This is a genomic window from Streptomyces canus (assembly GCF_030815415.1).
Classification (GTDB): domain Bacteria; phylum Actinomycetota; class Actinomycetes; order Streptomycetales; family Streptomycetaceae; genus Streptomyces; species Streptomyces canus_F.
Map to the genome: position 1 here is coordinate 2,732,975 of NZ_JAUSWW010000001.1, position 57,283 is coordinate 2,790,257.

Genomic DNA, 57,283 nt, shown 5'->3' on the forward strand with positions numbered 1-57,283 from the left:
ACCTGTACCTGCCGTCCGCGTGGGGCGCGATCCTGGTGGTGGTCATCAACACCTTCATCAGCGCCTGGGACGACTTCCTGTGGCCACTGATCGTGCTGCGCTCGGAGAGCAACATGACGCTGACGCTGGGCCTTTCGCGTCTGCAGAGCTCGTCGTTCGGCTACGACCAGCGGATGGTGATGGCCGGGTCCGTCATCTCGGTGATCCCGGTGCTGGTGCTGTTCGTGATCACCCAGCGGTGGTTCTACAAGGGCGTCTCGTCCGGGGCCGTCAAGCTCTGACGCCCCGCATGTCCAGCACGATCGGCACGGCACGCAAAGCCGCCCGGGCCGACTCCGCGACACGGATCTCGGCGGAGTCGGTCCGGGCTTCCCCCGTCGACAGCGGGAGAACGACCGTACGGCGCTCGCCCGGCTCCAGGCCGACCCCCTGGAACGCGCACAGTTCGAGGGTGCGCGGCCAGGTGGACGTGATCAGGCGCCGGAGATAGACCTGCACGACCGAACGCCCGTACCGCTCCCCCGTGTTGGTGACGTCGACCATCACAGCTCCGTCGGTGATCCGGGGCGTGCCGTACGCGAAGCTCGTGTACGACAGTCCGTGCCCGAAGGAGTGGTGCGGCTCCGCGCTCTCGTCGACGTAGCCGCCGTACTCGGTGTCCTTGCGGTTGTAGTAGACGGGGAGCTGGGCGGCCGAGCGCGGGACGGAGACGGGGAGCCTGCCGGTGGGCTCCGCGAGTCCGAGCAGCACCTCGGCGATCGCCTCGCCGCCCCATGGGCCCGGGTACCAGGCCGTGAGCAGCGCACCGGCCGTGTGCGGGACGACATGCGGGCGGCCCTGGATCAGAACGACCGCCGTGGGCGTGCCCGTGGCGACGACCGCGTCCAGCAGCCGGTACTGGGCGGGGCCCAGCCGTAGATCGGCCAGGTCGACGCCCTCGCCGCAGGTCATCTCCGAAACCGCCTTGAGCGCGGCCCCGTTGGCGTCGAACTCGGTGTCGGGGGTGCGTGCGCTGCTGCCGCCCAGCACCAGCACGGCCACATCGGAGGCGGCGGCCGCGGCGACGGCGTCGGGGATGCCGGAGAGGTCGTCGCCGGTGAGGGCGCAGCCGTGGGCGTGGCGGATGTCCACGCCGGGCGGGGCGAGCCGGCGGAGCCCGTCGAGGACGCTGCTGCCGGTGCCGGGGCGCTGCGGGGCGGTGTAGTCGCCCGACTGATGGGCGGTGGTGGCGGATTGGGGCCCGATCACGGCGATACGGGAGACGGTGGCCGGGATCGGCAGCAGTCCCTTGTTGTCGAGGAGTGTGACGGCGGCCCGGGCGAGCTCCTTGCTGAGCTCCCCGCCTCCGGTCGGCGGAGGGGGCGTGGCGCGCTGTCCGTCGAACAGTCCCAGCCGGAACTTGAGCCGCAGGACGCGGGCGACGGCGGCGTCGAGCACCGACTCCTCGACCAGCCCCCGCTCGACCGCCTCCTCCAGATGCGTGAAGCCCTCGTCCCAGAGGCTCAGATCGACACCGGAGTTGAGGGCGAGGGCGCCCGCGGAGACCTTGTCTCCGGTGATGCGGGCGAGTCGGTCGACGGCGAGGCCGTCCGCCATGACCAGTCCGTCGAACTCCCAGTCGTCCCGGAGGAGTTCGGTCAGCAGAGCGCGATTCCCCGAGCACGGCATGCCGTCGACCTCGTTGTACGCGGCCATGACCGCGGCCGCTCCGGCCCGGACTCCGGCACGGGCGGCGGGGAGGTGGATCTCGTGCAGTTCCCGCAGGCCGAGTTCGGACTCCGCGGAGTTGCGGCCGCCGACGGTGGCGCCCTGTCCGGCGAAGTGCTTGAGGACGACGGGGGCCTTGTCGGCGGCGAAGTACTCGTGCCCGGTGCCCTGCATGCCCCGCACGAGAGCCTCGGTGAGCCTCGCCGCGAGGTGGGGGTCCTCGCCGAAGCACTCCTCGGTTCGGCCCCAGCGGGGATCGCGGGCGATGTCGAGGGCCGAGACGAGGGCCACATGACCACCGCGGGCCCGCAGTTCGGCTGCGGCATGCGCGGCGGCCCGCTCGTACAGCTCCGGGTCCCAGGTGCCGCCGACGGCCAGGTTGACGGGCAGGACCGTGCCGTCGAGGGCCATGAGCCCGTGCGGCACCTCCTCGACGAACAGAGCGGGGATACCGAGCCGGCTGCGCTCGACGACATGCCGCTGCACCAGTTCGGCAAGGGCCGCGGCATCCTCGGCGCCGGGCCCGTTCCCGTGGTCCACGCCGGACCAGGCGTCGGCACGCTGGAGCCCGTAGAGCGCGCCGAGCCCGCCGAACCGCTCGGTCTCGGCGTACAGGGCGTCGGTGAGTGCGTAACTCCCGTCGGCGGTACGGCGATAGGCGTCCCAGCCGTACATGCGCTGATTGAGCTGTCCGACCTTCTCGGGGAGGGTCATCCGGGCGAGGAGGTCATGGACGCGGGCGTCGAGGGGGGCAGTGGGGTCGCGGTAGAGGGGCTCGCTCATCGACTGCCTCCGCCGTGCGCCGAGCGGGCGAGGGCACCAGGGGGCTGCGGCCGGCTCATCGCCCACCGCCCCCGTGTGCGAGCCGGGCCAGGGCCACGGCACCCCGGCAGCCGTCGGCCACCCGGTCGAGGGTCAGGCCGAGGGCGTGCAGGCGGATGGTCAGGGGTTCGGTGAGGGGGCCGTCCGGGCCGAGCAGACCGCCGGTGGCGACGAGCGGTTCGCCCGGGCGGGGTGCCAATGCCCTTACGGCCTCCGCCAGTTGGTCGGCGGCCTCGTCGAGGATGCCCATCGCCACCGCATCCTTCTCCCGGGCCGCCTCGACGACCAGCGGGGCCAGGCGGGCAAGCCGGATCGGGGGGCCGGTCATGACGGCGGGGAGGAGGTGCGCGCGGTAGGCCTCGCGACGGGCGAGCGGCCAGTCCGGTACGGCGGGGCCGCCGGCGTCGTACGAGACCACTCCGCCGCCCCCCGAGGGGCCGCCCCCGCCACGCGACGTCCCGGTGCCACCCGGCCCCGCGGGCTCACCGAGCCCGTCCGGGGTCACGCCACCGCCCGGCACCGCGCCACCGCCGAGCAGCCCCCCGTCACCCGGCGCCCCACTCCCGCCCAGCACCACGCCACCACTCGGCACCACGCTCCCACCACCCGGCAGCACCTCGTCCGGCACCCCGAAAGCCCTCCCCACCAGCACCGCCAGCTCCGTTCCCGGCCCCCGCCCGTCCGCCATCCGCAACGCCGCCCGCACCGCGCTCCGCCCGATCCAGAACCCGCTGCCGTCGTCACCCAGCAGCCAGCCGTCGCCGTCCACCGTCGTCGTGGCCCGGCGGTCGGCGATACGCATGGCGACGGCGCCGGTGCCGGCGACCAGGGCGAGGCCGTCGGCCGGGGTGCCGGGTGCGGACGCGAAGGCGGCCTCGATGTCGCTGCACAGGGCGACCGGCCCGGGCGGGATGCCGAGCCGTCGCAGGGCCCCGGTCAGCGCGGACCGGGCGTGGACGTACCCGGGGTCGTCCGCCGATGTCCCCGTCGCGCCCGCGAACCCACCGGCCACGGCGACGACCCGGCCCCGCGCCGGCCCCGGCACCGCCGCGGCGATCGCCTCGGCCAGATGGTCGGTGAGCTGCGGCTCCGGGACGGTCAGGGCGTTGCCCGGACCTCCCGAGCCCTCGCCCAGCAGCCGGCCGTCCGCGGCGGACGCGCACATCGCCCGGGTGCGGGTGCCGCCCGCGTCGAGTCCGACGACGAGGTCGTGCCGCGCGTCGCCCGAGTCTGCCAAGTTCTGGTTCAAATCATTGCCCATCACTGACTATGGTGGTTGATACATTCGCGCAGAACAAGAGCCGACGTGCACCGAACCCGAGGAGGATCCCATCCGTAAGCCCCGCTTCGGCGTCAACTACACGCCCCGCCGCGGCTGGTTCCACGCCTGGCAGGACTTCGACCCGGCGCACGCCCGCGAGGACCTGGAGCAGATAGCCGGCCTGGGGCTCGACCACGTCCGTGTCTTCCACCTCTGGCCACTGCTCCAGCCCAACCGGACCCTCGTCCGCACCACCGCCGTCGACCAGCTGGTGCGACTCGTCGACCTGGCGGGCGAGGCCGGCCTGGACGTCCTGGTCGACGGCGTACAGGGCCATCTGTCGAGCTTCGACTTCTACCCGGAGTGGACCCGCAGCTGGCACCACCGCAACGTCTTCACCGACCCGGACGCCATCGAGGCCCAGGCGGAGCTGCTCCGCACCCTCGGCCGCGCCCTGGCCGGCCGCCCCCATCTGCTCGGTCTCCAACTCGGCAACGAGCTCAACAACCTGGTCGAGCACAACCCGGTGACCCCCGCCGAGGTGGACCACTACCTCGACACCCTCCTGGCCGCCGCCCGCGACGGACTCGGCGAGCGGGGCATGGTCACCCACTCCGCGTACGACGCCGCCTGGTACGGCGACGACCACCCCTTCACCCCCGAGGCCTCGGCCCGCAAGGGCGATCTGACCACGGTCCACCCCTGGGTGTTCTCCGGCGACTGCGCCCGCCGCTACGGCCCCCGCTCCCCGCAGGTGCGCCATCTCGCCGAGTACGGAACCGAGTTGGCGAAGGCCTACGCCGAGGACCCGGCACGCCCGGTGTGGGTCCAGGAGACGGGCGCGCCCGAACCGCACATCCCGGCCGCCGACGCCCCGGAGTTCGCCCGCGCGACGGTCCGCAACTCCGCCGACTGCGAGGGACTGTGGGGCGTGACCTGGTGGTGCTCCCACGACGTGGACCGCTCCCTCGCCGACTTCCCCGAACTCGAGTACACCCTCGGCCTGTTCGACTCGGCCGGCCGCCCCAAGCCGATCGCCGAGGCGCTGGCGGAGGCGATCACCGAGCCGCACGCGCCCCGACCCCGCGACACCGCCCTGGTGTTGGACTGCACGCCGGGCACCCGGTCCGTGTCGGGCCCGGGCGGGGAGTACTTCGAGGAGTGGATGCGGTGGCGCACGGAAGGGGCGCGCCCGGCGGTCGTCCTGGCCGAACGGGCCGAGGACGAGGGGTACTTGGCCGCGCGCGGGATCAAGGAAGTCGTACGACTTTCCTGATCAGGTTCCGAGATCAGGTTCCGAGGAGGTCGGACGGCCGTCCTGATCAGCTTCCGGTGAGCACCTCCGCCACCGCCCGCAGGTTCACCCGCCCCCGCCCGTAGGAGCACAGCGCACCGCCCTCCGGCAGCCCGGTGTCCACCCGTACCGCGTCGGGCCGCCGGGCCAGGAGGGCGTCGCGCAGCCGGACCTGCCAGGGGTGGAGCCCGGCGTCGCAGGTGGCGACGACGAGGGGCCGTTCGCGGGTGAGTATCCCGTCGGCCAGGGCGGCCGGATCCTCCGGTTCACCGGCGACCGCCGTGCCCACGGCCGTGGGGTCGAGGGCACGGACCTCGGTGAGCAGGTCCTCGCCGCCCCAGTTGAGAGCGGGGTGCGGGTGCGGGAACAGGTCGACGACATGGGCGCCGCGCACCGCGGCCGGCGCTCCCTGGCCGCGCACGGCCCGGCGTGCCGCCTCCAGTCCGGCATCGGTGTCCCACGCGGCGACCCTCTCGGTCGGCGTCGCGTACCGCTCGGCGAGCCGCCGCACCCGTTCCGCGGCCTCCCACACCCGCTCCTCCGGCAGCACTCCGGAGCCCAGCGCGTCGAGGACCTCGTCCCGGCAGGCGAGCGTGACCTCCAGGTCCGGTACGGCGACGATGACCTGGTCGGCTCCGGCGGCGAGGGCGATACGCGCCCCGGCCGCCTCCCCGTACTCGTCGGCTATCGCCTTCATCTCCAGGGCGTCGCTGACCAGGACGCCGTCGAAGCCGAGGTCGTGGCGGAGCAGGTCGCCGAGGATGCGGCGGCTGAGGGTGGCGGGCCGGTTGGCGTCCAGCGCCGGGAAGACGACGTGCGCGCTCATCAGCATCGGCACCCCCGCGGCGACGGCGGCACGGAACGGTTCCAGGTCGGCGCGGAGCGCGTCGTACGGCCGTGGGTCGACCGCGATGCCGTGGTGGCTGTCGGTGTCGGTACCGCCGTGGCCCGGGAAGTGCTTGGCGCAGGAGGCGATGGAGCGTGCCTCGGTGGCGGCGATCCAGGCCCGCAGGTGGCGGGCGGCCACCTCGGGGTCGGCGCCGAAGGAGCGGGTGCGCACGATCGGGTTGCTCGGCAGGTGCTGGAGGTCGGCGACGGGGGCGTACGAGACGCTGATGCCGAGGGTGGCCAGATGCCCGGCGAGTGCGTCGGCGCAGCGTGCGGTGAGGTTGGGGTCGTCGGCGACACCGAGGGCGTAGGAGCCGGGCACCTCGGGAGCGCCCGCGCCCACCAGGTGCCCGATGCCGCCGCCCTCGTTGTCGATGGCCACCAGCAGATCCGGCCGGATCGCCCGCAGCGCGTCGGTGAGCTCGCGGACCTGCTCCGCGTCCCGCACGTTGCGGGTGAACAGGATGACCCCGCCCAGCCCCCGGTCGACCAGCCGTTTCAGGGTGTCGGGGAACGTGGTCGTGCCGTCGAACCCGGCGACGAGACAGCGGTGCGCCGCCTCGTCCAGGTCGGACGGGAGGACGGGGCCGGCGGCCGGGTGCGCTGAAGGGGTCACATCCGGATTCTTCTGGCTGGCTCAGCCGGAAGTCAACATCGTGATGGATAGTTTGATTCACCACACATTGTCAGTGGCGCTGAACAGGAGAAACATCGCCCGCGCCCCCGTAGCGGTCGGCGAGCGTGACCCGACGGTGGCCACCGCGAGGTTGCGCCAGGCAAGGCCGGGCAAGTTTCGGAAGAGCTCTTTGCCCCGCTCGATCTTGAGCGCCACGACGGAATCCGGGTCGAATGGAGCCATGGACACCGCAGGCACCGACGCCTTCCAGGACATTGCCCCCACCACCCTCGCCGACCTGCTGGGCCGTGCCCAGGTCATGGACAGCGGCATCCGCCCGCTGTGGGACGCGCCGCGCGTCGCGGGCCCCGCGTACACGGTGCGCTGCGAGCCCGGCGACAACCTGATGCTGCACGCCGCCATCCATCGCGCCGAGCCCGGTTCGGTGGTCGCCGTCGAGTCGGGCGACCTGGACTACGCGCTGGCCGGCGGCAACGTCTGTGCCGTGGCCCGGCGCCGGGGCATCGCCGCCTTCGTGCTCGACGGCCTCATCCGCGACCTCGCCGAGGTCCGCGAGGCCGCCTTCCCGGTCTTCGCCCGCGGAGTCGTCCCGATCCCAGGCACGAAGAAGAAACTCGGCACCCTCGGCGAACCGGTCCACGTCGGCGGCGTCCTGATCCACCCCGGCGACATCGTGGTCGCCGACGAGGAGGGCATCGTCGTCACACCCGCGGCCCGCCGGGAGGAGATCCTCACGGCGGCGCGGGCGAAGCTCGCCCAGGAGGCGGAGGAATCCCTGGACACCTGGGAGGCGAACCACCGGGCGCGCATCGACGACGCGTTGCGCGGGCTGGGCTTCAGCGACTGACGATCCCCGGTCTCCCGTGTCTCCGTGTCTCCCTGGTCTCTCTGGTCTCCCTGGTCCTCCCCTAGTCCTTCGCGGGCTCGGGCTCCACCGTGAACGACACCGCCAGGGTGGCGTCGAAGCCGGTGCCCTTGATGGGGAAGCGCCACGCCCGGTCCCGCCCCGATCCCGCGGCCCGGACCACGCCCGCCGATTCGACGCGGGTGGCGGCCTCCAACTCCTCCCGGGTGTCCGTGAGGCGTCCTTCGCCTGTGTGCAGATACAGCGCGGGCTCGTCGCCGTCGTCCGTCAGCAGTTGAAGGTAGTACTGCTTGCGGAAGACCACGTTGTCCGAGAAGCCGATCCCGAACGAGTCCCGTTCACCGAGGTACACGTCGAGGCGGAACACCAGGCCCGGTGCCCCGTCCGGGGTCGCGGGCCGTACGGTCCGGTCGACCCAGCCCTCCCAGATCAGGCGGCCGGGCCCGGCCCAGCCGGTGGTCCGGTCTCCCGCGGCCGACAGCGGCTCGTTCAGCTCCTCTTCCAGAGGGGGCGGTCCATCGGTGAGGCGGTCCGAGCGGAACGGGCCGTAGCAGTTCTCCGCCTCGGGACTCTGATGGAACAGATCGAAGTCGACCCCCCTCGGTTTCACCGAGACCCCGAAGTAGAACTCGCTGCGCCCGAAGAAGTCCTTGCCGCGCAGCACTTCCGCCGCTTCGAGGTGCAGCCGCACGTGGTGGGTGCCGTGGAAGAACCTCATGGCGATCTCGAACGCCTCACGCGAGGTGATGAGGGAGTCCGGCCCGCCGTGGCACTTGTGCACGAACGTCCTCGGCGCGCCCGGCAGTTGGGCCGACGCCTGCTTCACCAGTCCGTCACTGCGGTTGTGGACCAGGCTGCCTTCATCGGTCAGACTCACGATCCGGTTCGCCACCGAGGCGATCGCGACCCCGAAACTGCGGTGGTCCGTCCCCACCACGGTCAGGACGCGCTCGACGGGGAACCAGTCGTTCCAGCGCCTGAACTCCGTGCTCCCCGGATCGAACGCCGCGAGTTCGTCCGCCGCCTCGGTGACCCCCGGCACGTGCTCCACGAGTGCGCGCGGCAGCACCTGGAAGGCGATGCCCCGGTGCGGGGTACCGAGCGTCACGATCCGGTGAACCAGTTCCCCCGGGCCCGGCTCCCCCGCGGGGGCGTCGCTCAACTGCCGGAGCGCGGCCCGTACGACGAGCCCTCCCATGCTGTGCGCCACGATGTCGACGCCCGGGAACGGTTCCCCGCCACCGCCGTTGCGGAGGGCGGCGCGCCGAATGATGTCGATCAGGCGTATCAGACCCGCCCCGTACCCCTCGATCGTCCTCGGTTCGAGGTCGTAGTAGCGGTAGATCCACAGCGTCCCGTCCACACCGTCGCGCAGCACACGGTCCGCCATGCCCGGATCGAGGACCACGCTCCCGGACAGGAGATCGTCGTCCCAGTCCCCCGCGCCCGGCGGTACGGGCAGCGGGCGGGTGTAGTAGCCGACGACGTTGGTGGCGTCCCGGTAGGGATGCTCCAGGTACTTCAACGCCCGCAGCACGAAGCCCTCGTAGATGAAGTTCTCCCCGCGACGGCTGGGATACACGGTCCCTTCGTTGAAGCCCTGGTAGGCGTTGCGCCGAACGCCACCGACATCCGGCCCGCCGAACCCTCGCACCAGAATCAGTGGCCGTACGAAAGCGGTCATCGCGCCCTCCCCCGATCGTGAACCTGGGCACCTTCGCAGTCCCGCCCTACCAGAGTCCCGACCGTGTGAACACATCCGCTTCGGCAACTACGCCCCGAATCAGGCTCGTTCAGGGGGCCATGCGCAGAGACCGTGCGCCCGACGACGTACCCGCCACCCACGGTCGAACTCGACGACGGCTCGCTGCTGCGGGTGGAGAGCGCAACACCGACGGGCACACCACGGGCGCCCTCCGATGCGTACGAGCCCATCGGTCGGCCACGCCCCGCGGCCACCGTGGCGAGCGCCGCCGACACCCTGCGCGACCCGGTGGACCGGTCGGATCAGCCCTCGTCCGGCGTCAACCGCAACGAGATGCTGTTGATGCAGTACCGCTGATCCGTCGGGGTGGCATACCCCTCCCCCTCGAACACATGCCCAAGATGCGACCCGCACCGAGCACACCGCACCTCGGTCCGCACCATCCCGTGCGACCGGTCTGACACCAGCTCCACGGCGTCGGTGTCCTTAGGGTCGTAGAAGGAGGGCCAGCCGCAGTGGGACTCGAACTTCGTGGTGGAGGTGAAGAGTTCGGCGCCGCAGGCGCGGCAGGAGTAGACGCCCGTCGTCTTGGTGTCGGTGTACTCACCGGTGAACGCGGGCTCCGTGGCGGCCTGGCGCAGCACGGCGTACTCGGCCGGGTTCAGCTCCGCACGCCACTGCTCGTCCGGCTTTTCGACGTCGTACGACATGTTGCTCAGCCCCTATCCACTACGCGAGACGGTCCAGGATGCGCGGGCCGAGGTCCGTGACGTCGCCCGCGCCCATGGTGAGAACGAGATCGCCGGGCTTCGCCATTCCCGCGACCACCGCGGGGACGTCCGCCTTGTCGTGGACCGGTGTCACGTCCGCGCCCGCGGCGCGCGCCGCGTCGATGATCAGGTCGCTGGTGACGCCGGGGATCGGGTCCTCGCGGGCCGGGTAGATGTCCAGCACCAGCGAGGCGTCCGCGAGGGACAGCGACTGGCCCATCTCCTTGCCCAGCTCCTGGGTGCGGGAGAAGAGGTGGGGCTGGAAGACCACCAGGATGCGGGCGTCGCCGGCGGCCCCGCGCATCGCCTCCAGGTCGGCCGTCATCTCGGTCGGGTGGTGGGCGTAGGAGTCGATGACCTGGACACCGGCCACCTCGCCCTTGAGCTGGAGGCGCCGCTTCACGCCCGTGTACGCGGCCAGGGCGGGGGCGAGGTCCGTCGCGGGGATGCCGAGCGCGACGCCCGCCGCGAGGGCGGCGACCGCGTTGTGCGCGTAGTGGCGGCCGGGGACGGAGACGGTGAAGGTGAGCGGCGTGCCGTCCAGCTCGACCGTGACCTCGCTCTTCAGACCCTGGGCCACCACCGACAGCACCCGTACGTCGGCGTCCTCCGCCTCTCCGTACGTCACCGTCCGCACCGAAGGAGCCACCCGTCGCGTCAGCTCGCGCGCGCCCTCGTGGTCGGAGGAGATCACCAGCGTGCCGCCGGGGACGATCTTTCCGGTGAACGTCTCGAAGGACTCGTAGATCTCGTCCATGGACGCGTAGTTCGCGTGGTGGTCGAGCTCGACATTGAGGACGATCGCGACCTCGGGCGCGTACTTGTGGAAGCTGCGGTCCGATTCGTCCGCCTCGGCGACGAAGATCTCGCCGTCGCCGTGCAGCGCGTTGGAGCCGGGGGCGTCCAGGTCACCGCCGATCGCGTACGAGGGCCGCAGGCCGAGCTCCGACAGGGAGACCGCCAGCATCGAGGTGGTCGTGGTCTTGCCGTGGGTGCCCGCCACCGCGATCGGGCGCAGGCCCTCCATCAGGGCGGCCAGCGCGTCGGAACGGTGCACCACCGGGATGCCCAGCTCGGCCGCGCGGGCCAGCTCCGGGTTGTCCTGGCGGATCGCGGACGACACGACCACACAGCTCGCGTCGTCCGCGAGGTGCTCCGCCGCGTGCCCGATGTGCACGGTGACGCCCAGCGCCCGCAGCGCCTCGGCGGTCGCCGACTCCTTGGCATCGCTGCCCGCCACCTTCGCCCCACGCTGCGCGAGGATCTTCGCGATCCCCGACATCCCGGCGCCGCCGATGCCGATGAAGTGCGGTCGGTCCATGGCGGTGGGAAGGGTGCCGGGTGCCATGCGTATGTCTCCCAAGATGCGGTACGACGGTGAGGCGTCCTCGGAAGGAACGCGCCCCCAGCCTATTGCGTGCGGCGACTGGCCCCACCCAGGGGCGCGGGGCTGTATCGATTTGCGGCTACCGCCGCGTGGGCGCGACCAGCCACACACCATTCGCAGCGGCAATCACCCAGGCACCCCGATGGCGACTAGGCCTTGCTGTGCGAGAACAGCTTCAACACCGGCACCCCCACCTTGTGCCGAGCCCGAGAGGCCCAGTCCCGGTGGAAGAACTCCTCCACGTAATGCGGATCGGTCAGCACGATCACCTCGTCCGCCCCGACCTCCACCACGAGCCCCTTCAGCGCATCCAGCGGATGATCTTCGATCAACCGCCCCTCCGCCGCGTTCCCGGAGCCCCGCAGCGCCTGCAGGGACACCTCCAGCGCCCGCTCCCCGAAGGGCCTCGCGGCATCGCCCTCGGGTACCTCATGTTCCTTCGCCGCCTCGTCCAGTTCGCCGAGTGCGACGTCGTCGATGGCCCGCAGCAGGCGGTCCGCCTGGTCGCCGCGCGGCTGGAGCAGTACGTGGAAGGAGACCTGCTCGTCGCCGTGCAAGGTGGTGACGAACTCCACGTCGGCGGACGTCAGGGCCTTTTCGATCATCAGTACGCTTGTGAACACCGAGCGCCCCTTCTGCGGAAACCGTCCTGCCCCGTGATCTCACGGGGCTGCGAGATTCAGTGTGCCTGTCGGAAGCTAAACGGAACGGTAGATTCCGCCGATTTCGGGACCGGCACTACCGCTGAACGAATTTCAAGTGCGCTGGTAGCGGCCGAAGAGAAACCCCTCCTCCTCCAGGAGGGACACCAGCGCGAACCGATGCGGAACCGCGACGGACGGTCCCCCGGCGATGCGCTGGGCAGCACCGGCGGTGAGCATCGGGGCGACGGTCAGACAGAGTTCGTCGAGCACGCCGGCGGCCACGAACTGACCGAGCAGCCGCGGGCCGCCCTCGGTCAGCAGCCGGGTGAATCCGAGGTCCGCGAGAGCCCGTACGGCACGGGCGGGCTCCACGCCGACGCCGTCACCGGCGATCACGACCCGGGCGCCCGCCTTCTCCGCGGTGGCGACCCGATCGGGTGCGGCCGCCGCGCCGGTCAGGATCAGGGTGGGGACGAGGGGGGAGGTGAACAGCGGAAGGGAGAAGTCCAGCTCCAGACTGGCGCTGACCACCGCGATCACCGGCGCGGGTCCCTGCCCGGCCGCCTCCCGGCGCTCGGCGAACTCCGCACGCGCGCGTGCGGGCCGGTAACCCTCCTGGCGTACCGTTTCCGCGCCGACGACGACCACGTCCGCCAGCCCCCTGAGCGTCCCGAAGATCCGCATGTCGGCCGCGGTGGAGATGGGCTGCGACTTCCCGTCGTGCTGAGCGGCACCGTCGAGCGTCGACACCATGTTCGCCCGCAACCAGGCCACCGGCGCCCCGCCGGTCATGGTCTCGGGATAGGCGTAGGCCTCGGCCAGTTCGTCGAGGCTCCATTCCCGGTCGACGAGATCGGCGCCGGTCCCACCCAGAGCACGCACCGCTTCGCCCCCCTCTCCGACAGCACCGGACCCGTCCGCCCCGGGTACCCCACCGGAGCCTTCCGTCACAGCATCGTCGGTCCCGACAGTCCCACCGGCTCCACCACTCCCGGAGCTCTCGACCGCACCCCCCGCCCCCACGTCCCCGGGCCCACCGCCGGAGGCCCTCGTCGCTGTCTGGTCGGTCACAGGGAACAGGCGTCGCATGTCGTGCAGTGTGGCACGGCGCTTAGCATGGGGAACCGTGTCGTCCTCCACCGCCGCCTCCGGGATCAGCCCGATAGCAGACGCGGCTCCGATGTCCCTGTGTTCCCGTGAGCCGCATGTCCCCGCGGACCGGCTCGTCGCCGAGATGGTGCCGCCGCCGCGGTTCGACTCGGTGCGGTTCGGCACGTACATCCCGGACCCGAACCAGCCCAGCCAGTTCGAGGCCGTCCGGGTGCTGGAAGGCTTCGCCGGCGGACTCGGCGGGGCGCATGCCGTCGGCGGCGGGAAACGCGGGCTCTTCGGGTTCGGGAAGGCCAAGGCGCCCAAGGTGCCGGCCGGCCCCCGCGGCGTCTACCTCGACGGCGGCTACGGCGTCGGCAAGACCCATCTGCTCGCCTCCCTCTGGCACGCCACCCCGGCGGAGCCCTCGCTCAAGGCGTTCGGCACCTTCGTCGAGCTGACCAACCTCGTGGGCGCCCTGGGCTTCCAGAAGACGGTCCAGACGCTCTCCGGCCACCGTCTCCTGTGCATCGACGAGTTCGAGCTCGACGACCCGGGCGACACCGTCCTCGTCTCCACCCTGCTCGGCAAGCTCGTCGACGCCGGTGTCGCCCTCGCCGCCACCTCCAACACCCTCCCCGGCAAGCTCGGCGAGGGCCGCTTCGCCGCGGCCGACTTCCTGCGCGAGATCCAGGGGCTCAGCGCCCACTTCCGGCCACTGCGCATCGACGGCGAGGACTACCGCCACCGCGGTCTGCCCGCGGCACCGGCCCCGTACTCCGAGGAACAGGTCACCAAGGCGGCGTACGCCACCGAGGGCTCCTCGCTCGACGGCTTCCCGCAACTCCTCGAGCACCTCGCCCGCGTCCACCCCAGCCGGTACGGAGCGCTGACCGATGGGCTGAAGGCGGTCTGCCTCACCGACGTACAGCCGATTCCGGACCAGTCCACCGCGCTGCGGCTCGTCGTCCTCGCGGACCGGCTGTACGACCGTGAGGTTCCGGTCCTCGCATCCGGACAGCCGTTCGATCAGCTGTTCAGCGAGGAGATGCTCAACGGCGGGTACCGCAAGAAGTACTTCCGGGCCATCTCCCGGCTCACCGCACTGGCCCGCGACGGCAAAGGGCTCGTCACGCCCGCCTAAACGGTGAACTCTCGCAGGTCAAGGGCTGGTTCCCGCCACCGGACCTACGCTTTTCAGGCTCTCTTCAGCTCGAAACGTTAAGTTAACCCTGCAAACAACTTTGCAGGGTTAACGTGTTTCTTGACCAGGCATTGACCATGTCTTGGCAAGCACGTGAGCCGTGAATTACCGGGAGGGGGACGCATGTTGCGGGACAAACCGATACGGATCGGGATCTCCACCCCTGCCGTGAGTCCACTCCCGCTCACCCTCTTCGCTATCACGGCACCGTTCGCGACCGCGCACACAGCCAGTGAGGCTTCGACCAGAGCTCTGCCTCACAGATAACGGCAGTACCCCCCCACCTGTCATGTACGTCCGACGCGCCGTTGCAGGCGCGCCAGGAGGAGTCACCACATGCAGCCCCTCATCGACAACGCCCGTCTGTTCGGACAGCGCCCTGAGGAGTTCGCCAGACTCGCAGAAGGCCAGTCCCCTCAGGTCCTGTTCATCACCTGCTCCGACTCCAGGGTCGTCCCGGCCCTGATCACGGGCGCAGGCCCCGGCGAGCTCTTCGAGCTGCGCACCGCCGGCAACATCGTCCCGCCGTACACCTCCGAGCACCCCACCAGCGAGGCGGCCACCATCGAGTACGCCGTAGAAGTGCTCGGCGTCAGCGACATCGTGGTCTGCGGCCACTCGCACTGCGGCGCCGTCGGTGCCATGGTGCGCGACGACGACCTGACCGCCGTACCCGCCGTGCGCGACTGGCTCGCGCACGCCGCGCCGCGCCCCTCGGGAGCGCCCGAGGATCCGTGCGTCGCCGAGGGCGTGCAGAGCCACGTCCTGACGCAGCTGCTGCGGCTGCGCTCCTACCCGTTCATCGAAAAGAAGTTGACTGACCGTCAACTCACGCTCCGCGCCTGGTACTACGAGGTCCACACCGGCGCCGTGCGGGAACACCGCGCGGACACCGACACGTTCGAAGCGCTGTGATCGCGATGATGACCAAATACCCTCACCTGCGGCAGGACTTCGCCGCCTCCCTGGTCGTCTTCCTGGTCGCGCTCCCGCTGTGCGTGGGCGTCGCCGTCGCCTCCGGCGTGCCGGCCGAGGTCGGACTTGTCACCGGCATCGTGGGCGGCATCGTCACCGGTCTCATGCGCGGCAGCAGCCTCCAGGTCTCCGGACCGGCGGCGGGTATGACCGTGCTGGTCTTCGAGGCGGTCCAGGAGTTCGGGCTGCCCGTGCTCGGCGTGATCGTGCTGGCCACGGGCGTGCTCCAGATCCTCATGGGCACCCTGAAGCTGGGCCGCTGGTTCCGGGCCATCTCGGTCTCCGTCGTCGAGGGCATGCTCGCCGGCATCGGCCTCGTGCTGATCGCCGGACAGCTGTACGCGATGGCCGACGCCGAGGCGCCCGCCTCGGGCCTCGGGAAGATAGCCGGGCTGCCCGGCGCGCTCGCGGACACCGTCGGGAACACCGGGGCGCTGGCCTCGCTCGGACTCGGCGTCGGCACCATCGCCGTCCTCGTGCTGTGGAAGCGCATGCCGGCGAAGGTGCGCACCGTGCCCGGCCCGCTCGCCGCGGTCGGTCTGGCCACGCTCGCCGCTCTGGCGTTCTCCATGCCGGTGGCGACCGTCGAGGTGCAAGGGCTGCTGGGCTCCATCCAGCCACCGTCCTTCACCGCCTTCGGTGAGCTCGCGAACATCGGTGTGCTCGCCACGATCGTCGCGTTCACCCTGATCGCGTCCGCCGAGTCGCTGTTCAGCGCGGCGGCGGTGGACCGGCTGCACGACGGGCCGCGCACCGCCTACGACAAGGAACTGGTCGCGCAGGGCACGGGCAACGCGCTGTGCGGTGTGCTCGGCGCGCTGCCGATGACCGCGGTGATCGTGCGCAGTGCGGCGAACGTCCAGGCGGGCGCGAAGACCAAGGCGTCCCGGGTCATGCACGGCGTATGGCTGCTGCTGTTCGCGGCGCTGCTGCCGGGTGCCCTCGCCTACATCCCGATCCCGGCGCTCGCGGGCATCCTGGTCTACTCCGGAGCCAAGCTGATCCCCGTCCGGGAGATCGTGTCGCTGTGGCGCGAGCACCGCGGTGAGGCGCTGATCCTGGTGATCACGGCCGTGGCGATCGTCGCGGTCAGCATGTTCGAGGGCGTCCTCATCGGCCTCGCGCTGGCCGTCGCCAAGACCGCCTGGGAGGCCTCGCACCTGAAGCTGGAGGTCGTGGACAAGGGCGCCGGACCCGTCCAGGCGCATCTGTCGGGCAACGCGACCTTCCTGCGGCTGCCGAAGATCCTCGACAGCCTGGAGTCCCTGCCGCAGGACCGCCCGGTGGAGCTGGACCTGTCCGGTCTGCACCACCTGGACCACGCCTGCCGCACGGCGCTGGAGAACTGGGCCGAGCGGCACAGCGCGGTCGGCACGGAGCCGGTGCGGGTCACCGCGCAGACGGAGCCGGTGCGGGTCACCGCGCAGTAGGACGCAGCACGCGATCCACCCCTGGTGCCTGGTCCGTAGCCTCGGACCAGGCACCAGGCATATCGTTGCAGGAGCGGACAAACAGGCCTCTCAGTGAGGGGGTCGTCATGCTCCAGGAGCTCCTGACCGTGGCCGCGGCAGCCGGTTCCGCCGGCGTGGTCTATGTCGCCGCCGGGGCGCGGGTCGTCAAGCAGTACGAGCGCGGGGTGGTCTTCCGGCTCGGGCGGCTGGCGGACGGCGTGCGGGCGCCCGGGTTCACGATGGTGGTCCCGTTCGTGGACCGGATGCACAAGGTCAACATGCAGATCGTCACGCTGCCGGTCCCGGCCCAGGAAGGCATCACCCGGGACAACGTGACGGTGCGGGTGGACGCGGTCGTCTACTTCCGGGTGATCGACGCGGCGAACGCGCTCGTGAAGGTCGAGGACTACAAGTTCGCCGTCTCCCAGATGGCGCAGACGTCCCTGCGCTCGATCATCGGCAAGAGCGAACTGGACGACCTGCTCTCCAACCGCGAGAAGCTCAACGAGGGCCTGGAGCTGATGATCGACAGCCCGGCCGTCGGCTGGGGCGTGCAGGTGGACCGGGTGGAGATCAAGGACGTGTCGCTGCCGGACGCGATGAAGCGCTCCATGGCCCGGCAGGCGGAGGCCGACCGCGAGCGCCGCGCCCGGATCATCAACGCGGACGCCGAACTCCAGGCGTCGAAGAAGCTCGCCGAGGCCGCGAAGGAGATGTCCGAGCAGCCGGCCGCGCTCCAGCTGCGGTTGCTCCAGACGGTGGTGGCGGTGGCCGCCGAGAAGAACTCCACCCTGGTCCTCCCCTTCCCGGTGGAGCTGCTGCGCTTCCTGGAGAGGGCCCAGGAGCACCCCACCGACCGGTGACACCTCTACGCGCGTGGTTCCCCGAGCCCGCGCCAGGTGATAGACACAGCGGCGTCACATCCTGTCCGCCAGCAGGAAGGTTGCTGCTCCATGTCCGCAACACGACGTCAGGTGCTCGCCCGCTCCGGCGCCTTGGGGGCGGGAATCGCCTTCACCGGCGCCCTCTCCGAGCTCTTCACGGGCACCGCCGCCGCGCAGAACCTCGGCCACACCGGCTACGGCCCGCTCGTCCCCGACCCGAACGGCCTGCTCGATCTGCCGGAAGGTTTCCGCTACAAGGTGCTCTCCCGTGAGGGCGACCAGCTCCGCTCCGGTGAGGGCCAGGTCCCCTCCAACCACGACGGCATGGCCGCGTTCGCCGGCAGACACGGCGGTGCTCGCCTCGTACACCTGGTCCGCAACCACGAGAACCGCGTCACCGGCAGGATCCCCGTCCCGACGATCGAGGGCCTCACCTACGACCCGATGGGCAAGGGCGGCTGTACGGCCCTGACGCTCGACGGCCGCAACAACGTCCTGTCCGAGCGGGTCGCCATCGCCGGCACCGCCGTCAACTGCGCGGGCGGGCCCACCCCTTGGGGCACCTGGCTGACCTGCGAGGAGACCGAGGACAAGGCCGGCACCAACGGCTACACCAAGGACCACGGCTTCATCTTCGAGGTCGACGGCGCCGACCCGCGCCGCTCCGGAGCGGTCCCGCTGACCGCGATGGGCCGCTTCCAGCACGAGGCGATCGCCGTCGACCCCCAGCGGGGCATCGTCTACGAGACCGAGGACGCCTTCCTCAAGCCGTTCGGCCTCTTCTACCGCTTCCTGCCGAACAAGCCGCTGGGCGGTCTGGGTTCGCTGCGCGCGGGCGGAAAGCTCCAGGCGATGCGCGTGCCCGGAGTACCGGACCTGTCCTCGATCCAGGAGACGGGCGCGTGCTTCGAGGGCGTCGAGTGGGTCGACGTACCGGACCCGCTGGCCGCCCAGACCCCCATCCGCCTCCAGGACTTCGGCCCGAAGGGCATCACGCACGCCCAGAAGCTGGAGGGCTGCTACTGGGGCGGCCGGTGCGTGTACTTCGTGTCGTCCTTCGCCCACAGCGCGGAGGGCTCGGCCGCGGACCACTTCGGCCAGATCTGGCGCTACGACCCGTCATCGCACCGTCTGACCCTGGTGATCGTCTTCGGCCCGGACACCGACGTCCAGCTGCCCGGCGAGTCCCCCGACAACATCTGCCTCGCCCCCAGCGGTGGCCTGATGGTCTGCGAGGACGGCAACGGCGCACAGCACGTGTACGGCGTCACGCGCCGGGGCGAGGTGTACGCGATGGCCCGAAACGCGCAGAACATCGGGACCCCCGAGGCGCCGGAATGGGGCGAGTTCGCGGGGGTCACCTTCTCCCCCGACGGCGACACGATGTACGTCAACTGCTACACGCCCGGGACGACGTTCGCGGTGACGGGGCCCTGGCGCAGGTAGGGCCCCCGTGCCGGGAGGCGGGCCCCGCCTCCCGGCGCATGATCGAGGCACGACCGGAGCAGGCGAGCGGCGCGTGAGCGGCCGCAATCCGAGATGTGCCCGATTCATCCCGTTATGTTCATTCGGTGATCATTCGAGTACGACAAGTGGCGGCCGCCTGCGCACTCGGCGCCGCGCTCACCGCCTGCACCGCCGCCCCCGAGGCACCCCGCGCCGCCCGTCCGGCCCCCTCCGCCCCCGCCGTGTCCTCCCGGCCCCCGACCCTCGCCCCGGGCCCCGCCGGGCTCACCCCCGTTTTCAAGAACGGCCCCCGCGCGCACGCCAGGACGGTCGCGCTCACCTTCGACGCCGACATGACCGCGGCCCAGGGGCCCCGGGCGGCGGCCGGCGAGCGCTTCGACAATCCGCGGCTCATCGCGGCACTGCGGGCGCTGAAGGTGCCGGCCACCGTGTTCATGACGGGGCGGTGGGCCGAGGAGTACCCGACCCAGGCGCGGTCGATCGGACGGGACCCGCTCTTCGAGGTGGCGAACCACTCGTACAGCCACTACGCCTTCACCGGCGACTGCTACGGGCTGCCGACGGTCTCGCGGGACCGCATGCGGGCCGATGTCGAGCACGCGTACGCCGCCTTCCGGAAGGCGGGCGTCCCGGACGCGCGACCCTACTTCCGTTTCCCCGGCGGCTGCTACGACCGCGAGGCCCTCAAAGCGCTCACTCCGGCCGGTGTCACCGCCGTGCAGTGGGACGTGGTCAGCGGGGACGCCTTCGCGACGGACGCGGACGCGGTGGCCCGGCAGGTGCTGGACGGGGTCCGGCCCGGTTCCGTGGTCGTCATGCACTGCACCCGCAGCGCCGCCCCGACGACCGAGCGGGCCGTACGGACGATCGTGCCGGAGCTGCGGGCGAAGGGGTACCGCTTCGTGAAGGTGTCCGAGCTGATCGGGGCCACGGGTGGACGGCGCTGAGCGCCCTACGCTGGAGGCATGAGCGACGACTACTGCACCATCAGAGACGTGCCGAAGCCACCCGTCGCCGACGGCCCGCCGTACGCGGAGTGCGTGCTGTGCCGCAAGCCGACGGAGTACCCGGAGTCGTACAAGGGGATCACGATGTGCCCGGTGTGCGAGTGGCAGGAGGCCCAGCGGACCGCCTGCTCAGGGTGATCTCCGGGACGTCAGCACGCAGGCCACGGCGGTCGCGCCCGCGGTGAGCAGGGCAGCCGCGGCCAGGGGCAGCAGCGGCAGTGGGACCGTGCCCTCGCGGGAGCCGGTGACCAGGCCCTGGACCGCCGCCTGGGCCGGGGAACCGGTCGTCACCATCGTCAGCAGGGCCGCGAGCAGCATCGTGGGGACCGCCCGTCCCGGTGAGCGCAGCAGCGGCCACGTGGTGAGCGCGCCGACGGCCGTGCCGAGCAGGGCGCAGGCGAGGGTGGCGATCAGCCCGGCCGCGCCGGCAGGCAGCCGTGGCACCGGCGTCTGGTGGTCGGCGCTCACCGGATCGCTGATCAGCGTCACGACGAGAGTCGCCACCGTGCCGAGCGCCGCCGCGGTGGCGAGCGCCACCAGCAGGGAGGCGAGGTGCGCCCGCGCGGGTCCGACCGCCGCGGACACACAGGCGCGGGCCGCGGGCGGCTCGTTGGACACACAGATCCGCACCAGCCAGGCGGCGACGGGCAGCAGCGCGGCGGCCGCGTAGCCGAGCGAGTCGAGGATCGGCTGGCCGCTCTGCACACCGATGCCCAGGAACGCGACGTACAGGATGAACGGCGGCAGCCAGCGCTGGGAGCGTACGAGCAGGGCGGCCTGGTAGCGGAGCAGAGCGGTCATCGGCCGCCTTCCTGTGTCTCGTGGCTCACGCTCACCACGTGCCACGGCGGTCGGGCCGCCAGCAGGGTACGGAGCAGGACGTCCGAGTGGGACGCGGGGACGGCGAGCCGGTAGGTGCCCGGTTCCGTCTCCTCGGCGGTGGTGGCGGTCCGGAGCGCGTCCGCGGGCAGCCGGCCGCCGGCCGGGCCCTGGGCCACGACGGTCACCTGTGGGCCGGTGGGTGCGGTGGCTTGTGCCGTACGACGGTGGAGGCCGCCCCCGTGCACGGCGTACGTCGCGTCGGGCACCCCCGCCAGCCGGCCCGGGTCGTGGTCGACGAACACCACCGCCCCGCCCGCCGCGGTGCGCTCGGCGACCGCGCGCTCCAGTTCCGCCCGGGCGTCCGCGTCGAGGCCGGTCCATGCCTCGTCCAGGACGAGCAGCTCCGGTTCGGCGAGGAGAGCCTGGGCGACGGCGACCTTCTGGCTGCTGCCCTTGGAGAGCTGGGCCATGGGGGTGCGGGCATAGGGGGTGGCGCCGAATCTCTCCAGGGTGTCGGCTGCGGCCCGCTCCGCCGAGGCTCGGGTGAGGCCGTGGATCGTGGCCAGGTGCGTCAGGTAGCCGAGGGCGGTGAAAGGGAGGGCCGAGGGGAAGCGTTCGGGGACGTAGGCGGTGCGGGGGCGGCCTTTGATGCGGCCCTCCGAGGGAGCGTCGAGGCGGGCGAGTACGCGGAGGAGCGTGGATTTGCCCGTGCCGTTCGGGCCTTCTATGCGGGTGAGGGTGCCGGGGGTGAGGGTGAGGTGGATGCCTCGTAAGACCCAGGGTCCGCGCAGGCCGTAGCGGCGGCCCACGTTGTCCAGCTGTAGATCGCGTTCCATGGTGGTCATGATGTCGTGTGGCGGCCAACGGTTGTTCGTGGCTGGTCGCGCCCACGCGGCGGTAGCCGCAAATCGACCCAGCCCCGCGCCCCTTAGGGTTGGCTGGTGTGAGCCTTGATGCGACGCCGCCCGGCGATAGTCCTTTCCAGCACTCAGCCACTGCCCGTGATCAGGCGCCGCAGTACGTGCTGCCGTTGGTGGTACGGATCGAGCGCGCCGCTCCCCCTGCCCGTACCGATGCTCTTGAGACCGCCGCTCGCGCTGTTCTGGTCGTGCTGAGTGACGAGCGGTCCCTCGGGGACGGTGAGTGGGCCCAAGCCATGCGGGACTGGCAGGACGCGCGGATCCGGAAGGTCGTGCGGCGGGCCCGTGGGGGTGAGTGGCGCAAGGCCGAGGCGCTGCCCGGGATCACGGTCACCGGGAAGTCCGCGGAGGTGCGGGTGTTTCCGCCGGTGCCGTTGGACGGGTGGCCCAAGGAGTTGGCCAAGCTCCAGGTGTCCGGCACCGACCTCGACGACCCCGAGCCGCCGGTGGACGCTGATCCGGGTGTTCCCGTGCTGTGGATGAGCCCGGACGTCGACATGTCGGCCGGGAAGGCGATGGCTCAGGCCGGGCACGGGGCTCAACTCGCCTGGTGGGAGCTGTCGGAGGAGGAGCGGGCCGGTTGGCGGGACGCCGGGTTCCCGGTCGCCGTGCGGACCCCCGGACGGGACCGGTGGCGTGAACTCGTCGGCAGTGGGCTGCCGTTGGTGCGGGACGCCGGGTTCACCGAGATCGCCCCGGGCTCGTGCACGGTCGTCGCCGACCATCCGGCGCTGCGGTGACGCGGCTCGACGGCAGGGTCGAACGGGGCAACCGCACCCGGCAGTCGGTGCTGCGCCGTACCGTCGAGATCGCCTCCGTGGAGGGTCTCGAGGCGCTGTCGGTGGGACGGCTCGCGACCGATCTGCGGCTCAGCAAGAGCGGGGTGTTCGCCCTGTTCGGCTCCAAGCAGGAGCTGCAGCTGGCCACGGTGCGGGAGGCCTCGCGGGTGTTCGTCGCGGAGGTCGTGGAGCCCGCCGCGAAGGCCCCGGCGGGGATCGGACGGGTGTGGCGGCTGTGCGAGGCGTGGCTGGCGTACTCGGAGGGGCGGGTCTTTCCCGGCGGCTGCTTCTTCTACGGCGTGATGGCCGAGTTCGACGCCCGGGAGGGGGCCGTGCACGATGCGCTGGTCCGGGCCCAGCGGGACTGGGGCGCCCATGTGGAGGGCCGCATCGAGGAGGCGCGGGCCGCGGGTGAGCTGCGCGCCGGCACCGATGCCGCGCAGCTCGCCTTCGAGCTGATCGCCCTCATGGAGTCGGCGAACGCGCTGTCCGTGCTGCACGGGGAGAACGTCGCCTACCGACGGGCGCGGGTGGGGATCGCGGCGCGGCTGCGGGCGGTGGCGGTGGACGTCGCATCGGTGCCCCAAGTGGGCTGAGGCCAGGGAAGGTTGATCGCTCGCCACTCGGTATCGGCTGTCGAAAACAAGTAGCACGATCGTTCGTTTACTTTTACTCTTGCCCCTCTGTGGGCCTACGCCCTGGACCTGACCACCTAGGAGCATCGATGGACGTCGTGGAACTCGACCGGATCGCCGTGCACGAGGCCCTGCGGGTGGTGGAACTCGCGCAGGACCGGGACTGGGAGCGGGGCAGCCCCTGCGCCGGGTGGACGCTGCGGCGGCTGGTGGCGCACATGGCCGCGCAGCACCACGGGTTCGCGGCCGCGGCGCGGGGTGCGGGCGGCGATCCGGCGTACTGGACGGAGCCGACGGACCTGCGCGAGCCGGCCAAGGTGCACCGGGCTGCCGCGACGGACCTCCTCGGGGCGTTCGCCGAACCGGACGCCGTGGAGCGGGAGTTCACGCTTCCCGAGCTGGGCGGGCCGTTCCCCGGGCGGCTCGCGATCGGCTTCCACTTCATCGACTACGTGGTGCACGCCTGGGATGTGGCCGCCACGCTGGGGGTCGGTCTTGAGCTGCCCGACGAGGTCCTGACGGCGGCCCTGGCCGTGGCCCGGTTCGTCCCGGCCGATCCGGCGGGCCGGGGTCCGGGGTTCGCGTTCGCCGCGACGCTGGACGTGCCGCCGGGCGCCGGGCCACTGGAGGAGACGCTCCGGTTGCTGGGGCGGTCACCGGAGTGGGGGTGAGCGGACCGCCCGTTTGAACGGGCCGCTGCCGCGTTGCGTACCTCCTGGCACGGGTGGCCGGAACCTCAAATGTTCCTCTGAACGACCGGGCGGGGGGATTCGAGGCCGGACACCGGGGCCATACCCCCGTCACGCCGGAAACAACGAGCCGTCGAAGGGGACGACACAGCGGATCCAGGTGGAGCGGAGAGTCGGCCGGAGGAGGGGACGGGGACGATGGAGCGACTGGGTACGGGAATCGGATGGCGGCCGGAGATCGCGGACGCCGTGGAGCGCATGCCGGGGATCGAATGGGTCGAGGCCGTGGCGGAGAACATCTGCCCCGGGCACCTCCCCGAATCGCTGCTGCGGCTGCGCGAGCGCGGGGTCACCGTCGTCCCGCACGGCGTCTCCCTCGGGCTCGGCGGCGCCGACCGGCCCGACGAGGACCGACTGACGGCCCTCGCCGAGCGCGCCACGGCCCTGGGCTCGCCGCTGGTCACCGAGCACATCGCGTTCGTCCGGGCGGGCGGGCCCCTGACGGCCTCACCACGCCTGGAGGCGGGCCATCTGCTGCCGGTGCCGCGCACCCGCGACGCGCTCGACGTGCTGTGCGAGAACGTCCGTATCGCCCAGGCCGCGCTGCCCGTGCCGCTCGCCGTCGAGAACATCGCCGCGCTGATCTCCTGGCCGGGCGAGGAGCTGACGGAGGGGCAGTTCCTGTACGAGCTGGCCGACCGCACGGGCGTACGGCTGCTGATCGATGTCGCGAACCTCCACACCAACCACGTCAACCGCGGCGAGGACCCCGCCGAGGCCCTCGCCGACCTCCCTCTGGAGGCCATCGCCTACGTCCACGTGGCAGGCGGCTTCGAACGCGACGGCGTCTGGCACGACAGCCACGCCCACCCGGTCCCCCGCCCGGTCCTCGACATCCTCACCGACCTCTCCTCCCGGGTCTCCCCGCCGGGGGTCCTGCTGGAACGGGACGAGAACTTCCCCGAGCCGAGCGAGCTGGAGGGGGAACTGACGGCGATCCGGGGCGCGCTGGAGAAGGGGCGCGAGCAGGCCGGGGGGAGCTCGGAGGAGGGCGGCGGGGAGTCCGTGACAGTCGCCGCGGGGCGGGTCACGAAGACGGGCCCCGACACCACTGCCGACGCCCCCCTCGACACTGCTGCTGCCGTCTCCGCCACCGCCCCCGCCCGTCAGCGCCTCGCCCTCGCCCAGACCGCTCTGCTCTCCGCGCTCGTCGCCGGGACGCCCGTGCCCGAGGGGTTCGACCGGGTGCGGGTCGGGGTGCAGGCGCGGGCGCTCGCCGGGAAGCGGGCGGACGTCGTGGCGAAGGTCGCGCCCGAGCTGCCGGAGATTCTCGGAGCGGGGTACCGGGCGGCGTTCCTCGGGTACGCCCACGGGCACCCGATGGGCGCCGGCTACCGGCGGGACGCACTGGACTTCGCCGGGTACCTCCTCGGCTCCGGCCTGCCGGAGGACCCGCACGCCCGGGCCGGGCTGCGGGAGTGGTGGCTGGAGCGGTCGGGCACACGGCCGCGGTCCCACCGGCCCGCCGTACGGCTGGCACGGGCGACGCGGCGGGTGCTGCTGCGACGGTGACCGGCCGCCGTCGGCGCCGAACACCGCGGCCGAGTGTGCCGGGACTAACACCCGCGCTTCGACACATCTCCCACACGCTCGGTTAGCCACCTTTTGGCACAATAGGCCACCATCTCTCCCTTCACCATTCGCCCCTGGTGTCCGGGATACAACCATTCGCTCCTGTACGGCAGTTGGTGCGGACCGGGCAGTAACATGCCAATCCCGCACTCGAAATCTCACCAACGTGCGGTGCCGTGACAGGAGGCACCATGCGACCGCGACCCCCCGTCCAAGGCCGAGGAATTCTCAGCGGCACGGGGCTCATCATCACCGGTCTGACAGCGACCCTGGTGGCGCTGATCTTTCCGCTCTGGTCGTACGCCGACCGGTCGGGGACCGCAGCCGACGTACTCAACGCCGAGAGCGTGTCGACGCAGTACGGGCCGCTGTCCGCTCTCGACCGGGAGTTCGTCACGAAGGTCCGGCTGGCCGGGCTGTGGGAGCTGCCCGCCGGCCAGCAGGCGCAGCAGAAGGGCACGACACAGGCCGTACGGACGGCCGGACAGCACCTCGTCGAGGGGCACACCTTCCTGGACGAGCGGGTCCGTGACGTCGCGTCGCAGCTGGGCCTGGCGCTTCCCGACGAGCCGAACGACCAGCAGAAGGGGTGGCTCGCCACTCTGAACGCGGCCCAAGGCGTCGAGTACGACCGTGAGTTCGCCAACATCCTGCGTCTGGCGCACGGGAAGGTCTTCTCCGTCGTCGCCCAGGTCCGGGCGAGCACCCGCAACTCCCTGGTCCGCACCCTCGCCGACGACGCCAACACCACCGTCCTGGACCACATCAAGATCCTGGAGGCCACGGGCTACGTCGACTTCGACGCCCTGGCCCAGGACATGGCCGCCGGCAGCACACCCCCGCTCACCAACTCCCCGGCCCCGCCCGCCTTCACCACGGCCCCCACCCCGGCCGTCCCGGTGACCCCGAGCTACTCGCTCCCCCCGCCCGCCACCAGCCCAGCACCGCGCGAGCCCTAAGCGGAACGTCACATACTGGCAAACACTTGTCCGGATTGTGAACAAGGCATGGCGCAGTCCAGACCATCTCGCATAGAACAGCGTCATGTTCTGGGTCCTTCTCCTGCTGCTGGCCTGGGCCGCCGCCGGAACCGCGTGCACCCGGTTGTGCCTGGCCGCCGTACACGCCGCGGCCGACGACGCGGACGCGGGTCACGGACACGACCTCACGCTCTACGAGGCGGCGTTCCTGTCCGGCGGCCCACGCCGGGTCGCCGACCTCACCCTCGTCTCCATGGCCCGCCAGCGCCGGCTGCTGCTCGCGCACACGGGCTGGGCGACGGTCGTCGATCCGCGGGGCCGGGACGAGATCGAGCGCTCCGTCATAGGGGCGATCGGGCCGCAGGGGCAGTCCCGTATCGCCCCGGTCCGGGACGCCGCCGCCACCGCGGCCCCGGTACGCGGTCTCGCCGACCGTCTCGTCCGCGCCGGCCTCGCCGTGCCCGACGGGGCGCGCACGACGGTCGCGGCCGCGGTCCGCCAGGTGCAGATCGCCGCGGTCGTCGTCCTCGCGCTGGGCGCGACCGCGCTGCTGACGCCCGCCCCGTCGGACGTACCGCGCCATCTGATCGCCCTCTGGTTCGCGCTCCCCCTCGCGCTGACCCTGAGCTGCCTGGCCATCGCCCGCGTCGAGGTGCACCCGTACTCGCGCTGGGCCTCCCCGGCAGGCCAGCGGCTGCTCGGCGCCCTGCCCCGGCGTGCCGTCGGCGGCGACGACCGTACGTACCTCACCACGGTCGCCGTACGAGGCGTCAGCGCGGTCGGCGAACCGGACCTGCGCGCGGCCTTCGCCGACCGCGAGCACTGGCGCGCCGGGCACTCCAGGGGCGCATAGGGGGCATTGGCGCCGACACCGGCGGGGTGGTGCTTGCCTTCGCCGACAACCGAACGAAACATCCCTTTTGTTGCTGCCGTGCACTGAAGGGATACGCCATGAGAGCCCCCGCCCTCTACTCGGCCGCCGGGACCTTGCTCCTGACCACTCTCGCGGCCGCCCCGGCCGACAGCGCGTCGGGGGCGTCGGGTGCTCCCGTCGCGGCCGAGGTGCGCGGCACCGCGACGGCCGCCGCGCGCGCCGAGGCCGAGGGCATCGCCTTCGGCAAGTGCGCCGAGGTGGAGGACCTGCCGGGCAACGTCCAGTGCGGCACGGTGTCCGTTCCGCTCGACTACGCACGCCCCGACGGGAAGCAGATCAAGCTCACCGTCAGCCGGGTGCGGGCCACCCACAAGGATCCGCACAACAGCAAGCGCAAGGTGCCCCGGCAGGGCGCCCTGGTCTTCAACCCGGGCGGTCCGGGCGCCTCCGGCATGTACTTCCCGCTGATCGGCGTGGTGCCCGAGTGGAAGCGGCTCGCGGCCGCGTACGACCTCGTCGGCTACGCCCCGCGTGGAGTGGGCCGTTCGGCGCCCCTGTCCTGCCAGGACCCCCGGCACTTCTTCAAGGCGCCCACCCTGGCACCGACGTACCCCTCGGAGTCGTACAAGCGGGAGCGCATCGCGCAGGCGAAGGCGTACGCGCGCGGCTGCGCCAAGCGGGCGGGCGGCGCGCTGCGGCACTACACCTCGCTCAACAACGCCCGTGATCTCGACGTTCTGCGGGCCGCGCTGGGCGAGGAGAAGCTGACGTTCATGGGGGCGTCGTACGGCACCTACTTCGGGGCGCTGTACGCGACGCTGTTCCCCTCGCACGTACGGCGGATGGTGTTCGACTCGGCGGTGAACCCGGATCCGACGCAGGTCTGGTACCGCAACAACCTCGACCAGTCGGCCGCGTTCGAGGGCCGCTGGGCGGACTTCCGGGACTGGATCGCCCAGCACGACAAGGTGTACGGGCTCGGCGACACGGCGGATCGGGTGCAGCGCAGCTACGACAAGGCGGCGGCGCAGCTGGCGGCTGAGCCGGCGGGCGGGAAGGTCGGGCCCGGGCAGTTGCAGGGGGCGTTCCTGACGGCCGGGTACTACGACGACTACTGGCCGCACCGGGCGGAGGCGCTCTCGTCCTATCTGAAGGGCGATCCGAAGCAGCTGATCCTTCAGGCGGGGCCGCATCCGGAGGCGGCGAAGGAGGCGGAGAACGGCAACGCGGTCTACACGGCCGTCGAGTGCAACGACGCGTCCTGGCCGACGGAGTGGAAGGTGTGGGACCGGGACAACACACGGCTGGCGCGGGTGGCGCCGTTCGAGACGTGGGACAACGTCTGGATGAACCTGCCCTGCGCGTACTGGTCGGCGCCGCGCCAGGAGCCGCTGGATGTGTGGACCGGTCCCGGTGAGCTGCCGCCGACGCTGATCCTGGCGGCCGAGCGAGACGCGGCGGCGCCGTACGACGGCGCCCTGGAGATGCACCGGCGGCTGTGGGGCTCGGTCCTGGTGACCGAGCGGGACGCGGGCACGCACGGCATCGCCGGCGGCCCGAACGCGTGTGTGAACGGGCACGTGGACGCGTACCTGCTGGAGGGCAGCCTCCCGGTGCGGCGCGCGGCCTGCGCACCGCACCCGGAGCCCAAGCCGCGCGAGCAGTCCCGGAAGAAGCCGGCCACCGGCCCGCGGCCTGATCAGGCGAGGCCCGCGACCAGCTCCGCGATGTCCTTGCGGCGGCCCGTGTAGAACGGGACCTCCTCGCGGACGTGCATGCGGGCCTCGGACGCACGCAGATGGCGCATGAGGTCGACGATGCGGTAGAGCTCGTCGGCCTCGAAGGCCAGCATCCACTCGTAGTCGCCGAGCGAGAACGAGGCGACCGTGTTGGCGCGGACGTCCGGGTAGCCGCGGGCCATCTTGCCGTGGTCGGCGAGCATGCGGCGGCGGTCCTCGTCGGGCAGCAGGTACCAGTCGTAGGACCGCACGAAGGGGTAGACGCTGACGTAGTTGCGCGGCGTCTCGTCGGCGAGGAACGCCGGGATGTGCGAGCGGTTGAACTCGGCGGGGCGGTGCAGCGCCATGTTCGACCAGACCGGCTCCAGGGCGCGGCCCAGCTTGGTGCGGCGGAAGAGGTTGTACGCCTCCTGGAGCTGGTCGCTGGTCTCCGCGTGCCACCAGATCATGAGGTCGGCGTCGGCGCGCAGCCCGGACACGTCGTAGGTGCCGCGGACGGTGACGTCCTTGGCGGCGAGCTGGTCGAACAGCTCCTGGACCTCGTCGGCGTAGCCCGCGCGGTCCTCGGGGAGCACGTCCTTCAGCTTGAAGACGGACCAGAGCGTGTAGCGGATGACCTCGTTGAGGTCCTTGGCCAGCTTGCCCTTGTTCGGGATCCGGCCGGCCTCGGGGGTGGGGGCGTCGTTGCTCATGGTCCTTATTCTCCTGCTCCTCCGTGCAGACTCTGCACCGGGTTGGCGGTGAGCTCCTGCACGCCCGCCCGTCGCCCACCACCACCCTCAACCGAAGCGCTTCGCGCTGCACCTTTTGTCTGGTCGTCTCCATGGATCTGGTCGACCGCCGCGTACGCGCTCGCGATGCAGGCCGGGATCCCGACGCCGTCGTACTGCGCTCCGCAGACGGCGAGGCCCGGGAGCTTGGCCACGTGTTCGCGGATGCGGGCCACGCGCGCGTGGTGGCCGACGGGGTACTGGGGCAGGCCGTCGGTCCAGCGGGTGACGCGGGTTTCGAGAGGCGTGGCGTCGAGGTCGGTGGCCGTCCTGAGGTCGTGCCGGGAGACGTCCACGAGCTCGGCGTCCTCGCGCTCCAGGATCGCCGTCTCCCCGTAGCGGCCGACGGAGGTGCGCAGGACGACGACGTCGGGGTTCTCGTCGGCGATCCAGTCCCACTTCTGGGAGGCGAACGTGGACGCCTTGATGGTGCGGCCGTCGACCGGCGGCACGAGGAAGCCGCTGCCCGCGGGGAGGGCGGTGTCGGCGCGGCGGTAGGCGAGGGTGATCAGGGCCATGGAGGCGTACTCCACGGTGGCCAGTTCGGCGGCGGCCTCGGGGGCTTCGGCGCGCAGGAGGTCCGCGGCGGCGGGAGCGGGGACGGCGACGACCACGGAGTCGGCGTGCAGGACCCGGTCACCGGCGACGACCCGCCAGCCCTCGGCTGCTTCGCGGCGCAGCCCGGTCACCGGCGTGCCGGTGAGGATCTCGCCCCCGCGCGCGCGTACGGACTCGGCGACGGCGAGCGGCAGGCTGCCCACGCCGCCCTCGATGCCCATGAACACGGGCCCGGTCTGCTGGTTGGCGGTGGCCTTCGTCTGGATCTCGCGGACCGCTTCCGTCAGCGAGGTGTGGCTCTTCGCGGCCTGGAAGAGCTGCGGGATCGCCGAGCGCATCGAGATGCGGTAGGCGTCCCCCGCGTACACGCCGCCGAGCATGGGCTCGATGAGCCGGTCGACGACCTCGCGGCCGAGGCGCTCCGCCACGTACGCGCCCACCGCCACGTCGTCGCCGATCTCCGTGCGCGGCAGGTCGGCGTCGCGCTCGATGCGGGCGAGGCCCTCGTCGGACAGGACGCCGGAGAGGGCGGCCGCGGTGCCGGGGACGCCCATCACATGGCCCCTGGGCATGGGGCGCAGGGCGCCGCGGGTCCAGATCGAGGCGGTCGCGGTGGCCGGCGGCCGCAGGCGGCCGTCGAGGCCGACATCGCGGGCGAGCGCGATCGCTTCCGGTCTGCGCGCCAGCATCGACTCGGCCCCGAGGTCCACGCGCGCGCCGGCGATCTCGCCGGGCAGCAGCTTGCCGCCGACGCGGCCGGACGCCTCCAGGACGGTGACCCGTGCCCCGCGCTGCAGCAGCCGGTGCGCGGCGGCGAGGCCCGCGATCCCGGCTCCGATGACGACGACGTGCTCCGGCGTACCTGATCCGCTCATGGCTCCACCCTCTCAGACGCCCCCGGCAGTCCGGCCGGGGCCGTATGGCCCGTCCGAGTCCTGACCGTGACCGCATCGGGACCGTCGCGCTCCAACGTTCCGGAACGTCCCGGCGTCGAAGGAGCGTCAGTTCGTCACGACCCTCGGGGGTAGGCCCATGCGCGCACGACGTTCCGTACGACCGGTCCAGGCCTTGGCCGGGCTCCTGCTGGCCGCGGCCCTCGCCCTGACCGGCTGCAGCGGCTCGGGGGACGATTCCGGCAGCGCCTCGGGGGACTCCGACGTCGCCCAGTCGCAGGCCAAGGAGGCCGCACCGGGCGCCGCAGCGGACGACGCGGCCGGCGGCGGCAAGCAGGCCCCCACCGCGCCCCGGCTCCCGACGAGCCACATCATCCGCACCGCCGAACTGACCGTGCAGGTCAAGAACGTACCGAAGGCGCTGGAAGCGGCCCGTACGGCCACCGTGAACGCGGGCGGCTACGTCGGCAAGGAGGCCACCTCCCGCGACGAGGAGGGCACCGAGGAGACACAGGTGACCCTGCGGGTGCCCGCCGACCGGTACGAGGAGGTCCTGGCCGAACTGGAGGGCTCGGGCAAGCTGCTGGAGCGTAAGGCGAAGGCGCAGGACGTCACCGACCAGGTCGTCGACGTGGAGAGCCGCATCAAGACGCAGCGCGCGAGCGTGGCCCGGATCCGGGAGCTGATGGACCAGGCCACCAAGCTGAGCGATGTGGTCACCCTGGAGGGCGAGCTGAGCACCCGTCAGGCCGACCTGGAGGCGCTGCTCGCCCGGCAGGCGTCCCTGAAGGACCGCACGAGCCTGGCCACGATCACCCTGTCCCTGTCCGAGAAGCCGGTCGAGAAGGCCACCGAGGACGACGACCCGGGGGTCCTCGACGCGCTGGCGGGCGGCTGGGGCGCGTTCGTGTCGATGCTGCGCTGGATCGTCATCGCCGTGGCCGCGGTGCTGCCCTTCGCCGCGGTGCTGGCCCTGATCCTGCTGATCTGGCTGCGCTGGGTACGCCCCCGGCTGCCCCGCCGCCCGGCCCCGGCGGGCGCGTCGAGCACCCTGGGCCCACTGCCGACGGCCCGCCCGGCACCGCAGCCCGGACGCACCGGGCAGCAGGGCGAGCAGGACTGAAATTCACTGCGCACGTAGCGTGTTCGCATGAACATGAGCGCTGCGAGCGAACGGCTGGTCGTGATCGGCGGCGACGCCGCGGGAATGTCCGCGGCGTCGCAGGCGCGTCGGCTGAAGGGGCCCGGGGAACTGGAGATCGTGGCGTTCGAGCGGGGCCACTTCACCTCGTACTCGGCCTGCGGCATCCCGTACTGGGTGGGCGGCGACGTCGAGGAGCGCGATCAGCTGATCGCCCGTACGCCCCAGGAGCACCGGGCCCGTGACATCGATCTGCGCATGCGCACGGAGGTCACGGAGATCGACGTGGCCGGACAGCGGGTACGCGCGCGTGACCTCGATTCGGGGGCCGAGTCCTGGACGTCGTACGACAAACTCGTGATCGCGACCGGCGCCCGCCCCATCCGCCCGGAGATGCCGGGGGCCGACGCACCGGGCGTCCACGGTGTGCAGACCCTGGACGACGGCCAGGCCCTGCTCGACACGCTGGCACGCACGCGTGGCCGCGACGCGGTGGTGGTCGGCGCGGGCTACATCGGCGTCGAGATGGCCGAGGCCCTCATCAACCGCGGTTACGAGGTGACCGTCGTCAACCGCGGCAGCGAGCCGATGTCCACGCTCGACGCGGACATGGGCCGCCTGGTGCACGAGGCGATGGAGGGCATGGGGATCACCATGGTCAACGACGCCGAGGTCACCAAGGTCCTGACCGGCGACGACGGCCGGGTGCGCGCGGTGGCCACGCAGGACGCGGAGTATCCGGCGGACGTGGTGGTGCTGGGCATCGGCGTACGCCCGGAGACCTCGCTCGCCAAGGCGGCGGGCCTGCCCGTGGGGCAGCACGACGGGCTGCTGACCGACCTGGCCATGCGGGTGCGCGGCCACGAGAACATCTGGGCGGGCGGCGACTGCGTGGAGGTCCTGGACCTGGTCTCCGGACAGGAACGGCACATCGCGCTCGGCACCCACGCCAACAAGCACGGCCAGGTCATCGGCGCGAACGTGGGCGGCGGCTACGCGACCTTCCCGGGCGTGGTCGGCACGGCCGTGAGCAAGGTCTGCGACCTGGAGATCGCCCGCACGGGTCTGCGGGAGAAGGACGCGCGCCGGGCGGGGCTCCGGTTCGAGACGGTCACCGTCGAGTCCACGTCCCGCGCGGGCTACTACCCCGGCGCCTCCCCCATGACGGTCAAGATGCTCGCCGAGCGCCGCACGGGGCGGCTCCTCGGTGTGCAGATCGTCGGGAGGGAGGGCGCGGGCAAGCGGGTCGACATCGCGGCGGTCGCGTTGACGGCCGGGATGACGGTGGAGGCGATGACGGCCCTGGACCTGGGCTACGCCCCACCGTTCAGCCCGGTGTGGGACCCGGTACTGGTGGCGGCCCGCAAGGCCGCGCTGAAAGTGCGGGCCTCCTGACGGCTATGCCGAGCCGTTGATCCTCTCGATGGCCTGGCGGGCCTGGTCGGCGGCCGGGCGGGGCGGCAGGGACGAGACGGAGGCGCTCGGGGCGGCCACCGCCGGCGGCTGCTCCCCCGCCGGTTTCGCGTGGGCCGCGGGCCGGGTCGACCGCAGCCGGTGGCTCACCGCCTCGTCGAGGGTCACGGGTCGCTGCATCTGCGAGGCGAGCCGCCCCGCGTCCTGGCCCAGCCGGGCCACGTCTTCCCAGGGCAGCCGCAGCACGACGGCGACTTCCGCCTCGCCGTCCGGCAGTGCGTGGATCGGGGGAGTAACTCGGTCGTTCATCGCCTGTTCCTCACGTTCACCCCGCGACCCGCCTTCCCCGTGCCGCGGACGGTTGAGGAGTCATACGCACGCGTGCGTGCCGGCGTTCACTCAGGTTGCCTCGCGATGCCCACGCCGGGCTTTCCCGGCCGACCGCTTTTCGGCTGGGGGTCCGGGGGTTGTCCCCCGGGAAGACACAGCACCGATTCGCGGACCCCATCGGGGGCAGTACTTCCTTGTGGTGATCCCCGTCCATGACGTGAACCCGGTGCGTCGCACCCCCGTGGTGACGTACGCGCTCATCGCCGCGAACGTACTGGTCTTCCTGTACATGCCCCGGCCTCGCCGGCTCGGTGGCGGGCGACAGCGGCGTGTCCCAGCTCTGCCATCTGCAGGCGTTCCTCGATCACTACGCGGCCGTGCCACAGGAACTGATCCACCATCAGCTGCCGCAGACCGTCCCCACGGGTGACGCGGGTCCGGGCGGCGCGGGCTGCGCGGTCGGCCCCCCGACGTACGACAAGTCACCCGCGCTGTCCGTGTTCACCGCGATGTTCCTGCACGGCGGCTGGCTGCACCTGCTGGGCAACATGCTCTTCCTGCTGATCTTCGGGAACAACGTCGAGGACCGCATGGGCCATGTGCGGTTCGCGCTCTTCTACGTCGTCTGCGGCTACGCGGCGTCGTACGGCTTCGCGCTGCTCAACGACGACTCGGGCGACCCTCTGATCGGCGCGTCCGGGGCCATCGCCGGGGTGCTCGGCGCCTATCTGGTGCTGTATCCGAAGGCCAGGGTGTGGGTGCTGGTGCCGTTCCTGGTCTTCCTGCCGCTCCGGCTGCCGGCCTGGCTGGTGCTGGGCTTCTGGTTCGTGCTCCAGGCGGTGTACTCGTCCGGCCAGGGCGTCTCCGACGCCGGGACCGTGGCGTACGCGGCGCACATCGTGGGCTTCCTCGCGGGCATGCTGCTCGCCTGGCCGCTCAAGACGGGCACGCCTCCGCCGCCGGAACCGCGCGGTCTGCTGTTCGGCAGGAAGGCACGGCCCCGGCACACCTGGTAGATCAATGGGCGGTCCGCGTGTGGACGTACTCCACGAGCCGGGTCAGCGCGTCCGGGTCGGTGGACGGCATGACGCCGTGGCCGAGGTTGAAGACATGGCCCTCGAGGTCCTTCGCCGTCTCCAGCACCTCACGGGTCTTGGCCTCGACGGCCTCGGTGCCGGCGAACAGGACGGTCGGGTCGAGGTTGCCCTGGAGCGCCTTGCCGGGGCCGACCCGGCGGACCGCCTCGTCGAGCGGGACGCGCCAGTCGACGCCCACGACGTCCGCGCCGGCCTCGCCCATCAGCCCGAGGAGCTCACCGGTGCCGACACCGAAGTGGATGCGCGGCACGCCGTACCCGGCGACCGCGTCGAAGACCTTGGCGGAGGCGGGCATCACCGAGCGGCGGTAGTCCACCGGGGCGAGGGCGCCGGCCCACGAGTCGAACAGCTGGACCGCCGAGGCGCCCGCCTCGATCTGCACCTTCAGGAAGGCGGCCGTGATCTCCGCGAGACGGTCGAGCAGGTCGGCCCAGAGCTCGGGGTCGCCGTACATCATCGCCTTGGCGTTCTCGTACGTCCGCGACGGACCGCCCTCGACGAGGTAACTCGCGAGGGTGAAAGGTGCGCCCGCGAAACCGATCAGCGGGGTGGCGCCGAGTTCGCGGGTCAGCAGGCCGATCGCCTCGGTGACGTAGGAGACGTCCTCGGGGGTGAGGTCACGCAGCTGGGCCAGGTCGGCGCGGGTGCGGATCGGCTTCTCGACGACCGGGCCGACGCCGGGCTTGATGTCGAGGTCGATGCCGATGGCCTTGAGCGGGACGACGATGTCGCTGAAGTAGATCGCCGCGTCCACGTCGTGCCGGCGCACCGGCTGGAGGGTGATCTCGGTGACCAGCTCGGGCCGCATGCACGACTCGAGCATGCCGACGCCCTCGCGGACCTTGCGGTACTCCGGCAGTGAGCGCCCGGCCTGCCGCATGAACCACACCGGGGTGTGCGGCACGGGCTCGCGCCTGCATGCCTTGAGGAAGGCGGAATCGTACGTGGCGGTCGGCGGCTGGCTCTCGTTGGCACTCACGGGGAAAGTCTCGCACGGTGACAAGGGCGGTTCTCCACGCCGGTCGGCATCCACGAGGGCCCCCGCGCCGGGCCACGGGGTGTCTGGCCCGCGCCGAGCCATGGTTCCCCTAATCTTCCCGCATGGCTGCGGCTCAGGGACGACTGTCGGACGGCGCTGGCGGAATGGACGACGCGAAGGAGGGGGACCGGAATGAGAGCAGTGATGCTCCGCCACTCTTCCGGGCCGCCGTCGATGCACTGAGGGCGGCCCGGCTCCGGCCGCAGATCGAGGTGGAGCCGACGCGCGCGCCGCAGCGGCTCGCGCCCTTCGCGTACGCGCTGGAGGCCGCGGTCGTCGACGGCGACCAGGATCTGGCCGACGGCCGGCTGGTGCTGCTGCACGACCCGGACGGTCATGACGCCTGGCGGGGCACGTTCCGGCTGGTGACGCTGGTGCGGGCGGAGCTGGAGCCGGAGATGGCGGCGGACCCGCTGCTGCCCGACGTGTGCTGGTCGTGGCTGACGGGTGCGCTCCAGGCGCGCGGGCTGGCGTGCGGTGAGCCGAGCGGCACGGTCACGCGTGCGAGCTCCCACTACTTCGGGGGCCTCGCCGAGCGTCCGCCCGCCTCCCAGATCGAGATCCGGGCGTCCTGGACGCCTCGTGAGGGCCTGGGCGGCGTACCGGACACGGCGGGTCATCTGGTGGCCTGGTGCGATCTGCTGGCCCAGGTCGCGGGCCTGCCGCCGGCCGGCCCGGGCGACGCGTCGGTGGTGACGCTGCCGCAGCGGCGGGGACCGCAGTCCCGCTGACACCACCCCCCTCGGCATGGTCTTCGCGTCGCCTTTTGACGCCCTCTTTAACATCACTTTGTCGATACGGCCACTTTCAGTCGCGAACGAGCCCTCGAACGAACCGATTCGTTCACCGAACGATCGACAGCGCGTCCGAATTGCACGGATTGTTACTCACTAAATCGTGATCTTTCTCTAAAGGCCTACGGGTTTGATGCCGAAGACGTCTGTGACCTCACAGCCGTCCCCCACCCCAGGAGGCCTGGTGTCCGTTCTCCTCGAGCAGCCCGCAAGCCTGGTCGCCTACCGCCCGAACAAGCCGACCGCGATGGTGGTGGTGGCCGACCCGCGCGTCCGCTCCACCGTCACCCGCCACCTCTGGGCGCTCGGTGTCCGCGATGTCATCGAGGCCTCGTCCGTCGCCGAGGCCCGTCCCCGTATCGGCAACCCCCGTGACATCTGCGTCGCCGACGTCCACCTGCCCGACGGATCCGGCCTGACCCTCCTGTCGGAGACCCGCGCCGCGGGCTGGCCCAATGGCCTCGCCCTCTCCGCGGCCGACGACATCGGCGCCGTGCGCAACGCCCTCGCGGGCGGCGTCAAGGGCTACGTCGTCACCGGCACCCGTACCAACGTCGGACTCCCCTCCCGGCCGGGCGCCGCGCCCATCGGCTCCCGCGCCGCCGGAATGCACCGCCGCCCCCCGGGTGCCCCGAGCCACCCGGGCGGCTACCGCGAGCTCTCCGGCCGCGAGGTCGAGGTGCTGCGCCTGGTCGCGGAGGGCCAGTCCAACAAGGCCATCGGCGTCTCGATGGGCCTGTCCGCGCTGACCGTCAAGAGCCACCTCGCCCGTATCGCCCGCAAGCTGGGCACCGGCGACCGCGCCGGCATGGTCGCGGTGGCCCTGCGGACCGGCATCATCCACTGACCTTCCACCCTTCACGGACGTGAACCGGATCAGTCCTGGATCCGGGACATGCCCCCGATCGGTCGTGAACCCCAGGGATTCACCGACCTGACTGGTTTACGACCCTCAGGCGCCCGTCGACGGAACGTTCCGTCGGCGGGCGCTGTCCATACACAGATACCCTTGACAGGTGACCGACGCCCAAGAGACCGCAGCAGACAGCTCACTGCGAACCACCGGAGGCGCCCCTCCGGACGACGGCGGATCTTCTGTTACGGGGGCGCCCGAACCTGAACCGGGTCCAGAGCCGATTCCTTTGCTCGAACCGCGCGAGGGCATCCCGCCCGTGGTCGCCGACGAGGACAGCCTCGCCCAGGTGATCGCCGCGTTCGCGGCCGGCTCCGGACCCGTCGCCGTCGACGCCGAACGCGCGTCCGGCTATCGCTACGGACAACGCGCCTACCTGGTCCAGCTACGCCGCGAGGGCGCGGGGAGCGCGCTGATCGACCCCGTGGCCTGTCCCGACCTGTCCGGGCTCGGCGAGGCGCTCTCCGGGGTGGAGTGGGTGCTGCACGCCGCCACACAGGACCTGCCGTGTCTGCGCGAGATAGGTATGGTGCCCACCTCCCTCTTCGACACCGAGCTCGCCGGACGGCTCGCCGGGTTCCCCCGGGTCGGCCTCGGCGCGATGGTCGAGGGCGTCCTGGGCTTCGTACTCGAAAAGGGACACTCCGCCGTCGACTGGTCGACCCGTCCGCTGCCCGAGCCGTGGCTGCGCTACGCGGCGCTGGACGTGGAGCTCCTCGTCGACCTGCGGGACGCGCTGGAGAAGGAGCTGGACCGGCAGGGAAAGCTGGAGTGGGCGCGGCAGGAGTTCGACGCGATCGCGGCCGCGCCGCCTGCCGAGCCGCGCAAGGACCCCTGGCGCCGGACGTCCGGGATGCACAAGGTGCGGCGGCGTCGGCAGCTGGCCGTGGTGCGGGAGCTCTGGCAGACGCGGGACCGGATCGCCCAGCGGCGGGACGTGTCGCCGGGCAAGGTGCTCTCCGACCTGGCCATCGTCGAGGCGGCGTTGTCGCTGCCGGCCGACGCCCAGGCCCTCGCCGCGTTGAACGGGTACGGGCAGCGGATGGGGCGGCGGCAGCTGGAGCAGTGGCAGGCGGCCGTGGATCGGGCCAAGGGGCTGGCCGAGGCGCAGTTGCCAGCGCCCGGGCAGCCGGTCACCGGGCCGCCGCCGCCACGCGCCTGGGCCGACAAGGACCCCGCCGCCGCGGCCCGGTTGTCCGCGGCCCGCGCCGGGGTTTCCGCGCTGGCCGAGCGGCTCAACATGCCCCAGGAGAACCTGATCACTCCGGACACGGTCCGGCGGGTCTGCTGGGAGCCGCCGAAGGGTGTCGATGCGGAGTCCGTGGGGGCGGCGCTTGCGGGGTACGGGGCTCGGCCTTGGCAGGTTGAGCTTGTCACTCCGGTTCTCGTGAGTGCCTTGTCCGCCTAGTTCCCGGCGCCCCTTTCGGGGCGCGTCACCTCGTCGCTCCTCGCATGAAGCCGTTGTAGATGAAGCGTTGCAGGCTCAGGAAGACCACCAGCGTCGGGAGGATCACCAGCACCGCTCCCGCCGAGATGACCTCCCAGTGCGCCGCGTACGGGCCTCGGAAGCGGAAGAGGGACGTCGAGATCACGCCAAGATCTTCCGATGGCATATAGAGGAAGGGGATGTAGAAGTCGTTGTATACGGTGATCCCCTTCACGATCACCACCGTCGCGATCGCGGGCTTCAGCAGCGGGAAGATGATCCGCCAGTAGATGGTGAACGTGTTGGCCCCGTCCAGGCGGGCCGATTCGTCCAGGGAGATCGGGATCGACCGGACGAACTGCAGGAAGATGTAGATCGAGACGATGTCGGTGCCCATGTAGAGCGCGATCGGCGCCCACAGGGTGTCGAACATGCCGAAGCTGTTGACGATCTGGAAGGTCGCCACCTGGGTCGTGACGCCGGGGACCAGCGCGGCGATGAGGAAGAGCGCCACCACCAGCTTGCGGAAGCGGAAGGTGAAGCGGTCGATGGCGTACGCGGTCATCGAGCCGATGAGGACCGTGCCGCCGATCGAGACCAGCAGGATGACCGCCGTGTTGGCGAAGGCGGAGAGCATCTCGCCGTCCCGGAACGCCGACGCGTAGTTGCCGAAGTTCAGCAGGTTGTCGGGGAGGTCCAGGGCGCCGCTCGAGTTCGCCATCTCCGTCTCCGACTTGAGGGAGGTCAGGAGGACGACGACCAGCGGGAGCAGGACCACCACGGTCGCGGCGATCAGGGACAGGTACACGAGGGTGCGGGACACCGCGTGGCGTGTCATACGAGATCCACCTTGTCGTCGGGCACCAGGCGCCGCTGGACCCAGGTCACCAGCAGGATGATCAGCAACAGGACCACCGCGGCGGCCGAGGCGAGGCCCGTCTTGTTGAAGCGGAAGGCCAGGTTCACCGTCTGGATCACGAAGGTCTCGGTGCCGGTGGCGCCGCCGGTCATGATGTACGGGATCTCGAAGGCCGAGAGCGAGCCGGAGATCGAGAGGATGACCGTCAGGGTCAGCACCGGTTTGATGCCCGGCGCGATGATGTAGCGGAACTGGTGCCAGCGGTTCGCGCCGTCCAGTTCGGCCGCCTCGTACAGCTCCCCCGGGATCGACTGGATCGCGCCCAGGAACAGGACGAAGTTCAGGCCCAGATAGCGCCACATCGAGACGCCGGCGAGCGAGGTGTTCGCGGAGACCGGGGTGCCGAGCCAGGCGTGGTCGGTCGTCACTCCGAAGAGGCTCAGGACCGAGTCGAGGGTGCCGCCGTCCTGGAAGAAGTACAGGAAGACGAAGCCGATCGCCACCCCGTTGATCAGATACGGGAAGAACAGCACGCCCTTGAAGAAGTTCCGGAAGCGGATGTTGAAGCTCAGGATCGTCGCGAAGTAGAGCGCGGCGACGATCTGCAGGGCGGAGGCGGCCAGGTAGTAGCCGCTGACCCAGAAGACCTCGAAGAGTTCCGGGCGGGTGAAGATCTCCTCGTAGTTCCCGACGCCCGTGTAGTGCAGTTCGGGACTCACGCCGTCCCAGTCGGTGAGGCTGTACGCCACCATGTTGGCGATCGGCGCGTAGGTGAAGGTGATCAGCAGCGCGAGCGGGGCCAGGAGGAAGAGCCACGGGGTGACCCCCCGCCACACACGGTGCTTGCGGGCGGCGGGCGCCGGGACGGGGGCGGCCGGTGCCGCCCCCGTGGCGGTCTTCACTGCCGCCTTCCGAGTGGTGTCCGTCATCGGTCAGGACCCCGCGGTCTTCTGGGCTTCCGTCCAGCGCTCGCTGAGGTCGGCGAGGAAGTCGTCGAGGCTGCCCTTGCGGGCACCCCGCGCCAGGTCGACCAGGTTCTGGCGGTACTCGGGGGCGTAGATGCCGACCTCCGAGGTGTTGTCGATCTGCTTGACCTCGGCGCCCTTGGCGTCGTCCACCTCGATGAGCTCGACGCCCGCCTCCTCGTACGGCTTGAGGACCTCGGGCATGGGGGCGTCCTTGAGCGGGGAGATGGCCAGGTTGTCCTCGACGTAGCTCGACTTGTCGGTGAACCAGTCGATCCAGGCGCGGGCCGCTTCCTTGTGCTGGGAGTGGACGTTGACGGCCTGGTTGTAGTCCGGGGCGACGGTCGCGCAGAACTTGCCGTTCGTCTGCGACGGGAAGGGCATGAAGCCGATGTCGTCAGGGTTGGCCCCGGCCTTCTTGGCGGCGTCCTGGAACTGGACGATGGCCCAGGTGCCCAGCCACTGTGTCGCGATCTCGCCCTTCGCGGTCCGCGGCTTGGACTCCTCCCAGTTGCTCGTCGTGGGGTCCTTCTCGATGAGGCCCGACTTCACGATGTCGTGGAGCAGGGTGTCGCCGACGCGCAGGTCGGCGCCCTTCGCCCACGGGTCGCCCTCGGCCAGTTTCGTGGTCGCCTGCGGGTCGCAGTGGACGGCGCCGTCGACGTACGTCCACGAGGTGAGCGTCCAGCCGGCCGAGAAGTTGGTGTAGTACGGGATGGCGTCGGTCTTGGACTTGATGGCCTTGAGGCTTTCGAGGAACTCGGCCGGAGTGGTGGGCCATTCGGTGATCCCGGCCTCCTTCCAGACGCGCTTGTTGTAGACGAACCCGGGCATCACACTGACCGGGCTCTGGCCGTAGACCTTGCCGTTGACGGTGGTGAAATCGGTGAAGCGGTACTTCTTGCCTCGCTCGGCCTGGGTGCCGAGCGAGGCGAAGAACCTCGGGTAGTCGGCCTTCTTGATGACCGCGGGGATCAGCAGGACGTCGCCGTAGTTCTCCGTGTTCATACGGATCTTGACTTCGGCCTCGTAGTTGGTGAGGGCCTCGAACTCGACCTTGACCTTCGGGTAGGTCTTGTTGAACTCGGCGGCGTACCTCTTCATCGTGCCGTCCTGCACGAGGTCGGTCCGCACGGTGAGGACTTTGATGGTTCCGGTGACCTTCGACGGGTCGTCGGCTGCCTTGGCGTCGGCGCCTTTGGTGGAACCCCCGGTGCCGGTGCACCCCGGAATGAGCAGGGCGGCTCCCACGGCGAGGGCCAGGACTGTACGGCGGTTCATGTGCGTCAGCTCCGTTCTTGGGACGGACGAGCACGAGCGGGTTGGCTGGTTCCGAACTCTGACAACGTTTTCTTAACCGGTAAAGTCCCTATCTCGCCAACGATGCCAAACTGTTTCCATCGCTTCTCGGCAACTGGACTTGATCGGTTTAGGGAGTGCGCATGCTTCAGGACACACCGCTCGGCGAGGGATGGATCCTGCTGCACGAGGGGAGCGAGCTCCCCGCCGCGGTGCCGGGCTGCGTGCACACCGACCTGCTGGCCGCGGGGGTGATCCCGGACCCCTTTCTCGGGCGGAACGAGACCGAGGTGGCCTGGGTGGGGCGGCGGGAGTGGACGTACGAGACGCAGCTGCGGGCCGGCTCGGGACACTCGGCCCACGAGCAGACCGACCTCGTCTTCGAGGGCCTCGACACCGCCGCCGAAGTCCGTCTGGACGGAAGGCTGTTGGGGCGGACACGGAACATGCACCGCTCGTACCGCTTCGACGTGACCGGCCTCGAAGGGCGGCTGTCGGTGCGGTTCGCCTCCGCCTACGCCGAGGCCGAGGCGGTGCGCGGGAAGCTCGGGGAGCGGCCGGCCGCGTACCAGGAGCCCTTCCAGTACATCCGCAAGATGGCCTGCTCCTTCGGCTGGGACTGGGGGCCGACCCTGGTGACGGCCGGGATCTGGCGGCCGGCGCGGCTCGAGCACTGGTCGACGGCCCGGATCGCACGGGTGCGGCCGCTGGTGACCGTTGACGTCGAACACGGCCTGGGTGTCGTGGAGTTGGCCGTCGAGGTCGAGCGGACCCGGGTCGAGGCGTCGCTCGCCGTCCAGGCGACGGTGGGCGGGGTGCGGGTGCGCGCTTCGCTCGACGGGGCGAGTGGGGTCGTACGGCTCGAAGTGCCCGACGTGCGGCTGTGGTGGCCGCGCGGGTACGGTGAACAGCCCTTGTACGACGTCGAGTTGACCTTGCTGCACGGTGACGACGTGCTGGATGCTTGGCGGCGGCGGGTCGGTTTCCGCACGGTGGAATTGGACCGGTCGGCCGATGAGCACGGCACCGGTTTCACCTTCGTCGTCAACGGTGAGCGGCTCTTCGCGCGGGGCGTCAACTGGATCCCGGACGATGTGTTCCCGTCGCGGATCACGCGGGAGCGGTATCGGGAGCGGCTGGCGCAGGCCGCCGGGGCGGGGGTCGATCTCGTCCGGATCTGGGGCGGCGGGATCTACGAGAGCCAGGACTTCTACGACGCCTGCGACGAGTTGGGGCTGCTGGTCTGGCAGGACTTCCCGTTCGCGTGCGCGGCCTATCCCGAGGAGCAGCCGCTGCGGGGCGAGGTGGAGGCCGAGGCGCGGGAGAACGTCGTACGGCTGATGCCGCATCCCTCGCTGGTGCTGTGGAACGGCAACAACGAGAACCTGTGGGGGTTCAGGGACTGGGGCTGGGAGGAACGCCTCGCCGGGGACTCCTGGGGCGAGGGGTACTACCTGGGCGTACTGCCGCGGGTGGTGGCCGAGTTGGATCCGACGCGGCCGTACACAGCGGGGAGTCCGTGGTCCGGGTCGTGGGAGCGGCATCCGAACGATCCGGCGCACGGGACGCATCACTCGTGGGAGGTGTGGAACCGGGAGGACTACACGGAGTACCGGCGTGAAGTACCCCGGTTCATGGCCGAGTTCGGGTGGCAGGCGCCGCCCGCCTACGCGACGCTGCGGCGGGCGCTGCCGGGTGAGGAGCTGGTGCCGGACTCCCCCGGGATGCTGCACCACCAGAAGGCCGACGACGGGAACGGGAAGTTGCGGCGCGGGCTGGAGCGCCACTTCGTCTTTCCCGAGGGGGACTTCGACCGGTGGCACTACCTCACGCAGGTCAACCAGGCGCGGGCCGTGGCCACCGGGATCGAGCACTGGCGGTCCCGCTGGCCGGTGTGCGCGGGGACGGTCGTGTGGCAGCTCAACGACTGCTGGCCGGTGACGTCGTGGGCGGCGATCGACGGGGACGGGCGGGAGAAGCCGCTCTATCACGAGCTGCGGAGGCTGTACGCGGATCGGTTGCTGACGGTTCAGGGGCGAGCCGTGGCCGCCGTCAATCAGGGCCCTGATGTGTGGGCGGGTGCGGTGCGGCTGCGGCGGATGTCGGTCGAGGGGGCGGTGATCGGCGAGGCGAGTGTGGAGTTCACCGCCGGGGCACGGGCCGTGGCGCGCCTCGACCTGCCGGGGGAGCTGGAGCCGGTCGGCGCGAAGGAGTTCCTGGTCGCGGACGCGGACGGGCTGCGGGCGCTGCACTTTCCGGTGCCGGACCGCGAGATCCCTTACCCGCGGCCGGACTTCGACGTCTCGGTCGCGCCGGGCTCGGTGACCGTGACGGCCCGGAGTCTCGTACGGGATCTGCTCCTCCAGGCCGACCGGCTGGACCCGGAGGCGCGGGCCGACCGGGGGCTGGTGACATTGCTGCCGGGCGAACAGGTGACCATCGGGGTCAGCGGCTGGAAGACTCCCGATCCGGACGCCGCCCGATCCGCCCTGTACTGCCTGGAGCCCAGCCGATGACAGCCCAACCGGCTTCCCGCGTCACCATCAAGGACGTCGCCGCGCGTGCCGGCGTGTCCAAGGGTGCCGTGTCGCTCGCGTTCAACCACAAGCCGGGGTTGTCGGAGACGACCCGGGACCGGATCTTCAAGGCCGCGCGGGAACTGGGCTGGGCGCCGAACCTCACCGCGCGGACGCTGGCCGGGTCGCGGGTGGACGTGGTGGGCCTCGCGATCTGCCGGCCGGCGCGGCTGCTGGGCCTGGAGCCCTTCTACATGGAGTTCATCTCGGGCGTGGAGAGCGTGCTGACCGAGCACTCGTGCTCCCTGCTGCTGCGGCTGGTGCGGAACGTGGAGGAGGAGGTCGGGATCCAGGAGTCGTGGTGGCGGGGGCGGCAGATCGGCGGGGCGATCCTCGTCGACTTCCGGCCCGACGACCCTCGGGTGGAGTCGGCCGAGCGGCTCGGGATGCCGGTGGTCGCGGTCGGGCATCCCTCGCTCACCGGGAGCCTGACGTCCGTGTGGACCGACGACGCCACCGCCGTGACGGAGGCGGTGCGGTATCTGGCGGCGCTGGGGCACCGGCGGATCGCCCGGGTCGGGGGTGCGGCCGCGCTGGGGCACACCGCGGCGCGTACGGCCGCCTTCGACGAGGCGGCGCGGACGCTGGAGCTGGCCGGGGCGTGGCAGGTGACGACCGACTACTCGGGGGAGGCGGGGGCGCGGGCGACGCGGTCCATGCTGGCCGCCGACGCGGCGGACCGGCCCACGGCGATCGTGTACGACAACGACATCATGGCGGTGGCCGGTCTCTCGGTCGCCGCCGAGATGGGGCTCTCCGTGCCCGGCGACGTCTCGCTGCTCGCCTGGGACGACTCCCAGCTGTGCCGGCTGACCCATCCCACGCTGTCCGCGATGAGCCATGACGTGCACGGATTCGGTGCGGAGGCGGCCCGGACCCTGTTCGGAGTGATCATGGGCGAGGGGCCGGGATCACATCCTGTGCCCACCCCGACACTCACCCCGCGCGGCTCGACCGCTCCCCCGCGGGTGTGACCTTCGCCGCTCCCCCCTCCAGGACTGTGCAGCTACGTTACCCATAAGTAGCATGGACCTGAGCGCGCGCTCAGCGCTTGTGCAGTGCAGCAGTGCCATCCCGCATCTGGAGGAGAGCCATCGTGCCTCGTACCGTCAGGGACGTCGTCTTCGTCGACGGCGTCCGCACCCCGTTCGGCAAGGCGGGCCCGAAGGGCATCTACCACGAGACCCGCGCCGACGACCTCGTCGTGAAGGCGATCCGGGAGCTGCTGCGCCGCAACCCGGGTCTGGACCCGAAGAAGATCGACGAGGTCGCCATCGCCGCGACCACGCAGATCGGTGACCAGGGTCTGACCATCGGCCGCACGGCCGGCATCCTCGCCGGTCTGCCGCAGTCGGTGCCCGGCTACTCGATCGACCGGATGTGCGCCGGCGCCCTGACCGCCGTCACCTCGGTCGCCGGTTCGGTCGCCTTCGGTGCGTACGACATCGCCATCGCCGGCGGCGTCGAGCACATGGGCCGCCACCCCATGGGCGAGGGCGTGGACCCGAACCCGCGCTTCGTCTCCGAGAAGCTGGTCGACGAGTCGGCGCTGTTCATGGGCATGACCGCCGAGAACCTGCACGACCGCTACCCGCAGATCACCAAGCAGCGCGCCGACGAATACGCCGTGCGCTCGCAGGAGAAGGCCGCCAAGGCGTACGCCAACGGCAAGATCCAGGCGGACCTGGTCCCGATCTCCGTGCGCCGCACCAACCCGGAGGCCGGTGAGACGGGCTGGGGCCTGGTCACCGCCGACGAGCCGATGCGCCCGGGCACCACGCTGGAGAACCTGTCCGGTCTCAAGACGCCGTTCCGCGTCCACGGCCGCGTCACCGCGGGCAACGCCGCCGGTCTCAACGACGGTGCCACCGCCTCGCTCATCGCCTCCGAGGACTTCGCCCGCGAGAACGACCTCCCGGTGAAGATGCGCCTCGTCTCCTACTCCTTCGTGGGTGTGGAGCCGGAGGTCATGGGCTACGGCCCGATCCCGGCCACGGAGAAGGCGCTCGCGCAGGCGGGGCTGTCGATCTCCGACATCGGCCTGTTCGAGATCAACGAGGCCTTCGCCGTCCAGGTCCTGGCCTTCCTCGACCACTACGGCATCGCGGACGACGACGCGCGCGTCAACCAGTACGGCGGCGCGATCGCCTTCGGTCACCCGCTGGCCTCCTCGGGCGTGCGTCTCATGACGCAGCTGGCCCGTCAGTTCGAGGAGCAGCCGGAGGTCCGTTACGGCCTCACCACCATGTGCGTCGGCTTCGGCATGGGCGCCACGGTGATCTGGGAGAACCCGAACCACAAGGACGCCGGAGGCGACAAGTGAGCACCACCGCTGAGCTTCTGAAGGGTGCGGCCGAGCTGTTCCCCGACGAGGTCGTGACGTCCGCGCACGTACGCCACCTCGACCTGCCGTTCGGCGCCGGGCGCTTCGCGCTCATCACGCTGGACAACGGCTTCGACCACACCAAGCCGACCACCTTCGGCCCGCAGTCGCTGGCGAACCTCGACGCCGCCATCGACCAGGTCGAGGCGGAGGCCGCGGCCGGCGACATCGTCGGCGTCGGCATCACCGGCAAGCCGTTCATCTTCGCGGTCGGCGCCGACCTCAAGGGTGTCGAGCTCCTCAAGGAGCACAAGGACGCGCTCGCCATCGGCAAGGGCGGCCACGAGGTCTTCAAGCGCCTCGCCGGCATCGCGGTCCCGACCTTCGCGTACTACAACGGTGCCGCGATGGGCGGTGGCGTCGAGGTCGGTCTGCACTGCCAGTACCGGACGGTGTCCGCGGCCCTGCCCGCCTTCTCGCTCCCCGAGGTCTTCCTCGGTCTGGTCCCCGGCTGGGGCGGCTGCACCCTGCTGCCGAACCTGATCGGCGCCGACAAGGCCGTCTCGGTGATCATCGAGAACTCCCTCAACCAGAACAAGCAGCTCAAGGGCGCTCAGGTCTACGAACTGGGCATTGCCGACGCGCTGTTCGAGGGCGCGGACTTCCTGGAGCAGTCCCTGCTGTGGACGGCGTCCGTCCTCAAGGGCGAGATCGTCATCGACCGTCCGGTGATCGACCGCGGTGAGGCCTGGGACCAGGCCGTCGCGCGCGGCCGGTTCATCGCCGACTCCAAGGTGCACGGCGCGGCCCCGGCCGCCTACCGCGCCCTGGACATCATCGCCGCCGCCAAGAACGGCGACCTCCAGCAGGGCTACGACGCCGAGGATGTCGCCCTCGCCGACCTGATCATGGGTGGCGAACTGCGCTCCGGCATCTACGCCTTCAACCTGGTGCAGAAGCGCGGCAAGCGTCCCGCCGGTGCGCCGGACAAGTCGCTGGCCCGCCCGGTCACCAAGGTCGGTGTCGTCGGCGCTGGTCTGATGGCCTCCCAGCTCGCCCTGCTCTTCCTGCGCCGCCTGGAGGTGCCGGTCGTCCTGACCGACATCGACCAGGAGCGCGTCGACAAGGGTGTGGGCTACGTCCACGCCGAGATCGAGAAGCTGCTCGGCAAGGGCCGTATCAACCAGGACAAGGCCAACCGCCTCAAGGCCCTGGTCTCCGGTGTGCTGGACAAGGCCGAGGGCTTCTCCGACGCGGACTTCATCATCGAGGCCGTGTTCGAGGAGATCGGCGTCAAGCAGACGGTGTTCGCGGAGGTCGAGGCGGTCGCCCCGGCGCACGCGATCCTCGCCACCAACACCTCCTCGCTGTCGGTCACCGAGATGGCGTCGAAGCTCAAGAACCCCGAGCGGGTCGTGGGCTTCCACTTCTTCAACCCGGTCGCGATCCTCCCGCTGCTGGAGATCGTCCGGGGTGAGCAGACCGACGACGCCTCGCTGGCCACGGCCTTCGGTGTCGCCAAGAAGCTGAAGAAGACCGCGGTGCTGGTGAAGGACGCCCCGGCGTTCGTCGTGAACCGCATCCTCACCCGCTTCATGGGCGAGATCCAGAACGTCATCGACGAGGGCACCCCGGTCGAGGTCGCGGAGAAGGCGGTCGAGCCGCTGGGTCTGCCGATGTCGCCGCTGGTCCTCCTCGAGCTGGTCGGCCCCGCGATCGGTCTGCACGTCTCCGAGACCCTCAACCGGGCCTTCCCGGAGCGGTTCACGGTCTCCCCCAACCTCGCGGCCGTCGTCAAGGCGGGCAAGCGCGGCTTCTACGTCTACTCCGCAGAAAACGGGTTCAAGCCGGAGCTGGACCCCGAGGTCGCCGCGCTCCTCAAGCAGGGCGACTCCGTCCTGACCGAGGAGCAGGTCCGCGACCGCGTCCTGGACGCCGTCGCCCAGGAGATCGGGCTCATGCTCGACGAGGGTGTCGTCGCCGAGGCCCAGGACATCGACCTCTGCCTGATCACGGGTGCGGGCTGGCCCTTCCACCTGGGCGGCATCACGCCGTACCTGGACCGTGAGGGTGTCTCCGAGCGGGTGAACGGGAAGAAGTTCCTGGCGCCGGGCGTGGCCAGCGTCCCCGCGTAAGCGCTCCGCTGTCAACGCCGGTGCCCCGCATGCCGTTTCGGTGTGCGGGGCACCGGCGTTTCGGGAGGCAAAGGCGTTCTTCGCCCCCGCCGCCCCTACCCTTCCCGTCCCTGGGGGCTTTGCCCCCAGACCCCCTAAAAGATTGCGCAGTTCCCCGCGCCCCTTAAAGTCCTCGCCACGCCTCCAATGCAAGGCCCGGCTCGTTCTTCCTTCGGGTCAGCAGGAGTTGGCCGGACGACGGGGACAGGGTCGCCGCCACCACTCTGCCGTTCTCGTCCGTCGTCAGTGACACCCCGGCGTCCACCGGAAGCCCCGGGCCCGACTCCGCCCACCACGCGCCCGCCGACTCCTGCTCGGTCGGGTACGCGGCGAAGGCCACGCGGCCGCTGGAGGAGCGTTGGGCGAGCAAGGTGCAGTCGTGGCCGTCGAGTTCGCAGCGGACGGCGGAGACCGGGCCGGGACCGGCCGAGGCGAGGAGGGCGAGGGGTTTGCCGCCGGGGCGCCAGGCGCACAGGTCGCCGGAGTCGTCGGTGTAGAAGAGCGTGGTGTGCTCCGGGGAGGTCGGCAGGGCGCGGAGGGTGCCCGGGCGGACCGGGGTCTCCAGTGCCTCCGTCAGGGCGGGCTGGGCGCCCGGCTTCTCCTGGCGCCAGTACAGGACGCCGCCGGGGACGGCCGCGTACAGCTCCACGCACCCCGACTCGCCGGTCACCGCCGCCAGGTCCTCCTGTACGTCACTGCCCTTGAGGTCCCGCCACGGGTCCCAGCCGCCCTTCTCCTTCTGGGCGACCATGCTCACCCCGCCGCCTTTGTTGCGGACGAAGACATGGGCGCGGCCCTGGGCGTCGACCGCGACGGCGGGTGTACCGGTGCGGTCGCCCGTCTTGTCGGGGTGGCCGATGGGCGTCCAGTCGAGGGCGGCGAGGCGCGGGCGGAAGTGCGTGGAGTGCACGAGCCCGGCCTCGCCGGGTTTGGTGGGCCGCCAGGAGACGAGATGCGCGTAGCCGTCGCCGCCCTGGCCGATCGCGAGGCCCGGGCGGAGTTTCTGGTCGCCGCCGACCGTGCGCGGAGCCGCTTCCCAGGGGCCGCCGGGCCCTTGCTCGGCCCGGCACAGTACGGACTCGCCGGACGGCAGATAGACACTGAGCCGGCCGTCGCGGCCGCGGAGGAGCCAGTCGCCGTTCACCGCTTCACTCTATGCGTGGCCCCTTGAGCCCTGCCTGGTCACCCCCGGGTGCGGGCCGCCCGCCGCCCGCTTCGACGGGACGCCCGCCGCCTGACACCCTGGCCCCATGAACGCCGAAGCCCCGCTGCTCGTGATCGTCGATGCCGCCAACGTCGTCGGGTCGGTGCCCGACGGCTGGTGGCGGGACCGGCGCGGGGCGGCGGAGCGGTTGCGGGACCGGCTGGCGGCGGACGGGGTGCCGGGGCACGAGGGGCCGGTGGAGCTCCTGCTCGTGGTCGAGGGGGCCGCCCGGGGCGTGGAGTCCGTGCCGGGGGTACGGGTCGACGCGGCGCCCGGCAGCGGGGACGACCGGATGGTCGAGCTGGTCGCCGAGGCGGTCGGGCGCCGCGTCCTGGTCGTCACCGCCGACCGTGAACTGCGGCGACGGGTCACCGAGTTGGGGGCGGAGGTGGCGGGACCGCGCACCGTCCGCCCCTGAACATGGCTACCGCGCCCCGCCGTTCGGCGGCGTGACGCCCTGGGCGGCCGCCGCCTGCTGCCGTCCGAGGCGGCTGTGCGAGCGGCCGTAGGCGAAGTACACGACGAAGCCGAGGACCATCCAGATCGCGAACCGCAGCCAGGTCTCGGCCGGCAGGTTCAGCATCAGCCACAGGGACGCCGCCACCGACAGGATCGGGATGACCGGCACCCACGGGGTGCGGAAGGCCCGGGACAGGTCGGGGCGGGACTTGCGGAGGATGATCACGCCGATCGCGACGACCACGAACGCGAACAGCGTGCCGATGTTGACCAGTTCGGCCAGTTCGCTCAGGGGGGTGAAGCCGGCGACGATCGCGATGATCACACCGAGCAGGATGGTCGGGCGGTGCGGGGTCCGGAACTTCGGGTGGACGTGGGAGAAGAACGTGGGCAGCAGTCCGTCGCGGCTCATCGCGAAGAAGACCCGGGTCTGGCCCAGCAGCAGGATCATGCAGACCGTGGTCAGGCCGACCGCGGCGCCGAAGCTGATGAAGCCCGCGAACCAGGGGTGCCCGGTGGCCTTGAAGGCGTCGGCGAGCGGGGCCGTGATGGACAGGTCGGTGTACTTCTGCATACCGGTCACGACGATCGACACGGCCACGTAGAGGGTGGTGCAGATGAGGAGGGAGCCGAGGATGCCGCGGGGCATGTCGCGCTGCGGGTTCTTGGTCTCCTCGGCGGCCGTGGCGACGACGTCGAAGCCGATGAAGGCGAAGAAGACGACGGAGGCGGCGGTGAAGATGCCCATCACGCCGAAGTTGGAGGGCGCCCAGCCGAACATCAGCTGGATCAGCGGCGACTGGAGACTGTCACCGGCCGGCACCTCCTGCGCCTTCGGGATGAACGGGTCGTAGTGGTCGCCCTTGATGAAGAAGGCTCCGGCGATGATCACGGTCAGTACGACGGTCACCTTGATGGCGACGACGATCGAGGTCACGCGCGCGGAGAGCTTGGTGCCGAGGACGAGGATGCCGGTGAGGACCAGGACCAGCGCGGCGGCGAGGATGTCGAACCCGAAGCCGTCGGCGCCGTCCCGGCCGCTGAGCGCCGCCGGCAGATGCCAGCCCGCGTTGTCCAGCAGCGAGGCGATGTATCCGGACCAGCCGACGGCCACCACGGCCGTGCCGAGCGCGAACTCCAGGACCAGGTCCCAGCCGATGATCCAGGCGGGCAGTTCCCCGAGGGAGGCGTACGAGAAGGTGTACGCGGAGCCGGCCACCGGGACGGTGGAGGCGAACTCGGCGTAGCAGAGCGCGGCGAGCGCGCAGACGACGCCGGCCACGACGAAGGCCAGGGCGACGGCGGGGCCGGCGTTGTTCCTGGCCACCGTGCCGGTGAGGACGAAGATGCCGGTGCCGATGATGACACCGACGCCGAAGACCGTCAGATCGAGCGCCGACAGGGATTTCTTCAGGGCGTGTTCCGGCTCCTCGGTATCGAGGATGGACTGCTCGACTCTCTTCGTCCGGAAGAGTGTGCTGCTCACGGGCGTACCTCCCACGCTGTCTCGTCCTCGACATGATCGAGAGGGGGCGTACTGCGTATGCCCCGGCGCGTGGTGATTCACGCAAATGGGCCGGTTCCACCACCCTTCGCGGTAGTGGAACCGGCCCATCCGGTTGTACGGGTCAGTCGCGCGCGGGCTCCGGTTCGGCCGCCGCGCTGCCGTACTTGCCGTCCAGCCTGGAGACCAGACCGGTGACCTGACGGGCGATGTCCGGGGCGGTCAGACCGATCTCCGCCATGACCTCGGCGCGCGAGGCGTGGTCGAGGAAGCGCGGCGGGATGCCGAAGTCGCGCAGCGGGACATCGACCCCGGCGTCGCGCAGGGCCTGGGCGACGGCCGAACCGACGCCGCCGACACGGGAGTTGTCCTCGACGGTGACGACGACCCGGTGACGCTCGGCGAGCGGGGCCATGGCCTCGTCGACGGGCTTGACCCAGCGCGGGTCGACGACGGTGGTGGTGATGCCCTGCTTGTCGAGGAGGCCCGCGATCTCCAGGCACATCGGCGCCAGGGCGCCCACGGAGACGAGGAGCACGTCGGGCGTGTCCGTCCCCGGCTCGCGGAGCACGTCCATGCCGCCCACCCGGCCCACGGCGGGCACGGCGGGGCCGACGGCGCCCTTCGAGAACCGTACGACGGTCGGCGCGTCGTCGACCTTCACGGCCTCGCGCAGCTGCGCCCGCACCTGGTCGGCGTCGCGGGGCGCGGCGAGCCGCAGTCCCGGGACGACCTGGAGGATCGACATGTCCCACATGCCGTTGTGGGAGGCGCCGTCGGTGCCGGTGACGCCGGCCCGGTCGAGGACGAACGTCACACCGCACTTGTGCAGGGCGACGTCCATCAGGACCTGGTCGAAGGCGCGGTTGAGGAAGGTCGCGTAGACGGCGAAGACGGGGTGCACTCCCCCGGTCGCCAGGCCCGCCGCGGAGACGGCGGCGTGCTGCTCGGCGATACCGACGTCGTAGACCCGCTCGGGGAACTTCCTGGCGAACTTGTCGAGGCCGACCGGCTGGAGCATGGCGGCGGTGATGGCGACGATGTCGTCCCGCTCCTCGCCGAGCCTGACCATCTCCTCGCCGAAGACGGAGGTCCAGTCGGCGCCGGAGGAGGCGATCGGCAGGCCCGTGTCGGGGTGGATCTTGCCGACGGCGTGGAAGCGGTCGGCCTCGTCCTGGAGGGCGGGCTGGTAGCCGCGGCCCTTCTCGGTGAGACAGTGGACGATGACCGGGCCGCCGAAGCGCTTGGCGCGGGCCAGCGCGGACTCCAGGGCCTCGATGTCGTGGCCGTCGATGGGGCCGACGTACTTGAGGCCGAGGTCCTCGAACATGCCCTGGGGGGCGATGAAGTCCTTGAGGCCCTTCTTGGCCCCGTGGAGGGTCTCGTAGAGCGGCCTGCCGACGACGGGGGTGCGCTCCAGGAGGTCCTTGCCGCGGGCCAGGAAGCGCTCGTAGCCGTCGGTGGTGCGCAGGGTCGCCAGGTGGTTGGCGAGGCCGCCGATGGTCGGCGCGTAGGACCGCTCGTTGTCGTTGACGACGATGACCAGGGGCCGGTCCCTGGCGTCGGCGATGTTGTTCAGCGCCTCCCAGGCCATGCCGCCGGTGAGGGCGCCGTCTCCGATCACGGCGACCACGTGGTCGCCGCGTTTCTGGATCTGGTTGGCCTTCGCGAGTCCGTCGGCCCAGCCGAGGACGGTCGAGGCGTGGCTGTTCTCGATGACGTCGTGCTCGGACTCGGCCTGCGAGGGGTAGCCGGACAGGCCGCCCTTCATCTTCAGCTTCGAGAAGTCCTGGCGGCCGGTGAGCAGTTTGTGGACGTAGGACTGGTGTCCGGTGTCCCAGAGCACCTTGTCCTTCGGCGAGTCGAAGACACGGTGCAGGGCGATGGTGAGCTCGACCACGCCGAGGTTCGGGCCGAGGTGGCCGCCGGTCTTGGAGACGGCGTCGACGAGGAAGGTCCGGATCTCCTCTGCCAGCTGGTCCAGCTGCTCCAGGCTGAGCCGGTCCAGATCGCGCGGTCCCCTGATGCGGGTCAGCAGCGGCACCCGTGCCTCCTTGCAGTAGAGCTGTTGCCGGGCTTGTCGAGTCTAATGTTCCGCCTTTGCGGACGGCGCTCGGGAGGTGCGTCATACGTCACGCGATCGGCTGTACCCAAGATCCGTCGTTGGTACGACATGAAAATGGCCCGGCGCTGTCAGCGCCGGGCCGTTTTCGGGCTTGCTAGCCGCGTCCCGCCGCCTTCTGGCTCTTGCGGGAGACCGAGTCGATGACCACGGCGCCGAGGAGAACGCCGCCGGTGATCATGTACTGGATCGACGTGTTCATGTTCAGCAGGTCGAGACCGGTCTGGATCGACTGGATGACCAGCATGCCCAGCAGCGCCGACCACACCGTGCCACGGCCGCCGAACAGTGACGTACCACCGATGACCGCGGCCGCGATGGCCAGCATCAGCGTGTTGCCGCCGCCCGCGTTCAGCGTCGCGGACGCCGTCTGGCCGGCGAAGAACATACCGCCGATGGCGGCGAAGCCGCCCGCGATGGCGAAGACCGAGATCCGGATCGCCGCCACGTTGATACCGGCACGACGCGCCGCCTCGATACCGCCGCCGACCGCGAAGACCTTGCGGCCGAACGTGGTGCGACGCAGCACGAAGTCCACGATCACCAGCGCGGCGAGGAAGATCACCAGGGAGTTGGAGACACCCGCGGCGTTGTTCAGCACGGCCGCGGCGGCGAAGGACGCCACGGCGAGCAGACCGACGCGCAGCAGGATCTCGCTGGTCGGGCGGAACGGCACCCCGGCGGACTTGCGGCGGCGCTGCTCCATCAGCGAGCCCACGAGCATGGACGCCACACCGAGACCCGCCAGCAGGTAGGCGCCGATGATGGCCTGGTCCATGAAGAAGGAGCCCTGCCCGAGGATGTGGACCGGGCCGCTGTCGTCCGGGATGTTGATGGTGCCGCTGTCGCCCAGCAGCCACAGCATCAGACCGTTCCAGCCGAGGAAGCCGGCCAGGGTCACGACGAACGCCGGCACACCGACCTTGGCGAAGAACCAGCCGTGCAGGACACCGATGCCGATGCCGGTCAGGATGGCCAGGAAGAGCGCCAGCCACTCGTTCATGCCGTGGGTGACCACGAACACCGCGAAGATCGTGGAGGCGAGACCGCTCACCGAGCCGACCGACAGGTCGATCTCACCGAGCAGCAGCACGAACACCAGGCCGATGGCGAGCATGCCGGTGGCCGACAGGAAGTAGCTGATGCTGGACAGGTTGTCCGCGCTCAGGAACAGGTCGTTCTTGAGCTGGAAGATCGTCCAGATGACGATGAGGCCGACGACGACCGGCAGCTGGCCGAGCTCGCCGCCCTTCACCTTGCGCTTGAACTCGGTCCAGTAGCCCTTGAGGCCCTCTTCACGGACCAGCAGACGCGGGTCGACGACGGCGACCGGCGCGGCCGTGGGGTCGTCGGCGGGGGCCACGGTGGTCTGGTCCTCGACCACGCCGGCCTTCTCGGTGGAGACCTTCTCGGTCTTCGACGTGTCGCTCACTTTGCCGCCTCCGTGCTGCGACGCCCCGCACGACGGGTCACGGCGTTCTCCGTGGCACCCGTGATGGCGGCGATGATCTCTTCGTGGGTGGTGTCCTTCACGGAGAAGGAGCCGTTGTTCTTACCCAGGCGCAGCACGGCGACGGTGTCGGCGACAGCCTTCACGTCGGCCATGTTGTGGCTGATGAGGATGACGCCGAGGTTGCGCTCGCGCAGCCGCTCGACGAGGTCGAGGACCTGGGCGGTCTGCTCGACACCGAGGGCGGCGGTGGGCTCGTCGAGGATGACGACCTTGGGGTCACCGATGAGGGCACGCGCGATGGCGACGACCTGGCGCTGGCCGCCGGACAGGCTCGCGATCGGGATGCGCACGCTCGGGATGCGGATGGAGAGCGTGGACAGCAGCTCGCGGGCCTTCTGCTCCATGGTGACCTCGTCGATGACGCCGCGGTGCAGCAGTTCGCGTCCGAGGTAGAGGTTGCCGACCACGTCGAGGTTGTCGCACAGCGCGAGGTCCTGGTAGACCGTCGCGACGCCGAGTCCCTGGGCGTCGTGCGGCTTGTTGATGCTGACCGGCTGGCCGTCCCACTCGATGACGCCCTCATCGATGGGGTGGACTCCGGCGATCGTCTTGACCAGCGTGGACTTTCCTGCGCCGTTGTCGCCGACCAGCGCGACTACTTCTCCGGCGTGGACCTCCAGCTCGACATCGGTGAGTGCCTGCACAGCACCGAATCGCTTGGAAACTCCGCGCAACGCCAGCACGGGCGTAGCGGACACGTGAACCATCTCCTTCGCCGCCTGACCGGCGGGGATGCCGCGCTTGGGATGAGAGCGCGGAGGGGGGTGCCGAAGGGGGCACCGAC

49 protein-coding genes and 2 pseudogenes (1 of these 51 only partly in view) are annotated in these 57,283 nt (G+C 71.1%); 29 read left to right on the forward strand and 22 right to left on the reverse strand.

The features are described from left to right. On the forward strand, nucleotides 1-281 hold the 3' end of the coding sequence (locus QF037_RS12615; RefSeq protein ID WP_307024645.1) for a carbohydrate ABC transporter permease. The gene continues 601 nt to the left of window position 1, outside the view; the window shows 281 of its 882 coding nt (coding positions 602-882); the start codon falls outside the window, past its left edge; it ends in the stop codon at nucleotides 279-281. Here the strand turns inward: QF037_RS12615 and QF037_RS12620 are convergent. Then, the gene (locus QF037_RS12620; protein WP_307024647.1) at nucleotides 271-2,490 is read right to left on the reverse strand and encodes a glycoside hydrolase family 3 N-terminal domain-containing protein; all 2,220 of its coding nucleotides are present in this window, start codon (nucleotides 2,488-2,490) and stop codon (nucleotides 271-273) included. The two genes, QF037_RS12615 and QF037_RS12620, sit on opposite strands and share 11 nt — an antisense overlap. A gap of 55 nt (nucleotides 2,491-2,545) precedes the next feature. Continuing rightward, nucleotides 2,546-3,790: an N-acetylglucosamine kinase gene (locus QF037_RS12625; protein WP_307024649.1), complete on the reverse strand. Its 1,245-nt coding sequence runs from the start codon at nucleotides 3,788-3,790 to the stop codon at nucleotides 2,546-2,548. Between the two features lie 8 nt (nucleotides 3,791-3,798). Here QF037_RS12625 and QF037_RS12630 point away from each other — a divergent pair. After that, nucleotides 3,799-5,066: pseudogene (locus tag QF037_RS12630) on the forward strand (glycoside hydrolase 5 family protein). Nucleotides 5,067-5,112: 46 nt separating this feature from the next. On the opposite strand, the gene QF037_RS12635 reads toward QF037_RS12630, so the two are convergent. After that, nucleotides 5,113-6,588, reverse strand: coding sequence for a glycoside hydrolase family 3 N-terminal domain-containing protein (locus QF037_RS12635; RefSeq protein WP_307024651.1), 1,476 nt, complete (start codon nucleotides 6,586-6,588; stop codon nucleotides 5,113-5,115). Between the two features lie 241 nt (nucleotides 6,589-6,829). Here QF037_RS12635 and QF037_RS12640 point away from each other — a divergent pair, with 241 nt between their 5' ends. Then, a complete protein-coding gene (locus QF037_RS12640) occupies nucleotides 6,830-7,456 on the forward strand; it encodes an RraA family protein (RefSeq protein WP_307024653.1) in 627 nt (208 codons plus the stop codon). A gap of 61 nt (nucleotides 7,457-7,517) precedes the next feature. Here the strand turns inward: QF037_RS12640 and QF037_RS12645 are convergent, their stop codons facing one another. After that, nucleotides 7,518-9,158 carry an esterase/lipase family protein gene (locus QF037_RS12645; RefSeq protein WP_307024655.1) on the reverse strand — a complete coding sequence of 547 codons (1,641 nt, stop codon included), beginning with the start codon at nucleotides 9,156-9,158 and terminating at the stop codon, nucleotides 7,518-7,520. Between the two features lie 132 nt (nucleotides 9,159-9,290). Here QF037_RS12645 and QF037_RS12650 point away from each other — a divergent pair, with 132 nt between their 5' ends. Then, entirely contained in the window at nucleotides 9,291-9,536 is a 246-nt protein-coding gene (locus tag QF037_RS12650; protein ID WP_307024657.1) for a hypothetical protein, read from the forward strand. On the opposite strand, the gene msrB is transcribed toward QF037_RS12650, so the two are convergent. The 4 genes from msrB to QF037_RS12670 form a co-directional block, all read right to left on the reverse strand. Further along, on the reverse strand, nucleotides 9,482-9,889 hold the full coding sequence (gene msrB, locus QF037_RS12655; RefSeq protein WP_307024659.1) for a peptide-methionine (R)-S-oxide reductase MsrB: 408 nt from the start codon (nucleotides 9,887-9,889) through the stop codon (nucleotides 9,482-9,484). The two genes, QF037_RS12650 and msrB, sit on opposite strands and share 55 nt — an antisense overlap. 19 nt (nucleotides 9,890-9,908) lie before the next feature. Then, nucleotides 9,909-11,297: a UDP-N-acetylmuramate--L-alanine ligase gene (gene murC / locus QF037_RS12660; protein ID WP_307024662.1), complete on the reverse strand. Its 1,389-nt coding sequence runs from the start codon at nucleotides 11,295-11,297 to the stop codon at nucleotides 9,909-9,911. Nucleotides 11,298-11,485: 188 nt separating this feature from the next. After that, the gene (locus tag QF037_RS12665; RefSeq protein WP_307024664.1) at nucleotides 11,486-11,941 is read right to left on the reverse strand and encodes an indole-3-glycerol phosphate synthase; all 456 of its coding nucleotides are present in this window, start codon (nucleotides 11,939-11,941) and stop codon (nucleotides 11,486-11,488) included. Nucleotides 11,942-12,091: 150 nt separating this feature from the next. Beyond that, the gene (locus tag QF037_RS12670) at nucleotides 12,092-12,862 is read right to left on the reverse strand and encodes a pyrimidine reductase family protein (RefSeq protein ID WP_307024666.1); all 771 of its coding nucleotides are present in this window, start codon (nucleotides 12,860-12,862) and stop codon (nucleotides 12,092-12,094) included. A 244-nt stretch (nucleotides 12,863-13,106) separates the two neighbouring features. Here QF037_RS12670 and zapE point away from each other — a divergent pair, with 244 nt between their 5' ends. The 7 genes from zapE (at nucleotide 13,107) to QF037_RS12705 (ending at nucleotide 20,195) form a co-directional block, all read left to right on the forward strand. Then, nucleotides 13,107-14,213: a cell division protein ZapE gene (gene zapE / locus QF037_RS12675; protein ID WP_307024668.1), complete on the forward strand. Its 1,107-nt coding sequence runs from the start codon at nucleotides 13,107-13,109 to the stop codon at nucleotides 14,211-14,213. Between the two features lie 396 nt (nucleotides 14,214-14,609). Continuing rightward, a complete protein-coding gene (locus QF037_RS12680; RefSeq protein WP_307024670.1) occupies nucleotides 14,610-15,188 on the forward strand; it encodes a carbonic anhydrase in 579 nt (192 codons plus the stop codon). Between the two features lie 5 nt (nucleotides 15,189-15,193). Then, nucleotides 15,194-16,678 (forward strand): SulP family inorganic anion transporter, encoded by a 1,485-nt coding sequence (locus tag QF037_RS12685; RefSeq protein ID WP_307024672.1) that lies wholly within the window; start codon nucleotides 15,194-15,196, stop codon nucleotides 16,676-16,678. 107 nt (nucleotides 16,679-16,785) lie between these two features. After that, nucleotides 16,786-17,562: a slipin family protein gene (locus QF037_RS12690; RefSeq protein WP_307024674.1), complete on the forward strand. Its 777-nt coding sequence runs from the start codon at nucleotides 16,786-16,788 to the stop codon at nucleotides 17,560-17,562. Between the two features lie 90 nt (nucleotides 17,563-17,652). Continuing rightward, entirely contained in the window at nucleotides 17,653-19,029 is a 1,377-nt protein-coding gene (locus tag QF037_RS12695; protein ID WP_307024676.1) for a PhoX family protein, read from the forward strand. Nucleotides 19,030-19,154: 125 nt separating this feature from the next. Continuing rightward, on the forward strand, nucleotides 19,155-19,997 hold the full coding sequence (locus QF037_RS12700) for a polysaccharide deacetylase family protein (protein ID WP_307024678.1): 843 nt from the start codon (nucleotides 19,155-19,157) through the stop codon (nucleotides 19,995-19,997). Between the two features lie 18 nt (nucleotides 19,998-20,015). Further along, nucleotides 20,016-20,195, forward strand: coding sequence for a hypothetical protein (locus QF037_RS12705; protein ID WP_307024680.1), 180 nt, complete (start codon nucleotides 20,016-20,018; stop codon nucleotides 20,193-20,195). Here QF037_RS12705 and QF037_RS12710 read toward each other — a convergent pair. Beyond that, nucleotides 20,187-20,858 carry an ABC transporter gene (locus QF037_RS12710; RefSeq protein ID WP_307024682.1) on the reverse strand — a complete coding sequence of 224 codons (672 nt, stop codon included), beginning with the start codon at nucleotides 20,856-20,858 and terminating at the stop codon, nucleotides 20,187-20,189. The two genes, QF037_RS12705 and QF037_RS12710, sit on opposite strands and share 9 nt — an antisense overlap. After that, complete coding sequence (locus tag QF037_RS12715; RefSeq protein WP_307024684.1) at nucleotides 20,855-21,715, reverse strand: ABC transporter ATP-binding protein; 861 nt, start codon at nucleotides 21,713-21,715, stop codon at nucleotides 20,855-20,857. The genes QF037_RS12710 and QF037_RS12715 overlap by 4 nt, the downstream gene beginning before the upstream one ends. A gap of 107 nt (nucleotides 21,716-21,822) precedes the next feature. Here QF037_RS12715 and QF037_RS12720 point away from each other — a divergent pair, with 107 nt between their 5' ends. From QF037_RS12720 to QF037_RS12750, 7 genes are all read left to right on the forward strand, one after another. Then, nucleotides 21,823-22,539 (forward strand): aminoacyl-tRNA hydrolase, encoded by a 717-nt coding sequence (locus tag QF037_RS12720; protein WP_307024686.1) that lies wholly within the window; start codon nucleotides 21,823-21,825, stop codon nucleotides 22,537-22,539. Continuing rightward, nucleotides 22,536-23,174, forward strand: a complete 639-nt coding sequence (locus QF037_RS12725; RefSeq protein ID WP_307024688.1) for a TetR/AcrR family transcriptional regulator — start codon at nucleotides 22,536-22,538, stop codon at nucleotides 23,172-23,174. The genes QF037_RS12720 and QF037_RS12725 overlap by 4 nt, the downstream gene beginning before the upstream one ends. Nucleotides 23,175-23,302: 128 nt before the next feature. After that, on the forward strand, nucleotides 23,303-23,884 hold the full coding sequence (locus QF037_RS12730; protein ID WP_307024690.1) for a TIGR03086 family metal-binding protein: 582 nt from the start codon (nucleotides 23,303-23,305) through the stop codon (nucleotides 23,882-23,884). 216 nt (nucleotides 23,885-24,100) lie between these two features. Further along, nucleotides 24,101-25,474, forward strand: coding sequence for a DUF692 domain-containing protein (locus QF037_RS12735; RefSeq protein ID WP_307024692.1), 1,374 nt, complete (start codon nucleotides 24,101-24,103; stop codon nucleotides 25,472-25,474). A 251-nt stretch (nucleotides 25,475-25,725) separates the two neighbouring features. Continuing rightward, a complete protein-coding gene (locus QF037_RS12740; protein WP_307024693.1) occupies nucleotides 25,726-26,493 on the forward strand; it encodes a DUF4142 domain-containing protein in 768 nt (255 codons plus the stop codon). 85 nt (nucleotides 26,494-26,578) lie between these two features. After that, nucleotides 26,579-27,367, forward strand: coding sequence for a TIGR04222 domain-containing membrane protein (locus tag QF037_RS12745; RefSeq protein WP_307024694.1), 789 nt, complete (start codon nucleotides 26,579-26,581; stop codon nucleotides 27,365-27,367). 98 nt (nucleotides 27,368-27,465) lie between these two features. After that, the gene (locus tag QF037_RS12750; protein WP_307024696.1) at nucleotides 27,466-29,139 is read left to right on the forward strand and encodes an alpha/beta hydrolase; all 1,674 of its coding nucleotides are present in this window, start codon (nucleotides 27,466-27,468) and stop codon (nucleotides 29,137-29,139) included. On the opposite strand, the gene hemQ is transcribed toward QF037_RS12750, so the two are convergent. Together hemQ and hemG are read right to left on the reverse strand one after the other, a co-directional pair. Next, nucleotides 29,088-29,819 (reverse strand): hydrogen peroxide-dependent heme synthase, encoded by a 732-nt coding sequence (gene hemQ, locus QF037_RS12755; RefSeq protein WP_266886867.1) that lies wholly within the window; start codon nucleotides 29,817-29,819, stop codon nucleotides 29,088-29,090. The genes QF037_RS12750 and hemQ overlap by 52 nt on opposite strands. Before the next feature lie 5 nt (nucleotides 29,820-29,824). Continuing rightward, the gene (gene hemG, locus QF037_RS12760; protein ID WP_307024698.1) at nucleotides 29,825-31,330 is read right to left on the reverse strand and encodes a protoporphyrinogen oxidase; all 1,506 of its coding nucleotides are present in this window, start codon (nucleotides 31,328-31,330) and stop codon (nucleotides 29,825-29,827) included. A gap of 157 nt (nucleotides 31,331-31,487) precedes the next feature. Between hemG and QF037_RS12765 the strand changes: the two genes are divergently transcribed. Then, on the forward strand, nucleotides 31,488-32,471 hold the full coding sequence (locus tag QF037_RS12765; protein WP_307024700.1) for a DUF4349 domain-containing protein: 984 nt from the start codon (nucleotides 31,488-31,490) through the stop codon (nucleotides 32,469-32,471). Between the two features lie 27 nt (nucleotides 32,472-32,498). Continuing rightward, complete coding sequence (locus QF037_RS12770; RefSeq protein ID WP_307024702.1) at nucleotides 32,499-33,884, forward strand: FAD-dependent oxidoreductase; 1,386 nt, start codon at nucleotides 32,499-32,501, stop codon at nucleotides 33,882-33,884. 3 nt (nucleotides 33,885-33,887) lie between these two features. Here QF037_RS12770 and QF037_RS12775 read toward each other — a convergent pair whose 3' ends face one another. Further along, nucleotides 33,888-34,211, reverse strand: a complete 324-nt coding sequence (locus QF037_RS12775) for a hypothetical protein (protein WP_046260007.1) — start codon at nucleotides 34,209-34,211, stop codon at nucleotides 33,888-33,890. Between the two features lie 217 nt (nucleotides 34,212-34,428). Between QF037_RS12775 and QF037_RS12780 the strand changes: the two are divergent. Then, a pseudogene (locus tag QF037_RS12780) lies at nucleotides 34,429-35,248 on the forward strand (rhomboid family intramembrane serine protease). A gap of 1 nt (nucleotide 35,249) precedes the next feature. Here QF037_RS12780 and hemE read toward each other — a convergent pair. Next, the gene (gene hemE / locus QF037_RS12785; RefSeq protein WP_307024704.1) at nucleotides 35,250-36,308 is read right to left on the reverse strand and encodes a uroporphyrinogen decarboxylase; all 1,059 of its coding nucleotides are present in this window, start codon (nucleotides 36,306-36,308) and stop codon (nucleotides 35,250-35,252) included. 122 nt (nucleotides 36,309-36,430) lie between these two features. Between hemE and QF037_RS12790 the strand changes: the two genes are divergently transcribed. The 3 genes from QF037_RS12790 (at nucleotide 36,431) to QF037_RS12800 (ending at nucleotide 39,483) form a co-directional block, all read left to right on the forward strand. After that, nucleotides 36,431-37,099, forward strand: a complete 669-nt coding sequence (locus QF037_RS12790) for a DUF3000 domain-containing protein (RefSeq protein WP_307024706.1) — start codon at nucleotides 36,431-36,433, stop codon at nucleotides 37,097-37,099. Nucleotides 37,100-37,346: 247 nt separating this feature from the next. After that, nucleotides 37,347-38,009 (forward strand): response regulator transcription factor, encoded by a 663-nt coding sequence (locus tag QF037_RS12795; RefSeq protein ID WP_046260003.1) that lies wholly within the window; start codon nucleotides 37,347-37,349, stop codon nucleotides 38,007-38,009. Between the two features lie 169 nt (nucleotides 38,010-38,178). Then, nucleotides 38,179-39,483: a ribonuclease D gene (locus QF037_RS12800; protein ID WP_307024709.1), complete on the forward strand. Its 1,305-nt coding sequence runs from the start codon at nucleotides 38,179-38,181 to the stop codon at nucleotides 39,481-39,483. Nucleotides 39,484-39,508: 25 nt separating this feature from the next. Here the strand turns inward: QF037_RS12800 and QF037_RS12805 are convergent, their stop codons facing one another. Genes QF037_RS12805 through QF037_RS12815 form a run of 3 tightly spaced genes read right to left on the reverse strand, consistent with a single transcriptional unit; the run spans nucleotide 39,509 to nucleotide 42,606 of the window. Then, a complete protein-coding gene (locus QF037_RS12805) occupies nucleotides 39,509-40,339 on the reverse strand; it encodes a carbohydrate ABC transporter permease (protein ID WP_307024711.1) in 831 nt (276 codons plus the stop codon). Further along, a complete protein-coding gene (locus QF037_RS12810) occupies nucleotides 40,336-41,289 on the reverse strand; it encodes a carbohydrate ABC transporter permease (protein WP_307024713.1) in 954 nt (317 codons plus the stop codon). The genes QF037_RS12805 and QF037_RS12810 overlap by 4 nt, the downstream gene beginning before the upstream one ends. Before the next feature lie 3 nt (nucleotides 41,290-41,292). Next, nucleotides 41,293-42,606, reverse strand: a complete 1,314-nt coding sequence (locus QF037_RS12815) for an ABC transporter substrate-binding protein (RefSeq protein ID WP_307024715.1) — start codon at nucleotides 42,604-42,606, stop codon at nucleotides 41,293-41,295. Between the two features lie 161 nt (nucleotides 42,607-42,767). Between QF037_RS12815 and QF037_RS12820 the strand changes: the two genes are divergently transcribed. The 4 genes from QF037_RS12820 to QF037_RS12835 all read left to right on the forward strand — a co-directional run bounded on the left by QF037_RS12820 (nucleotide 42,768) and on the right by QF037_RS12835 (nucleotide 49,658). Next, a complete protein-coding gene (locus QF037_RS12820; RefSeq protein WP_307024717.1) occupies nucleotides 42,768-45,140 on the forward strand; it encodes a glycoside hydrolase family 2 protein in 2,373 nt (790 codons plus the stop codon). After that, nucleotides 45,137-46,174: a LacI family DNA-binding transcriptional regulator gene (locus QF037_RS12825; protein ID WP_307024719.1), complete on the forward strand. Its 1,038-nt coding sequence runs from the start codon at nucleotides 45,137-45,139 to the stop codon at nucleotides 46,172-46,174. Before QF037_RS12820 ends, QF037_RS12825 begins: the two co-directional genes overlap by 4 nt. A gap of 122 nt (nucleotides 46,175-46,296) precedes the next feature. Beyond that, nucleotides 46,297-47,523, forward strand: coding sequence for a thiolase family protein (locus tag QF037_RS12830; protein ID WP_307024721.1), 1,227 nt, complete (start codon nucleotides 46,297-46,299; stop codon nucleotides 47,521-47,523). After that, entirely contained in the window at nucleotides 47,520-49,658 is a 2,139-nt protein-coding gene (locus QF037_RS12835) for a 3-hydroxyacyl-CoA dehydrogenase NAD-binding domain-containing protein (protein WP_307024723.1), read from the forward strand. The genes QF037_RS12830 and QF037_RS12835 overlap by 4 nt, the downstream gene beginning before the upstream one ends. A gap of 163 nt (nucleotides 49,659-49,821) precedes the next feature. Here the strand turns inward: QF037_RS12835 and QF037_RS12840 are convergent, their stop codons facing one another. After that, a complete protein-coding gene (locus QF037_RS12840) occupies nucleotides 49,822-50,841 on the reverse strand; it encodes a hypothetical protein (RefSeq protein WP_307024725.1) in 1,020 nt (339 codons plus the stop codon). A gap of 106 nt (nucleotides 50,842-50,947) precedes the next feature. On the opposite strand from QF037_RS12840, the gene QF037_RS12845 reads away from it, so the two are divergent. Then, nucleotides 50,948-51,319, forward strand: coding sequence for an NTP pyrophosphohydrolase (locus QF037_RS12845; RefSeq protein ID WP_307024727.1), 372 nt, complete (start codon nucleotides 50,948-50,950; stop codon nucleotides 51,317-51,319). A gap of 6 nt (nucleotides 51,320-51,325) precedes the next feature. Here the strand turns inward: QF037_RS12845 and QF037_RS12850 are convergent, their stop codons facing one another. The 4 genes from QF037_RS12850 to QF037_RS12865 form a co-directional block, all read right to left on the reverse strand. Then, entirely contained in the window at nucleotides 51,326-52,846 is a 1,521-nt protein-coding gene (locus QF037_RS12850) for an amino acid permease (RefSeq protein ID WP_307024729.1), read from the reverse strand. A 142-nt stretch (nucleotides 52,847-52,988) separates the two neighbouring features. Beyond that, entirely contained in the window at nucleotides 52,989-54,908 is a 1,920-nt protein-coding gene (gene dxs / locus QF037_RS12855) for a 1-deoxy-D-xylulose-5-phosphate synthase (protein ID WP_307024731.1), read from the reverse strand. 175 nt (nucleotides 54,909-55,083) lie between these two features. Further along, nucleotides 55,084-56,418: a sugar ABC transporter permease gene (locus QF037_RS12860; protein ID WP_307024733.1), complete on the reverse strand. Its 1,335-nt coding sequence runs from the start codon at nucleotides 56,416-56,418 to the stop codon at nucleotides 55,084-55,086. After that, nucleotides 56,415-57,206: an ATP-binding cassette domain-containing protein gene (locus QF037_RS12865; protein ID WP_307024735.1), complete on the reverse strand. Its 792-nt coding sequence runs from the start codon at nucleotides 57,204-57,206 to the stop codon at nucleotides 56,415-56,417. Before QF037_RS12865 ends, QF037_RS12860 begins: the two co-directional genes overlap by 4 nt. Nucleotides 57,207-57,283 lie beyond the last annotated feature (77 nt).

Bases quoted from the DNA above. Each gene is read 5' to 3' on its own strand.
- QF037_RS12620 (WP_307024647.1), bottom strand. From the start codon at position 2,490: ATGAGCGAGCCCCTCTACCGCGACCCCACTGCCCCCCTCGACGCCCGC.
- QF037_RS12625 (WP_307024649.1), bottom strand. From the start codon at position 3,790: ATGGGCAATGATTTGAACCAGAACTTGGCAGACTCGGGCGACGCGCGG.
- QF037_RS12640 (WP_307024653.1), top strand. From the start codon at position 6,830: ATGGACACCGCAGGCACCGACGCCTTCCAGGACATTGCCCCCACCACC.
- QF037_RS12645 (WP_307024655.1), bottom strand. From the start codon at position 9,158: ATGACCGCTTTCGTACGGCCACTGATTCTGGTGCGAGGGTTCGGCGGG.
- msrB (WP_307024659.1), bottom strand. From the start codon at position 9,889: ATGTCGTACGACGTCGAAAAGCCGGACGAGCAGTGGCGTGCGGAGCTG.
- murC (WP_307024662.1), bottom strand. From the start codon at position 11,297: ATGGCACCCGGCACCCTTCCCACCGCCATGGACCGACCGCACTTCATC.
- QF037_RS12665 (WP_307024664.1), bottom strand. From the start codon at position 11,941: ATGATCGAAAAGGCCCTGACGTCCGCCGACGTGGAGTTCGTCACCACC.
- QF037_RS12680 (WP_307024670.1), top strand. From the start codon at position 14,610: ATGCAGCCCCTCATCGACAACGCCCGTCTGTTCGGACAGCGCCCTGAG.
- QF037_RS12685 (WP_307024672.1), top strand. From the start codon at position 15,194: ATGATGACCAAATACCCTCACCTGCGGCAGGACTTCGCCGCCTCCCTG.
- QF037_RS12690 (WP_307024674.1), top strand. From the start codon at position 16,786: ATGCTCCAGGAGCTCCTGACCGTGGCCGCGGCAGCCGGTTCCGCCGGC.
- QF037_RS12695 (WP_307024676.1), top strand. From the start codon at position 17,653: ATGTCCGCAACACGACGTCAGGTGCTCGCCCGCTCCGGCGCCTTGGGG.
- QF037_RS12705 (WP_307024680.1), top strand. From the start codon at position 20,016: ATGAGCGACGACTACTGCACCATCAGAGACGTGCCGAAGCCACCCGTC.
- QF037_RS12710 (WP_307024682.1), bottom strand. From the start codon at position 20,858: ATGACCGCTCTGCTCCGCTACCAGGCCGCCCTGCTCGTACGCTCCCAG.
- QF037_RS12715 (WP_307024684.1), bottom strand. From the start codon at position 21,715: ATGGAACGCGATCTACAGCTGGACAACGTGGGCCGCCGCTACGGCCTG.
- QF037_RS12730 (WP_307024690.1), top strand. From the start codon at position 23,303: ATGGACGTCGTGGAACTCGACCGGATCGCCGTGCACGAGGCCCTGCGG.
- QF037_RS12735 (WP_307024692.1), top strand. From the start codon at position 24,101: ATGGAGCGACTGGGTACGGGAATCGGATGGCGGCCGGAGATCGCGGAC.
- QF037_RS12740 (WP_307024693.1), top strand. From the start codon at position 25,726: ATGCGACCGCGACCCCCCGTCCAAGGCCGAGGAATTCTCAGCGGCACG.
- QF037_RS12745 (WP_307024694.1), top strand. From the start codon at position 26,579: ATGTTCTGGGTCCTTCTCCTGCTGCTGGCCTGGGCCGCCGCCGGAACC.
- QF037_RS12750 (WP_307024696.1), top strand. From the start codon at position 27,466: ATGAGAGCCCCCGCCCTCTACTCGGCCGCCGGGACCTTGCTCCTGACC.
- hemQ (WP_266886867.1), bottom strand. From the start codon at position 29,819: ATGAGCAACGACGCCCCCACCCCCGAGGCCGGCCGGATCCCGAACAAG.
- hemG (WP_307024698.1), bottom strand. From the start codon at position 31,330: ATGAGCGGATCAGGTACGCCGGAGCACGTCGTCGTCATCGGAGCCGGG.
- QF037_RS12765 (WP_307024700.1), top strand. From the start codon at position 31,488: ATGCGCGCACGACGTTCCGTACGACCGGTCCAGGCCTTGGCCGGGCTC.
- QF037_RS12770 (WP_307024702.1), top strand. From the start codon at position 32,499: ATGAACATGAGCGCTGCGAGCGAACGGCTGGTCGTGATCGGCGGCGAC.
- QF037_RS12775 (WP_046260007.1), bottom strand. From the start codon at position 34,211: ATGAACGACCGAGTTACTCCCCCGATCCACGCACTGCCGGACGGCGAG.
- QF037_RS12790 (WP_307024706.1), top strand. From the start codon at position 36,431: ATGGCTGCGGCTCAGGGACGACTGTCGGACGGCGCTGGCGGAATGGAC.
- QF037_RS12805 (WP_307024711.1), bottom strand. From the start codon at position 40,339: ATGACACGCCACGCGGTGTCCCGCACCCTCGTGTACCTGTCCCTGATC.
- QF037_RS12810 (WP_307024713.1), bottom strand. From the start codon at position 41,289: ATGACGGACACCACTCGGAAGGCGGCAGTGAAGACCGCCACGGGGGCG.
- QF037_RS12815 (WP_307024715.1), bottom strand. From the start codon at position 42,606: ATGAACCGCCGTACAGTCCTGGCCCTCGCCGTGGGAGCCGCCCTGCTC.
- QF037_RS12820 (WP_307024717.1), top strand. From the start codon at position 42,768: ATGCTTCAGGACACACCGCTCGGCGAGGGATGGATCCTGCTGCACGAG.
- QF037_RS12825 (WP_307024719.1), top strand. From the start codon at position 45,137: ATGACAGCCCAACCGGCTTCCCGCGTCACCATCAAGGACGTCGCCGCG.
- QF037_RS12845 (WP_307024727.1), top strand. From the start codon at position 50,948: ATGAACGCCGAAGCCCCGCTGCTCGTGATCGTCGATGCCGCCAACGTC.
- QF037_RS12865 (WP_307024735.1), bottom strand. From the start codon at position 57,206: ATGGTTCACGTGTCCGCTACGCCCGTGCTGGCGTTGCGCGGAGTTTCC.